Origin of the sequence: Bradyrhizobium sp. KBS0727, from assembly GCF_005937885.2 — a bacterium.
GTDB lineage: Bacteria > Pseudomonadota > Alphaproteobacteria > Rhizobiales > Xanthobacteraceae > Bradyrhizobium.
In genome coordinates, this window is sequence record NZ_CP042176.1 from 3,952,486 (window position 1) to 4,007,586 (window position 55,101).

Here is a 55,101-nt window from a genome sequence, read left to right on the forward strand (position 1 = left end):
GTCGGCGCCCATGTCGGCCAGCATCAGGGTGCAGGTCGGGCCTGCCATCACATGGGTGAGATCGACGACCTTGAGGCCGGCGAGCGGGCCCGGGCGTGGCGTGTTGTTCAGCGGCATGGGGGCTCCTATTCACCGCGCCAATGCGGCGCGCGCTTGCTGAGAAACGCATCGAGCCCTTCGCGAAAGTCCTGGCTCTGGTAGCACATCAGGATGAGGTCCTCGCCCTCGTCGGGGGTCAGCCGTTTCTGCAACCGCGCCACCGCCTGCTTGGTCGCACTCAGCGTCAGCGGCGCATTGCCGGCGACCAGCCGCGCCACTTCATCGGCGCGCTTGTCGAGCGCGGCGAGGTCGTCGACGATTTCGGTCAGGAGGCCGGCGGACGCGGCCTCCTCGGCCTCGACCAGGCGCGCGGTATAAATCAGGTCCTTGACCCGGGCCGGACCGATCAGCGCCGTGATACGGCTGATGTTCGACATCGACAGGCAATTGCCGAGCGTACGTGCGATCGGAAAGCCGATCCGCGTGGTTCTGGTACCAATCCGCAGATCGCAGCTCGCGGCGATGCCCGCCCCGCCGCCCGTGCAGGCGCCGGTGATCGCCGCAATCGTCGGCACCCGGCACCGTTCGAGCGTGCCGAGCACGCGGTCGATGCGGTTCTCGTAGTCGATCGCGTCCTGCGGCGTCTTGAAGGCGCGAAACTGGTTGATGTCGGTCCCGGCGGCAAATGCCTTGTCGCCGGCTCCCCGCAACAACAGCACCTTGATGCTGCGGTCGGTATTGGCGCGCTCGCAGACTTCGGCCAGCCGCTCGTACATCGCGAAGGTGAAGGCGTTCCTCGCCTGCGGGCGATTAAAGATGATCCGGCCGATGCCGTCCTCGAGCGTGAAGAGGAGGTCCTCCTCCCGCGCCGCCACGTCCTGATCCATGTTTCCGCACCCTGTTTTCGTGATTTTTACTAATCTGAATGCAAAATTAGGATTTATCAAGCTGGAACTGACATAATTTTGGTGATATAGCCATTTTTGCATTCAATTTGGACCATCAGCGATGCTGCATGAAGAAGTCGTGGGCCGCGTCCGCGCCATGCTGCTCGACGGCGATATTCCGCCGGGCGCGCGGATTCCCGAGCGCGACCTCTGCGAGAAACTGGAGATTTCGCGCACCCCGCTACGCGAAGCCCTCAAGGTGCTCGCGGCCGAAGGTCTGGTGCAATTGCTGCCGAACCGCGGCTCGCGCGCGGCGAGACTGACCGACCGGGACATGCGCGACCTGTTCGAAGTGTGCCAGGGACTTGAGGCGCTGGCCGGCGAACTCGCCTGCGAACGCATCACCGACGCCGAGATCGCCGACATCGCCGCCGCGCACGCGGCGATGGCGCGGCATTACAGCGATAACGATCTGCTGCAGTACTACCGTTGCAACCGCTACATTCACGAAGCGATCATCGCCGCGACCGGCAACCCCGTGCTGTCAGGCCTCTATGAGACCGTGACGGCGCGCATTCGCCGCGCCCGCTATGTCACTCCAATGACGCCGCCGCGCTGGGCGCTGGCGTTGCGGGAGCACGAGGCGATCCTCAACGCGCTGCAGCGCCGCGACGGCGCCGGCCTGTCGCATATCCTGCGCGCGCATCTGCGCCACAAGCGCGAAGAAGTCCTGCAGGCCGGGTTCGCGGAGACCGAGTCTCACGCGGAAGCTCATGCCTCCCCGCAGCGACAGGCCTGATCCGTCGGCATCGGAAGCCTCGTTCGTCGACGGCGCGACCCGCCCCCGCGCCGGCTGATGCCGCGCGCCCCGGATTTTGCGGGGGGTGGCGCGATAACCACCCGTTCACCATGCCGATGAATCCCGGCGGCATTTCACGCAAAAAATTCACCCCTCAAGTTCCCTTATACCTTTGGTGCCTAGTCATCCCTGAGGGGAAGGCCTTCGTCACCGCGTAGTTGGGGCATTCCATCGTAAGAGTAGATCGAAGCGTATGAACATCGCACGTATCGTCGTCCTGACCATCGCGCTCAGCGCCGGTGGCGTTGCAGCCTATCTCGCCCGCGGAACGGACAACACGTCGCGCCCGGTCGAGCCGGTTGCGCAGTTGCCGACCACAGAAATTCTGGTCGCGAAATCCGACCTCGGGCTCGGCCAGTTGGTCAAGCCGGAAGATATGCAATGGCAGAGCTGGCCGGCATCGAGCACCAGCGGCAGTCTCATCACCCGCGCCGGCAGGGCCGACGCCATCACAGACATCGCCGGCTCGATCGTGCGCGCGCCTTTCATCGCCGGCGAGCCGATCCGCGAACAGAAGCTGGTCAAGGCCAACGGCTCGGGCTTCATGGCGGCGATCCTGCCGACCGGCATGCGGGGCGTCTCGACCGAGATATCGCCGGAGACCGGCGCCGGCGGCTTCATCCTGCCCAACGACCGCGTCGACGTCCTGCTCTCCAAGCGCGAAAAGAATCCGGACAGCAAGGCGTCGGACATCGTCAGTTCGGAAATCATCCTGACCAATATCCGTGTCCTTGCCATCGACCAGGCGCCGAAGGAAAAAGAGGGCAGCAACTCACTCGTCGGCAGGACGGCCACACTCGAGCTAAAGCCCGAGCAGGCCGAGACGCTCGCACGCGCCCGCCAGAGCGGCACGCTGTCGCTGGCGCTGCGCAGCATTACCGACGCCAACAAAGTCGACAACGGGGCACAGGATCTGGCCCGCAAGCAAGGCGATAGCGTCAACGTGGTTCGCTACGGCGTCGCCAGCCAATCGACGGCACAGAAGTGACCGAAAGGACGCGAGACATGAAGTTTGGGGAAAAGCAGTCGGTGATCCGCAGCGTGACAGGCCGTGCCGGCCGTGTTGCGTTGTTAGCGGCAGTTGCCGCGCTGACGCTGGGTCAGGTCGCGCGGGTCATCGCCGCCGAGCCCGACAAGGAACTCGCCAGGCAGCTCTCCAAGGAGAAGGACCCAGAGATCACCTCCGCCATCGGCGGATCGGTGCGGAGCAAGTTTCTGTCGCTTGGCGTCGGCAAGTCCGTGATCGTCGACCTGCCGCGCGACGTCAAGGATGTGCTGGTCGCCGATCCGAAGATCGCCAACGCCGTCGTCCGTTCGGCCCAGCGCGCCTATATCATCGGCGCCGCGGTCGGCCAGACCAACGTCGTGTTCTTCGATGCCGATGGTCAGCAGGTTGCCTCCTATGACATCGCCATCAAGCGCGATCTCAATGGCGTGCGCTCCGCGCTCAGGCAGACGTTGCCGGGAGTCCAGATCGAAGGCGTCGGCGACGGCGTCATCCTGACCGGCTCGGTGGCGAGCCCGGTCGAAGCCCAGCAGGCGGGCGATATCGCGGCGCGACTGGTCGGCGGAGCCGATAAGGTTGTCAACTCGATCGTCGTTCGCGGCCGCGACCAAGTGATGCTCAAGGTCACCGTCGCGGAAGTGCGGCGCGACATCATCAAGCAGTTGGGCGTCGATCTCAGCGCCAGCATGAATTACGGCACCGCGGCTGTGGTTTTCAACAATTCCAACCCGTTCACCGCAAACAGTGGACCGCTCGTCCCCAGCAACAACCTGACCGCGGCGGCCTTGACCAAAGCTGGTCTGCCGTCGGTCACCGCCACCCTGCGCGCGATGGAGACCGCGGGCGTGGTGCGGACGCTGGCGGAGCCAAATCTGACGGCCATCTCAGGCGAGTCAGCGACATTTATTTCAGGCGGCGAATTTCCAATTCCGACCGGCGTAACCTGCCAAACGACGACGTCGGGCGTTATCGGACAATGCGTCCAGACGGTCAGTTTCAAGAAATTCGGCATCTCGCTCAACTTCACGCCGGTGGTGCTGAGTGAGGGACGGATCAGCCTGCGGGTGATGACTGAAGTGTCGGAAGTCTCGACTGAAAACGCGTTGACCGGCGGAACCAATGGAACGACGATTCCCTCGATCAAGACGCGTCGCGCGGAAACGACGCTGGAAATCGCGTCCGGCGGCTCGATAGCGATGGCGGGCCTGATTTCGGAGCAAACCAAGCAGGCCGTCAACGGAATGCCTGGTGTGGACCAGATCCCGATTCTTGGGGGACTGTTCAGGAGCCAGGACTTCGTCAACCACGAGACCGAGTTGATGGTTATCGTGACGCCCTATGTCGTTCGCGCGGTGGCACAGAAGGAGCTGTCGCGTCCAGATGACGGGTTTGCGCCGGCGTCGGATTCCCAATCGGCGCTGCTGGCACGCATCAACCGGATCTACGGCCTTGCCGCCCGCGCCGACGCGGTCGGGACCACCCAGGGCAATTTCGGCTTCATCATTGACTGAGACGGCAGCGCGCCACCGATCCGGGACGAGGACAGAACGATGACCAGCCAAACACCGCATCGCCTTCAGAGCTGGCGCCTGCTCGGCGCCCTGCTCGGCCTGTCATGCGCCCTGGGCGCGTGCAACCAGACCACGGAGATCGTGACCGCGAGCGTTCCCAGCAACGACTACAGGCTGCGTCACCCGATCGCGGTGACCGAAGCCAACCAATCGATCGTCGTCTTCGTCGGCCACGCGCGCGGCGGCCTCTCCGCGCCGCAGCGCACCGACGTCGCCGGCCTGGCGCAGAACTGGGTTCGCGAGGGCACCGGCGCCATTGTCGCCGATGTGCCGGCCGATCCGGTTTATGGACGCGCGGCGGCGGCGTCCTATCGTGAAATCCGTTCGATCCTGATGGCACGCGGCGTGCCGTCCAACGCCATCACAGAGCGTCCGTACCAGGCGGAATATGCCGGCACGCTTCCGACCATCAAGCTGAGCTATCCGAAGATCAAGGCGGTCGCCGGCCCCTGCGGCCTGTGGCCGGAAGACCTCGGACCGAACATCGACAACTCCAGCTACGGCGAGAACCGCCCCTACCACAATTTCGGCTGCGCCACCCAGCGCAACCTCGCCGCCATGGTCGACAATCCGGCGGACCTCGAACAGCCGCGTCCGGAAACTCCGGCGTACACGCCGCGGCGCACCGCCGCCTTTGAAAAGTACCGCAAGGGTCAACCGACCACGACCACTTATCCCGAAGTCGAAAAAGCCAAGCTGAGCGATACAGGCAAATGATCAAGCGCGCCCTGCAGGATTCGGACGAACACATGGACGTCACGCCGCCGCACAACGACGAGTATATCTCGCCGGCGCCGCGCGTCTCGGTACAGGCCTATTGCGCCAGCGTCGCGGTCGCCACCACGGTACGCGCAGCGAGCGAAGACCGCCGGCTCGGCAAGGCTCACCTTTCGGTTCATATGGGCGGCGTCGCCGCCGCTATCGAAGCCTATCAAAAGGCGCCGACGCCGAACGTGATCATGCTCGAAACCGAAGTCGAGCATGACATTCTCGAAGGCCTCGACGAACTCGCGGCCGTCTGCGATGCCGGAACCCGCGTCGTCGTGATCGGCAGCGCCAGCGATGTCGCGCCCTATCGCGAACTGGTGCGGCGCGGTGTCAGCGACTACGTGGTCGGACCGGTCCAGCCGCTCGACGTCGTCCGCGCCATCTGCGGCCTCTACGCCTCGTCCGAGGAAGTCGCTGTCGGCCGCGTCATCGCCGTGGTCGGTGCCAAGGGCGGGGTCGGCGCCTCCACTGTCGCGCACAACGTCGCCTGGGCGATCGCGCGCGATCTGGCAATCGATTCTGTCGTCATCGACCTCGATCTCGCTTTCGGGACCGCCAGCCTCGATTTCAACCAGGATCCGGTGCAGGGCATTGCCAACGCGATCTCTCAGCAGGAACGGCCCGATACCGCGTTCATGGAACGCCTGCTCGCCAAATGCACCGATCGCCTCAGCCTGCTGGCCGCGCCGGCGACGCTGGACCAGGTCTACGATTTCGGCGCCGACGCGTTCGATGCGATCTTCGATACGCTGCGGATGACGACGCCCTGCATCGTGCTCGACGTGCCACATCAGTGGTCGGCATGGACCAAGCGCGCGCTGATCGGCGCCGACGACATCCTGGTCGTCGCCGAGCCCGATCTTGCCAACATGCGCAACGCCAAGAACATGCTGAACGTGCTGAAGGCGGCCCGGCCCAACGACCGTCCGCCGCTGTACTGTCTCAATCAGGTCGGCATGCACAGGCGCCCGGAAATCACCGTGCGCGAATTCGCCAAGGCGATCGAGAGCCAGCCGATCGCTGCCATTCCGTTCGATTCAAAGATGTTCGGGACCGCCGCCAATAACGGCCAGATGATCGCGCAGGTTTCCGCCACGCATAAGACCACCACGATGTTCCTGCAGATGGCCCAGCGCATGACTGGCCATGCCGTGACCAAGAAGGCTTCGTTCCTGACGCCGATCCTCAAGAAGTTGCAGGGCGCGACAGTTCGCAAGCGGGCATAGCTCAGAACTGCTGGCGCTTTAGTTGCCGCGGCCGGCCCCGGCGATCGACATTTTCTCGACCTCCGCGCGGGCGCCTTCCTTGCGCGCCAACAGTCGCTTCAGTTGCGTGACATTCGCCGCCGCTTCATCCGGCGGCAGGTCTGCCCGCACGATCTTTTCAGCTTCGGCGAGATGCCCCTGCAGGCCCACCGTGAGCGCCAGGTTGGCGCGTACGCGCTGATCGGCCGGCGCACGATCATAAGCGCGCCGCATCGTCTCCTCGGCCTTCGGAAGGTCTTTCGAAAGTACGTAGGACAGTCCGAGGTTGGACAGCACCGACGGCTCATCGGGCACGATCTTCAGGGCACTGGCGTAATACTGCCGCGCCTCCTCAAACCGGCCGAGCTGATCCAGCGTCGCGCCCTGTGCCGACAGGATCCGCCAGTCCGGATCGTCGGGGCTGTGAGCGCGGCCGAGCACGTCAAAGGCCTGCTGGAAATTACCATTGTCCGCCAGCGCGCGGCCGTAGCCGGCGAGCAGCGCCTTGTTGCCGGAATGGGCGATCGTCGCCTGTTCGAGCACCGCGACCGCCTGGGCGCGCTGTCCCGAAGCGCGCAACGCCTTGCCGTATTGCAGCGCCGCCTCGGCGTCCTTCGGGTTGGCCTTAAAGCGCTCATGGGCGAGTTCGACGTCGCGCCGCGGGTCGGCCGAGCGCTTGCCTTCGGCCTTCTCGCCAAGCGACCCGGTGACGTCCGAAATGTCACCTGAGGTCTGGCAGCTAGCGAGCCCCGCCGCCAGTACGATGGCGGAAACCGTGCACGCGAGACGCCGTGCGAAGCGGGGGGATTGGAGCGATTTCTGGAACATGTACTGGACTCGCGGTCGGCGACTGTCCAAGCACGCTCACAGCTTAACCCTAAATTCAGGTTAAGCGGTCAGGATTTTACGGTAAGCAATCACCTCCGGGGGCATCATGCCCCCGGCCCTATGAACTCGCCTTGTCGGCCCCCGCCTTTTCGGCGAGGCGATCCGGCTCAATCGACGAACTGAGCGCCCAGCTCGAAACCAATCCGCCATGCGAGCTTGCATACGCGCGGCCGACCTTCCGAAAAGATCACGGTGAACTCGGTCGGAATCTCCGGATATTCAGCGATGATCTTCACGCCGCCATCCGAGATGTCCGAGATCATGCAATCCCGCGGCAGTCCGCCCGTCGCGAACTGGATCTTGGCAAAACTCCTGCACGCACGACGTTCGCTCTTTCGGCGATTGGCTGCTGCTGCTGCAAACATTTGAATCCCTGGCCCTGCTCGTTGTGAGACACCCGATAGAGCTTCCGGTTTACAGATAAATTGTTGGAATTTGACTAGCGGAAAACCTCGCAATGTAACGGTTGTTTTTCATATCCGTTTACCGAACGACGGCGCATCGCACGCCACCAGACGCGCCCATCATCGCGCCCGCACGCGCAATTTTCGGCAAATTAAAGGGTTGATCCGCCCTCGATTGGCGGTAGCCTGACCCCTCGACTCGAATTGCCGGGAAAGCAAACGAGCATGGGAACCATGGTTCTTCTCGACCTGATGGGCGGCGTGGCGCTACTGCTCTGGGGCCTGCACATGGTCCACAGCGGCATCCTGCGCGCGTTCGGGCCTGACCTGCGCCTGCTGCTGGCGAAGGGGTTGAGCAACCGCTTCACCGCCTTTACCGCCGGCCTCGGCCTGACCGCGCTGCTGCAGAGCAGTACCGCCACCGCCCTGATCACAAGTTCGTTCACGTCGGAGGGACTGGTCAGCCTGGTGCCGGCGCTCGCCATCATGCTCGGCGCCAATGTGGGCACCACGCTGATCGTGCAGGTCCTGTCGTTCAACATCGCCGCCATAGCCCCGGTGCTGTTCATCATCGGCCTGGTCGCGTTCCGCAGCGGTCCCCGTTCGCGCATCAAGGACATCGGTCGCGTCTCGATCGGCCTCGGCCTGATGCTGCTGGCGCTGCACATCCTGCTCGACACGCTGGCGCCTGCCGAGAATGCACCCGGCGTGCGCGTGTTCATGAGCGCCATCACCGGCGATCCCGTGCTCTGCATCATCTTCGGCGCGGTCGTGACCTGGGTGGTGCATTCCTCCGTCGCCAGCGTGCTGCTGGTGATGTCGCTGGCCTATGCGCATTTCATCTCGCCGCCGGCGGCGCTGGCGCTGGTGCTCGGCGCCAATCTCGGCAGCGCCATCAACCCGATTTTCGAAGGCGCCCGCCGCGACAACCCGGCGAGCTACCGGCTTCCGCTCGGCAATCTCGTCAACCGGTTGGTCGGCATCGCCTTGGTGGCGCCGTTCCTCAATCCGATCTCGGAGTTGCTGGCGTCCTGGCAGCCGGATCTGGCCAAGGCGACGGCGCTGTTCCACATCGCCTTCAACGTCGCGACTGCCGTCATCTTCATCGGCCTGCTCGACGGCATGGCGCGGCTTCTGAAGGCGCTGCTGCCGACGCGGGTCCAGGAAGCCGACCCGTCGCGCCCGCGCTATCTCGACGACAGCGCGCTCGAGACCCCCTCACTCGCGCTGGCGGATGCCGCGCGCGAGACACTGCACATGGGCGATCATGTCGAGATCATGCTGCGCAAGGTGATGGCGGCGATGATGACCAACGACCGCGCACTGGTCGACCAAGTCTCGCAGATGGACAACAGCGTCGACAGCCTCGACGAGGCCATCAAGCTCTATGTCACCAAACTCACCCGCGGCAGTCTCGACGAGCGCGAGGGCCAGCGCGCGATGGAGATTGTCTCCTTTGCCATCAACCTCGAGCACATCGGCGACATCATCGACAAGAATTTGAGCGAGCTGGCGACCAAGAAGATCAAGCGCCGCTTCCAGTTCTCGCCCGAAGGCGCCGAGGAACTGTCGGCCTTCCACAAGCGCACGATGGATTCGCTGCGGATCGCGTTCGGCATCTTCATGTCGGGCGACGTCAACGAGGCGCGCAAGCTGCTCGCCGAGAAAACCGCGCTGCGCAATGCCGAGCTTGCCGCCACCGAGCGGCACCTGGATCGTTTACGTGAGGGCCGGCCCGAGAGCATCGAGACCACCTCGCTGCATCTCGACGTGCTGCGCGACCTCAGGCGGATTCACTCGCACATCTGCTCTGTCGCCTACCCCGTGCTGGATGCCGCCGGCGAGCTCGCCGCCTATCGCTCCACGGAAGCCGACATGGCCGCGCTGCCGTCGCCGGCGCCGGGCCGCGGGTGATCAACGATCGAGCGTTTTCGACGCCCTGCCGCGGTTCTTCACGATCAGCATGATATTGCGGATGTAGATCACGGTCGCCATCGCCTGGCCGAGGATGATCACCGGTTCGCGCTTGGCGATACCATAGACCAGCGTCATCAGCCCGCCGCCCATCGAGAAGAACCAGAACGCCATCGGCACCACGCTCTGTCCGGCGCGCTCGCTGGAGATCCACTGCACCAGGAAGCGCGCCGTGAACAGCAGTTGTGCGATCAGGCCGAACGCCAGCCAAAAATCGAACTTGGCGACGAAGACGTCGTACAGATAGTCGCCAAGCGCCTGGCCGTATTGAATCAGCATCAGTGAACCTCTGTCGCTACGGGCGTCGGCTTCTTGCGGCGGATCAGCCACCACACGCCGGCAAGATCCATGATCCCGATCCATAGCCGGTCAAAGAAGCCGTAATTGGACACGCCGGAATGGCGCGGGCGATCAATCACGTCGACATAGGCGATGTCGAAACCCTCGCGGCGCACCAGCGCCGGCAGGAAGCGATGCAGCCCGTCGAAATAGGGCATCGACAGGAATACGTCGCGCGGAAACGCCTTCAGCCCGCAACCGGTGTCGCGGGTGCCGTCTTTCAGGATTCCATTGCGCACGGCGTTGGCGATCTTCGACTGCATCCGCTTGAAGCCGGTATCCTTGCGCCCGACCCGCTGGCCGGCCGCGAGACCGACCCGGCCGCCGCCGCTTTCCACCGCCGCAATCAGGTCCGGCAGGAACGCCGGATTGTTCTGTCCGTCGCCGTCGAGCGTCGCCACGATCTTGCCGCGCGCCGCCCGCACGCCGCTGCGCACCGCCGCCGACTGGCCTGAGGAGTTGACATGCTTGAGCTGCCGGATTTGCCCGTGCTGTTGCATCAGCGCACCGAGCCGCTCGGCGGTCGCATCCGTCGAGCCGTCATTGACGTAGATGATTTCGTACGCCCAGCGGCCGTCGAGCGCGCCGATGATCTCCGCGATCAGCGGCGCGACATTGTCCGCTTCGTTGCGCACCGGCACAACGATGGAAACGGCGACCGGTTCTCTGTCGGAGGGAGGCAAATCGGCACTCATCGGCTGGGTTGGATTGAAAGAGCATAAGGGCTGGAACAAGGCCGGAACCGGCTCGATCAGACGCTTGGGCGACCGCTTTTATGGGGCGAAAGCGCCCCGGGCAACCCTTTTGAGGCGTCCGGACGAGGGTCCCACCAGCGGCACAATCGTGCCGCCGCGGTGGATCGCAAATCCCAGCCGCCGGGCCGCGAACCAGTATCGCACGCACATCGCGCCGATGACGCCGACCAGCGCGCCAGCGACCACATCGCTTGGATGATGGGCGAGCAGCACCAGGCGCGTCGCCACGATGATGACGGCGTAGACGATCATCGCTCCCCTCGCCCTCGGCCACACCGCCGCCACGGCAAAGGCCAGCGCAACGGCGGTGATGGAATGTCCGGAAGGGAAGCTCGAATAGGCCTGGGTTCCCGCAAAGTGCGCGAAGTTGAAGACATTGACCTCGGCGCCGCCGACAAACGGCCGGCCGCGGCCAACCACCCATTTGATCACTTCGCCGACGAGTACCGGAAAGAGCACGGCGAAGAACATGAATTGCAGGCGCGTGCCGAGACCCAGCAGCAGCGATCGCTGCATGCCGCGCATCGCGGGTGCTGCGATCGCAATCACGATCAACAATGCAGCCAGCGTCCCCAGTACAAATTCGTCCTTGCCGAAATCGGTGAGGATGCGGAGCCACCACAGCGCTGGCGTGCCCCGCGCCGGCATCTGGGCTATCTCCCAGGCGTCGATCGCGTACATCAGCACGATGATCGCAAGCCCGGTGCCGGCTGCGAGCAGCAGGACATGGCGCGCCGCCCGGCGCCCGGCCTCGGCACGCCGCGAATGTGACGGCGCGCGCGCCAGTTGGGCCAGCGACAGCCAGGCCAGCGTCATCAGGCGCGAAGGGTAGTTCCGGGCTTCGGCGATGCCTGCGGGCACGGACATCCTATTCGGTGCCTTCCGAGCGGAAGATCGCGATCGAGATCGCCCTGCCTTGCGAGATGTTGTAGCCGTCGATCCTGGTGGCCACGTTGTAGCGCAGCCCGATGGCCTCGGCGCGCTGGACAAAGCCGCGCTCGGAGCGCGCCTCCACCAGGGCAAAACGGCAGGTGCCCTGGCCCAGGAAATCCGCCGCACCCGATCCGTCGGTCAGCAGCGTGTCGGTGCCGGTCATGAACACCAGGCTGGGTTCGTGAAAGCCCGCAGCCGCGGCTTTCGGCCCGACGCAAACGACGTTACGCAACGCGCGCGCGACCTCGGCGCTCGGGAACACCGTCGTCAGCGACGGCATCACGATGCCGTAGATTCCGATCGACAGAAACATGGCGGCAATCACGCCATTCAACAGCGAACGCTCGGCGCGGCTATCCTCGAACATCCACCAGGCGATCAGGCCGAAGATCATGGCCGCCGCCAGAACGGGCCAGGCCGGGAATACCGGCTGATGCGTCAGCTTGATCGCACCGACGATGGCAATAACAGCGGCGAGTGCCGGCACCGCAAACCACCAGGCCGCGCCACGGACCAGCCACGAGCGCGACAGCACGCGGCGTTCCAGCGCGCCGACGGTGAGGATCGCGATCGCCGGATAGAGCGGCAGCACGTAATGCGGCAGCTTGGTCAGCACCAGTTCGAATACGATCCAGGACGGGATCAGCCATGCCAGCAGATATTGCGCGCCGGGCTCCCGCCGCGCGCGCCACACTGCCGGCGCCGCCATTCCGGCCAGCGCCGCACCGGGCCAGAACGTCACCCAGAACAGCAGGAAATAAAGGCCGGGTGGCGCGCCATGGGACTCCTGCGCGGCCAGCTTGCTCAGCATGTCGCCGCCGATCGAATTGGCGAAGAACGCGTCGCCCGCGCGCCAGAAGATCGCAACGAACCACGGCAGCACCAGCACCAGCATCCACATCAGCCCCCAGACCGGACGCATGCGCCATAGCCAGGCTGCCGAGCGGTCGAGGATCGCCAAGGTCAGGATCGTCAATCCGACGAACATCAGGATCAGCGGTCCCTTGAGCAGAATGCCGGCGGCGAGCGCGGTCCAGAAGATCGCCGGCGACGTCCACGACGGATGCACCGGATCCTCGCCGCGCTGCCAGGACAGGTACACCCGCGCCATCGCACCCATCGCGGCGACCACGGTGAGCAGCAGCATGGCGTCGGTCTTGGCGAGCCGCGCCTCGGCGCCGAGCAGGACGCAACTCGCCATCATCAGTCCGGCCAGCGCGGCCCCGCGCCGCGTCACGAAAGCGAGCGCTGTCCAGTAGGTCAAAAGCACCGCACCGATGGCGCCGATCAGGGACGGAATCCGGTAAATCCATATCCGCAGTTGCGCCCGCGGCAGGCCGAGCGCTGAGGCGGTTTCAACGACCGCGGACTGCAGCCAGTAGATGCCGACCGGCTTCTTGTAGCGGACGTCGTCCTGGAACCGGATATCGACGAAATCGCCGGTTTCGACCATCTGCTTGGTCGCCTGGGCGAACCGGGCCTCGTCGCGGTCGATCGCCGGAATGTTGAAGAAACCGGGCAGGAAGAGCACCAGCCCACACAGCAGCAAAAACACGATGGCGCGGAAATGATTGGCCGTGGCGAAGTCGAACGCGGCGACCAGCCTGCGGCTGGAATTCGCAGGTTTTGCAGGCTGTTGGCCTGCTCCAAAGCGCCTGACATGCGAGGTTTCAACCATCCAGTTCGCATACGATGAAACCGCACTGCAAACAACCCGCAGTTCCCGGCAACAACTCGTTGTGCCCGGGAACAACTCGTTGTTCCCAGCCCGGCGGTAACGATCCCCTACTGCACCCGGATCACCACGGTATCGGCCGCGCCGGTGGCATCGATTACCGTCAACCGGGCAAAACCGGGTCCTGGCGGGTCGACCAGCCGCTGGCGCCGGCTGTCGATCTCGCCGACCGAAATACCGTTGATCATCATGGTCAGCGGCAGCACTCCGCCCGCGACCTTGACGGGCATCGCGGCGGATTGCCCATCTCCGGAACGATCGACGTCGATCCGCGACCCGTTCAGGGGAAACTGGATGTGCGGCGCCTGGTCGGCGCCGGTCCGGATCAGTTCGCCCACCGGGCGAAACCGTCGCAACGGCAGCGGCAGCTTGGCATTGCTGGCGAGCAGGACGCCCTTCGGCGGCTTCGGCAGCGCCGCCGGGATCTTTCCGGTGCGAGCGAAGGCATCGAACAGGATCGGGGCTGCGGCGGTGCGGCCGACCAGTCCCGGCACCGGCGCGCCGTCGGGCCGGCCGACCCAGACCCCGATGGTGATGCGGCCGTCGAAGCCAACCGACCAGGCGTCGCGGTAGCCATAGCTGGTGCCGGTCTTGAACGCGATTTTGCCGTGCACGCCGTTTTCCGGCGGCGGCGTGCCGATCAGGACATTGCCGACCTGCCAGGCCGCGGCCTGGTCCATCAGCCGCATCGGCTCGCTGTGGTCCTGATCGCCCATGATCTCGCGCAGCGGCCGCGTGGTGCCGAGCCGCGGAAATCCCGTATAGAGCTGCGCCAGATCCTGTAGCGTAACGCCGACGCCGCCGAGCCCCATCGCCAGCCCCGGCGCTTCGTCCTTCGGCAGCACCAGACTGCCGCCGGCCTGCTTCAGCCGTGACGACAGCCGGCTGGCGCCGACCCGGTCCAGCAACGCAATCGCCGGGACGTTCAGCGACAGTTGCAGCGCCTTACGGATCGGCACCGTACCCTGGAACGTCATATCGAAATTTTCCGGCGCGTAGGAGCCGAAACGAATCGGGCGGTCGTCGATCAGGCTGTCGGGATGAACAAAGCCGTCCTCGAAGGCGAGCCCGTAGATGAACGGTTTTAGCGTCGATCCGGGCGAGCGCACCGCGCGGGTCATGTCGACCTGCCCGGCGCGGCGCTCGTCGAAATAATCGGACGAGCCGACACGAGCCAGCACGTCGCCGCTTTCATTGTCGACCGCAATCATGCCGATCGAAATATTCGGCCCCTGCGCAATGGCGCGGTCGCGCGCCAGCGCTTCCAGCGTCTTCTGCAAGGTGGCATCCAGCGTCAACTTGATGACCGGCGCATCCTTCACGATTGCAATCGCCGCATCGGAGGAATGCGGTGCCAATATCGGCATCGGCTTGCGCAGCCGCGGCACCGTGACCGCCCTCGCCTGGATCGCATCCTCCCGGCTGACGACGCCGTCTTCGACCATGCGGTCGAGCACGCGGTCGCGCGCGGCGTGGGCCGCTTGCGGATAGCGGTCCAGCCGCCGCCGTTCCGGCGACTGCGGCAACGCCACCAGCAGTGCAGCTTCCGCCAGCGACAGCCGCTTCGGCTCCTTGCCGAAATAGGCGATCGACGCGGCGCGGATGCCTTCAAGATTGCCGCCGAACGGCGCCAGCGTCAGATAGAGATCGAGAATCTCATCCTTGCTGAGTTGCCGCTCGATCTGCACCGCGCGCACCATCTGGCGCAGTTTGGCGTAGACCGAGCGCTCGCGCCGCGGCTCCATCAGCCGCGCCAGTTGCATCGTGATCGTCGAGCCGCCGGAGACGATGTGGCCGCTTGTCACAAGCTGCCACGCCGCGCGTCCGAGCGCCAACGGATCGATACCGCCATGCGCGCGGAAGCGGCGGTCTTCATAGGCCAGCAGTAATTTCAGATAGCCGGGATCGACCGCCGTCTTCGCATCGACCGGCAGCCGCCAGCGGCCGTCGGCCATCGCATAAGCGCGCAGCAGCTTGCCGTTGCGGTCGACGATCGAGGTCGAGACTTTTTGCGCCTGCTCAAGGGGTAGCGGTCCGAGCGAGACGACCCAGGTTGCGAAGGCGGCGACGAATATGACTAGCGCGACGGTGATAGCAGATGCGATGCGCACACCCCGACGTTTTAACACGCCGTCATGGCCGGGCTTGTCCCGGCCATCCACGTCTTGCCTTTCTGCGGCAACAGCAGTCGTGGATGCCCGGGTCAAGCCCGGGCATGACGACGGAGAGTTCCTGTTGCCCGCCTCACTCATTTCGCCGGACGCACCTCGACCGTGCCGGTGCCGGAGCGGCCGTAGCGCGAGGGGTTGTACATGTCCTCGACATAGGCCTGCGGCAGCACGTATTTGCCGGGGGAAACCGCGCGCACGACGTAAGCCACCGTGAACACCGCCGTGTCATCGGCGGCGCGATCGATCGCGGCCGTGAAGCGATCGTCACGGAACTCGGTGTTTTCCGGCTCCTCGCCGTCCTCGATCCAGTCCAGCGTGCCGCTGTCGCCCGACGACACCAGTTTTGGATTGTCGATCTCGAGCCCGGCCGGCAGATAATCGGACACCATGATGTGCCCGAATTCCGGTTTGGCTTCGGTGACCTTCAGCACCACTGCAAATCGGTCGTTCTGCTTGGCCTTGGAGATATCCGCCGGCTTGCCGTCGAGCGTGAAGTAACTACGCTCGATCTTGAAGCCGTTGGACGCCGCCGGCTCCGGCGTGATCGGCGAACCGGATACCGAGACCACCGCCTGCACCGGTGCATCGCCGGTGTTGGTGATTTTGATCGGCTTGCCCGCCATCGCCTCGGCTTTGTAGCTGCGATAGACCGCCGTCTTGGCCGGCACGCCATCGATATCGAGCGCCAGCGTTTCCTTGGCCAGTGCGCGCGAGGCCAGCACCAGCCAGGCGTTCTCCTGCGTCGAGGTGTAGGGGGTGAGCCCGCGCGCCACTTCGACCCGCTGCACGGCCTGCGTCAGCGTCGCCCGCGGCGCGTTGCCTTCGCTCGCCAGCGACACCAGGGCTGCCGCATCGCGCAGCGCCGAACCATAATCGACGCGGCCGAACTCGATCACGGGCTTTGGCGCCAGCGCATCGAGCGCCGCGCCATAGACCCGCTCCGCCCGCGCCTTGTCACCGACCAGCGCCAGCGCCGCCGCCAGTTGCGATTTTGCAATCGGGGTAGCGAGATTGCTGAGCTTGGTATCGGCGAGATAACGCAGATCGCCGATCGGGGCCGCGCCGTTGCGGGCGAGCACGTATAGGCCGTAGGCCAGATCGCGGCCGCCGTCCTTTTCCGGCTCGTTGGCGTTGACCACCGAGTTGCGGATCCGATCGAGCGCGCTCTTGAACAGGATATCCGGCACCGCAAATCCCTTTTCGCGGGCGCGGGTCAGGAAATCCGTCACATAGGCATCGAGCCAGACGTCGTCGCCGCCCGCCGACCACAGGCCGAACGAGCCGTTGGAGCCTTGCCGGGCCAGCAGCCGGTCGATCGCGTCCTTGATGCGTTGATCGACCTCGGTGTCCATCGCCAGATGCGCACCGGCTGCGAGATCGTTGACATAGAGCAGCGGCATCGCCCGGCTGGTGATCTGCTCGGAACAACCGTGCGGATAGCGATCCAGCGCTTTCAGGATGGTCGCGGCATCGAGCGCCGTCGACAGGCTCGCCGACAGCGAGACGCTGCCAGTGCCCGACACCAGGTCGGAGAACATGTCCTGCGTCAGCGTCAGGCTTTCGCCCTTGGCGAGCGTCCGGATCGACCGCCGCGCCAGGATCTGGGTCGCCGCCTTGACGTCGAGCGCATAGTGCCGCGCCAGCGCGAGACCGTTCGGGCCCTTGATGTCGACGTCGAGATTGGCCGTCCCCGCGCCGCCGGCATCGAGCGCCAGCGCCATCGAGGTGCGCTGTTTGGCGGCGAGTTTTACCGTGGTGGTGGGACTACCCGTGACCTTCACCGGGCCCGTCGTCTTCACGGCGATCGTGTAGTCGCCGGGCGCGCCTTCGACGTTGTCGAGGTCGAAACTCATGGTGCCCTTGTCGCCGTTGAGCAGGAAACGCGGCAGCGTTGCCGTCAGCACCACGGGATCGCGCACGGTGACGTCTGTTGTCGCGCGGCCGACCTTGGTAGCGCTCCACGCCACCGCCATCACCCGCGCGGTGCCGGCGAATTCGGGAATGTCGAACGACACTTCGGCGGAGCCGTCAGGCCCGACCGTGACAATGCCGGAATACAGCGCCAAAGGTTTTTGGGTGGGCGGCGCGCCCTGCAGTTCGGCGCCGGCGGAATCGCCGCCGGTCTTGAGCTGGCCGCGGGTGCCCTGCATTCCGTCGATCAGTTGCCCATAGAGGTCGCGGACCTCGGCGGTCAGGCGGCGCTGGCCAAGGTAGTATTCATCCGGCGCCGGCGGCTTGTAATTGGTCAGATTAAGGATGCCGACATCGACCGCGGCCATCACGATCTTGGCGTCTTCACCGGGGTTTAGCCCGCCAAGCTTGACCGGAATCTTCAAGGCCGTTCCCGGCCGCACCAAGGCTGGCGGCGACAGCGCGACCTGCAGCGTGCGGGTCTTCTTGTCGATGCCGAACCATTTTAGCCCGATCGCTCGTCCGGGCATCCGCTGGGCCGCCGCATCCAGCGGACGGCGCAGGGTCGCCAGCACATACGCGCCGGTGCCCCAGTCCTTGGCGACCGGGATTTGGACCTGCCGGGTGCCTTCCTTGACGTCCACGGTCTGGGTCGTCAGCAGGCGGTCGCCGAGCACGTTGATGGTGAGTTTGCCCGCCGAGCGGGCGTTGACCGATACCACCATGGTGTCACCGGAAGCGTATTCCTGCTTGTCGATCGAGGTCTCCAGCAGGTCCGGCGTATCGGCGCTGCCGTCGGAGTACCAGCCGACATCGAACTGCACCGACGTGATCGGCCCGTCCACCTCGGACGATTTGACGTCGAGCCGATAGCGGCCGGGCTGCGGCGCGAGGCTGACCCGCGCGGCCTTGTCGGCGGTCAAGGCGAGGTCGCCGTCGGCGACGCGGCTGGTCGACTTGACCGGCTCATATTCCCAGGACGAGTTCTGGCGATACCACTGGTAACGCGACTCCATCTTCAGCAGCTCATAACGCAGGCCGTCGCGGGCGAGCTGCTTGCCGTCGGGGGCAACGAACACCACGTCGAACTCGGCCTTGTCGCCTTCAGCAACGTTCTTGTCGCCGAACAGCGGCTTGATGCCGATCAGGTTGGTGCTGGGGGCCACCGGTAGCACCAACTTGCGTTCGACGGCGCGGCCACCGGTTTCCGCCATGCGGATGAAGATCTGGGCCTGCTGCGGCCGGGTCGAGGACGGTGGTTTTGCCAGCGACACCGGGAAGGTCGCCACGCCGTTGGCGTCGGCTTCGGGCAGGTTCTCGATCGGGGTCCGCTCGTTGCTGGCGGTCTCCTCGTCGGCGACGCCGAATTGATAGCCGGGATAGCCCGGCCGGCCGGACGCGGCCGGGGCGACCAGCATGTCGCCTTCGAGCGAAAGCCCGGAAGCCGGGGCGCCGTACAGGAAATGGCCGTCGACTTTCAGTTCAACTGGAACCTCAGCCTTGATCAGCTTCTCCTTCGCCGTCAGGTCGAATTCGATCCGCTCGGGGATGTAATCCTCGACCATGAAGGTGGTCTCGCCGACCGACGCGCCCTTGGGGTCGGTATAGGCCCGCGCCCGCCAGGTCCCGGTCGGAACCGCGGAATTGAGCGGCACCGCCATGGAGCGGCCGCCTGCCCCCTGATCCGGAAGCTGCGCCCGGCGGTACTCGACGCCATCGGGCCGCTCGATCACCAGCGTCAGCGGCCCGCCGGTCATGGCGTTGCCCTGCCCGTCGCGCAGCAGCGCGGTGAGATAAACCGTCTCATTGGACCGGTAGACCCCGCGCTCGGCATAGACGAAGGCGTCCGCGCCAACGGGCGTCTCCCGGCCAGCGACGCCGCGGTCGGTGAGGTCGAAGGCGCTGGTCTTGAGGCTGAGGAAGGCGTAGTCAGCCTTTTCGCTAGTGACCGTCAGCAGGGCCGGCGACAACCCGCCCTCGCCGCGCGCCAGCCCCGCCTCGAACAGCACGTGGCCGGCATCGTCGGTCTTGCGGGTCGCCAAAATCTCGTTGTTGCGCGCGACCAGCTTTACTTCGGCCTTGCCGACCGCCTCGGTGGAGGCCAGCGAGTTGACGAAAACATGGATGCCGTCATTGCCGGAAAACGCCGTCACGCCCATGTCGGAGACGATGAACCATTGGGTCGCCAGCGTGCCGTCATCGTCGCTGCCGGGGCTCTTGGGGGCCGCGGTCATGACGTAGACGCCGGGCTGCAGGTTGCCCAAGGCCTCGTCGACCGGGAATGCGGTCACAACGTCCTGGTTCAGCGTGGTGGCGGTGGCGAGTTCGCCGGTCCAGACCTTGACGCCGCGCTCGTCGCCGAGATCCGAGAGCTGGTAGCGGCTCAGCGTCTTCTGGAAGTCGCTGTCGATCACCGTGTTGATCAGGTTGCGGTCGCCGATCCGGAACACGTTGACGTTCACCGCAGGCGTATTGACGCTGACCAGCGGAATGCCGCGCTGGCCGGTGCGCGGCAGCACATAGGCGCGGCCGGTGAAGCGCACGAACGGCTTGCGGTCGCGGACATAGATGTTGAACTCGGCCGATTTCGGCAGGCTCTCCTTGACCGTCGACGGCAGGCCGGCGCGCAGGTTGATGTTGTAGCGCTCGCCATGCTTCAGGCCGTCGACGCAGAGCTGCTTGCCCTCGGCCGACAGCGCCGGCTTGTCGGTGCCGGCCAGCGCCAGAAACGGCGCGAAATCGACCCGCTTGGCGAGGTCCTCGGAGAACTGGAAACAGGCCCGCGGCGAGGCGCCATCGGAATCGACGGTGTAGTCGAGCAGCCGGAAGCCGTGCTCGTCGCGCATCTTCTCGTACTGGCCGCGCACGTCTGCGACCTCGCGCAGGTCGAGCGACAGCCGCAAGCTATCCAGCGCCGGCCGCCACAGCTTGCGGTCGGACAGCGAACGGCCGAGCACCGCCAGCGCATCGGCCTCCTCGCCCGCGTTGGCGGCGCGCTGATAGGCGATATAGGCCGAGGTCGAGGCGCGCTCGAGCAGGAAGGTCTGCTCGCTCGACGAGTTGGAGCGGATCTGGAAGATGGTTTTGGCGAGTTTCAGCCAGTTGGCGCCGTCCTCCGGCGTGGTGGCGGCGATCTGGCCGAGGATCTGCAGCCCGGTGCGGAAGTCGGCCCGCTTGAAGGCCACGTCAGCGTCGTTGCGGAGCGTCGCCGCCGACCGGGTGACCGGCCCCGCCTCGCTCTTGATCTGGGCCTCCAGCTTGATCGCGGAATCGGCCAGATCGTCGCGCTTGAAGGCCTTGTCGGCCGCCAGCGCCGGAAACAGCCCAAGCGCCAGCGTGGCGCAAACCAGTGTGGCGCGGACGAAACCGATCATGACGGATCTCCTGGCGCGGGCAAACGCCGCGGTACGGTCAAAAATGCGCGCAAAGGTGACGGCCTGATGGCGAAGGACAAGCCTTGCGAAAAGGTTGGCTTGCGAAAAGGTCGCAGCAGACATGGCGTTGGCAGTCCAAAAAGGGCGCGGGGCCGCGCCGGCGGCAGTCAGCCGGCGCCAGCTTTGGGTCACCGGCGCGCCATAAGCAATGGCCCGCCGTCTGGCTTTGTCGCAAAGGTGAGGAAATCGGTTCGACGCCCTTGGCGGGGCAGCGGATTTTTCATAATGGCAGTGCTAGAAAGGCCTAAAGCGGAACACCGCCCAGACGGTCCCATAGCTCAACTGGATAGAGTAACGGATTTCTACTCCGTGGGTTGCAGGTTCGAATCCTGCTGGGATCGCCAATGGTTTCAATGTGATGCGCGATCTGTTCTTAGAAAATCGGTGTACCGTCGCGTATTGAAGAAACCCCTTTGATATCAGGCTTTCCCATTTAGTCCCGCTTAGTCAGTGGTACACGGATGGTACACCGACGTTTCGGTGGTGCGGTACCCCGGACAACCGCCGTCCTCATCCCGAACGCTCCGACTGTTGGTGGGTCTACTACGGTGACGTTCAGGTTGGCATGATCGCGGTCCAGCCGAGCCTGCCGGTCAGCGCTCCGCAATGGAGGTGGGAAGCTTCTACCCGCCGTCCCATCGCGGCCGATCCGGGACCGGTTACGCGTCAAGCTTCGACAAGGTACGAGCCGAGTTCGAAGCCGCGTGGAAGGACTACCTCCCGCGATGCACCGAAACCGACTTCATCGAGCATCGCCGCCAACGCGCCTTCACCGCCTGGAAATACGCCATGCATGATGGTGCCTGCCGACGTAATCAGCGAGTGGCTGCCAAGCCCAACCCTAGGGACAGAAATCAAACTGAGACACTACCCCTCTTTCAATCGCCACCGCGACCGGCGCGACTCGCCAACAATCTCCACGCCCTTCCCACGGCAGTGTCCTGTTTTGAAAAGGAAAGGGCTCCGACCTAAGTCGGAGCCCTGAGCTCAGCCTTCTAAGCGACCAGCCACGGAAGCTACGATAGCGAGCGCGTTTACTTCAGCGAAGTGCTGATCGTGCCACGGCAGAGATGATGGCAATTGCGATACCAGCGGCGATCAGACGGTATTTAATGGCAGTTGCACCGGATCCATCGTTCAAAAATCTCCTTAAGATTGCCATATCTAATGATGCCGCTTTAAGGTTGAACAAAATTACCCTAGCCGTGGCTTCTTTAGGTTGTGTTAAAGGATTTTCTCAATTTCTTTCCTTGGCCTATTTGTCGCAGCATTGACGAAGCCGCACGCTATATTCTCCGGGATAGAACGAGTTCCCGGGTGGAACCGCCGTGGCTTCACCGCGACCAACATGGCCGGGGCGCTCGTTGCTGGAAGCGACATACGTTAGCAAACGAAACGCCCATTGCAGGTTTCTTCATAGGGGCGGCGTCATCGTCGTTTCAATGCCAATGATGCCAAGGCATCTCAGTCAGGATAGCCGGCGAGCTCGCTGCGCAAAGATGACGAACTGGCTCACTGTGGCGACCGTCATTGAAGCGGCTCAACCTTCGCCGGCAAGTCAGGAGAGCGGGCGATCCGGTACACCGCGTTGCTGCACTTAAGCACCCAAACCCCTCGATCTGGCCGGGAGCGTTTAGCATCCCTCGCCGCACGCAGCGGCTTGTCGCAAGTGAAACCTTCCGCGCGGATTGCCACCGCCAGCAGAGATTGTAGTGTTTCGGCTGCGACCGCCGTTCCTGTTGCTTGTTGTGCCCGAGCTGCTGGACTGAAAGCAACGGCTGCGACGGCTAGAAATGTTGACGCATGCAGCTTGGACATAGCTGTGGCCCCTTCCAATATTGGCACCTAGAAGCAAAAATGGAACCTATCTCACCCGGTTTCAACACAGGAAATGTCACGGATGTCGTCCGGCCGACCGACACTGTCAGGGTAAGTAATCTGCCGCGGAATTGTCAATCTTGATGGTCCGAGTGAGGCCACCACATAATCGTCATTGGGGCTTTCGAGATATGGAGAGCACGATGACGGAATTGGCAGGGCGTGAAAACAGCTCAAACTCGATACGACGCCCGGAATTGCTAGCAGTCACGGCTGCAATCGCGCTGTTTACGGCAATGCCGGTAAGTCTCGCCTATGACGGTCCGACTTTTCGAAGTGGGCTTTGGAAGTTTGAACGAACGCTGGAGACTGACGGCAAGCCCACCAATCGGCTACCCACCAGCGGATTATCAATCGATCGAGAAGTGACTCGTTGCGTCGATCCAACTTCCGCGCTGAAAGCGGAATTCACACCGTCCCACTTTGGAGCCTGCAAAACCAAAGACGTTCGGAAGACAGATGGTGGTTATGTTTTGCAGAGGGCCTGTGAAAGTGGCGCACCAATCGAAACCCAGATCGATGTGCAGGATGACAGCGCTTACACAGAGATCAATCAGGGTAGCATCGGAAAGATATCGACGAAAGAAACCGTCGTGGCGCAGCGGGTCGGCGATTGCGACCGCCAGCAGCGGTGACATAAAGTGGCCCCGCGCCCGCTAGTTTTGGCGGCCGGCGCCTGTTGAGCCTGGATGATGGTGCCAAGATCCTCTGCGTTTGCTGGATTGGCAGTCAAACATATCGAAAGCACAAGGTGCTTGAAATGTGGAATCGGAAACTTTTCGGCACTCCGTTTTTCCATCAATCACTATGTGCCGCCCGGCTAAATATAACCAGATCCCGAGAAGGGCGCGCTGGGCTAATGCCGATAATACCGATACGGCCGCTCCCACACGAATGTCGAACCGAAGCGGTATGGCAGCGGATCATAGCCGATCAGGTACGCGGTTCTGATCCGATAATGTCTGTGGCGAACGACGCGGGTAGAGAGACGCGATGGGCTGCACACGCACCGCTGACGGGAGCTGAACTCCGATGCCGGACTTTCATAGGGTTTCAGCCGATCCGCCGATGCTCGATCCGGAAGGACGCAAAGCGCACCAAGGGCGATAATTGACAGCAGACGAACCATAGCCAATCCTCCCTGGACACCTGACCATAACGGCACAAGATGGACAAGTTCCCGGACTTCCCGCTGAGCCGTATTTACCTATTTTTCTCGCATTCTTTTTGATCTAGCATCCACCTTTCACTCAGTGTTGTTGGGGTTTTAGTCATGTTGGATGAGCAATTTAAGAAGGAGCGCGCCCGCGCCGTGCGCGACCTGGCCGAGAAGGCGAATGATCCCTTCATCAAGGCGCGCCTGTTGGACCTGGTATCGAGATACGAAGACGACCGACCCAGAACCTCAAATAGGCTGACGACCGTTGACCTGCAGTTTCAAAGCAAGGGCACCGGGTCAGAGCGATAAGAACGGAAAAGCGCCGCTGAGCGATGTCAGCGGCCTTCCGGCAAAGTCAAAGGGTATAAAAATCCCTGCCCGGCGAGTCGTTGCGCGAGCTGAAGCTCGCCTATCCTGAGAAGGCCGCGCTAGCTTCTGGAGATCGCCGACGCTACCGGATGTTGCAGCGGTGATAAATCCTTTCGCCTGCGGTGTTACCGTCACGCTGACCATGAACGCCGTCGTACTGCCGCCCCAGCTCGAGCTATCGCTTGACAGCGCCGAATTGCTGGCGAGGACGCTGGGTTTCGTCGCCGTGGCGAACGACGAGACCGGCGATCCCGACGAGCCCGGATATTCGACCTCGATCCAGAAAATCATCGTTGTTGGGTACTGAAGCTTGCCGGCCGGTGCAGAACGCACCGAGGCGCTCAAGAGGGCTGGCTAGCTTCGGAATGCCGCCAACTCCGACCGTCCGGTCTTTTCGTCCGAAACGCCGAATGCCGATCAGTCGTAGCTGCCGGTCGGTCCTAACCGTTTCGGTGCTCTCGGGCTCGGTGAAGTGGTTTCGTGGCCGGATCTGCGACGAAACAATTCCACCGATACGACGAAGCCGATTTATCGGCCCGACGACACCTCCCTGAAATGAACCGATGCTCTGATGGCTTCGCCAAACAACGGGGTGCGGCCATGTGGGATTTCATCAACATTCTCTACCGCGAATATTGCCTGGCTCGCCTGAACGAGATGCGGCGGTTCGAACTGAGCCGCTGACAATCGCAACATGGAACGCGAAAAGCCCGTCAGACCGACACCACACCGGCCCGCATGGGTACCGCCGCGCAGCCGTGTCCCCGCTTTGTTTTGGGATTGATCCCCCCGTCGGGGCATACCGTGATCTGGCGGAAAATGTACCGGTTTTGGCGAACATTGTGTCCGCAGCTCTCCGAACAATAACGGAGACTCCCGGGGGCGCCGACTATCGGCTAAATTGCGAAGTTCTCCCGAAACTAGCTGTTCCGATTTGGGAAACCGAGATGGCGCTTGTGCTGCCTGCCCAGCGCTATTCTGAGTGGACGTAAACTCTGCCATTCGCCGTCCGGCCCTCCGGACAGGGTTTTTGATCCATGTCATCAAACCTTGGCATGATTTGTGCTCAGCAATTTGTGCTGGGGATTGCAGGGCCCAGTTTGATACACGGCGCCGCCCAGCCATCATATTCGGCTGGTGCGGCGTTGTGCATTTCCGGGGTTTTATAAAGGGTAGATGAGCGTACCACGATGGCGTGCCTCGTAACGGTAAACCCTGGACACGAGGCAGACGATGCGCTGCGAAACGCAGGAATCGCAGGCACTCCTCTCTGCAATATCGGAGGCAGTTGGCGGTTCAAAGGCGTCAATCAGGTCGCGTGCCTACATCCTCCGAATAAGTCTCAGACCCTTCCTACAGAGTGAGCGATTGCAGGTGTGGTCACATTCAGTATCGCCTAGAGAGACAGGGCCGAAGGCGAAGGGGAAATAACTATGCTGAGCCGTCTTCGGAAGTTGGTTTTCGACATTCGCCACCGGACTCCTGCCGCGCGTTTTGCGGAGAGCTTGCGTCGTGTGAAGCGCCTGGCACGGCTCATGGCGATTGTGCAACAGAGGTCGCGTCGGAAGGCAGGATGAGGCGCTCGTCACCCTGACCTATTGAAGCGCAATAGCTCTGGCGCTTCTGCCGGGATCGCCGGTTGCACCTGACGAGCGATCGCTCCGGCTTTCGGCGCCATCCGTCAGCCCTGGCCGGTCGTCCCCCACCTTTTCCCGAAGACGGGGGAATTCACCTGATCGACTTTCCAGTCGAAAAAGTCGTAATGGCCCGACCACGCGTGGACCCTGCTCCCGCACACCTCGCAAGCGAAGTTGCCGGAATGCTTGTCGGGGTGATGCTCCCGCGTCGCGGTATAGGGCAGTCCGCAATTGGGACAGCTAAAATATTCGGTGGTCCAGATGCCGCTTGCCATGGTGCGATTATGCGGAGCATCGCGGATGTTTTCCAGTCCGGCCGTTTGCCACCGTTAGCCCGTTCTTAACGGCTTGGATTCTCATTCGATAATGGCCGTTAACGAATTGCGGTCGACGGCTGACGCTGCGCACCTTGCCGGTGCAGGACCCATTAAGATTGGAACGACACCTGGCTAACGCCGGCTCCACCCGATCTTTCCGAACGCGCCCGGCAGCATGCCGGGAGTCTTGGTTTGCACGATCGCCGGCGACAACGCGGGTCAGGCTAGTGGCCGCAAGCGCACGGCACGCGCTCAGCCACCTTTCTTCACGATCTGATATCCGCTGGCTGCCAGGTCCTGCAGGATCGCCTTGGTGATATGCGCGCTCTGGTCCGGCGCGATCCATTCGTAGTCGAGGTTCGGACCGCCGTCGCCCTCGGGATATTTGATAAAGGCACTATGAATGGCGTTCGTAATCAATGTTTCGATAGCCTGCTCGGACATTGGGCCTCCTGTCTATGCGCCGAACCTACCACAACGCCGGCATGGCTGACTGCGCTTTCTTCCGCCGCGACGACGAAGCGGGCGAACGGGACACCGGGAGTTTTGTTTTTGGCGCGATCGGCGCTGGCGCGCGGCGCGAGACGCATGATTGAAACTCCTCGTAATGTCCGACTGACTCCCCGCAGTGTTGCTCCCGCGCCACGTTTTGAAACTTCCTTCCAGGTTGGCGCAATGCTGCCCAAACGCCGCCACGCCATCGCCAAGGTCGACAGGGAGCTTCGGCCAACCTCCTAGGGGCCCGTCGGGTCCTGCAACAGAATGTTGGGAGCGATGGCAGGGTATCACCACGGCGAAGGCAACGGCGTTTCGAAGCTGCGGCTTGCCGCACTGGCACTGGCGTTGACCTCTTCCCCGGTCTGCGCCGGCACCTTTCAGGAGATGTGGATGGGCCGCGTCGCCCGGCCGCCCGCCGACAATGAGGAAGCCTCGGTGTACTGGGAAGACACCTGGGACGCGCGCGGCAAACGCTTCAAGGCCAACGAGGTCTCCTGCGCACATCGCACCGAGGCGTTCGGCACCATCTTCGTCGTTACCAATCTCGACAACGGCAAGACGATCAAGTGCCCGGTGCAGGATCGCGGTCCTTATGCCCGCGGCCGGGTGCTCGATTTCTCGCTCGGCGCGGCGCGCGAGATCGGCTGCGACGGCCTGTGCCGCGTCAACGTCCGGCGCGCCGGTTACGAGTAGCCACATCCGGTTCCATCGCAGGCGTAACGCCCGCGATGTGCTCGCCTGACCAGCGCGCGCAAGGTTTGATTTTGCCTTGATGACAACCTTTGCATGCTACGATAGCCTGTCGAAAAATAAAATCAGACAAAATACAAATCAGGGAGGAGTGGCATGGCAGACGCACAGGTCGCAGCGCGTGCTTCCACGGCGAACGACGCTACGGCGCAAACGGTCGACGTCGCGGTCGTCGGCGCCGGCTTCGCCGGCCTCTATATCCTGCATCGCCTGCGCAAGGCTGGCTTCAACGCGGTAGCCCTGGACGAGGCCGGCGATGTCGGCGGCACCTGGTACTGGAACCGTTATCCCGGCGCGCGCTGCGACATCCAGACCATCGACTACAGCTACACGTTCGATCCGGAGCTCGAGCGCGACTGGACCTGGTCGGAGAAATACGCGACCCAGCCCGAGATCCTGCGCTACCTCGGTTTCGTTGCCGATCGCTACGATCTGCGGCGCGACATCCGTTTCGGCACCAAGGTCACATCGGCGAAATGGGACGAGAGCTCGGAACGTTGGCTGCTCACGACCAGTAACGGCGCGCCGGTCTCGTGCCAAAGCTACATCATGGCGACCGGTTGTCTCTCGGCGCCAAAACCGCCGGAGATCGATGGCGTCAAGGATTTCAAGGGCGAGATCTATTTCACCAGCCGTTGGCCGCATCAGGGCGTCAATCTCGCCGGCAAGCGCGTCGCGGTGATCGGCACCGGTTCGTCGGGAATCCAGACGATCCCGATGATCGCCGAACAGGCCGCGCACCTCACAGTGTTCCAGCGCACCCCGAACTTCGCCCTGCCCGCCCAAAATGGTCCGGTTCCAGCGGATCGCGCGGCGTTATTGCAGAGCGACCGCGCCACCTTCCGCGAGCAGGCCCGCTGGTCGATGGCCGGCGTGCCGTTGCCTCCGGCGACGGAATTCAGCTGGCAACTCAGCGACGCCGAGCGCCGCGAACGCTTCGAAAAACTGTGGGCCACCGGCGATCTCGTCGGCATGCTGACGCAGCTTTGGGCCGATCAGGGCGTCGACGTCGACGGCAATACCCTGCTCGCCGACCTGTTCCGCGAAAAAATTCGCGCGATCGTGAAGGATCCCGAGACGGCGGAGGCGCTGAGCCCGTTCGATCACCCGTTCGGGGCCAAACGCCCCTGCCTCGACACCAACTACTACGCCACCTTCAACCGCCCCAACGTGACGCTGGTGAACCTGCGCAAGGAGCCGATCAAATCGATCACGGCCTCCAGCATCGCCACCGAGAACCGCAGCTTCGACATCGACGTCATCGTGTTCGCGACCGGGTTCGACGCCATGACCGGCGCCATCAAGGCGATCCATCCGATCACGGGCCGCGGCGGCAAGTCGCTGACCGACGTCTGGGCGCACGGCCCGCAAACCTATCTCGGCCTCGCCGTCGCAGGCTTCCCCAACCTGTTCCTGATCACCGGTCCGGGCAGCCCGTCGGTGCTGTCGAACATGGCGGTCTCGATCGAGCAGCATGCGGACTGGGTGGTCGATCGCCTGGTGGCGATGCGCGAAGCCGGATTCACTGCGATCGAACCGACCGAAACGGCACAGGCGGGTTGGGCGAGGCACATGGCGGATTGCGCGACATTGACGCTGCACCGGCTCGCCAACACCTGGTACACCGGCGCCAACGTCCCCGGCAAACCACAGGGCGTAATGCCCTATACAGGTGGCGTCGGCCCCTATCGCAGCATCTGCGGGGACGTCGTCAATCGCGGCATGCTGGGCTTCAGGCTGAGCGGCCCCAACGGTACCGAACAATGCAACGACGGCGAGATCGTTCGCCTGCAGCCGGACGTGCGGCTGGTGCTGAACATGCTGGCGGAGATGAACCTGCCGCCGATCGAGACGCTCGGCGCGCAAGGCGCCCGCGACTTCGTCGCCGAGTTCAACAAGAGCCGGCCGCCGGGCCGGCCGGTCGGTGAGATCGGCAACGGCGCGGTGCAAGGGGCCGATGGTCCGCTGCCTTACCGTCTGTACCGGCCGGCAACGCCCGGCCCGCATCCGATCGTGGTCTATTTCCACGGCGGCGGCTGGGTGCTGGGTGACGAGCAATCCGACGATCCGTTCTGCCGCGACCTCTGCCGCCGCAGCGGGATGATCGTCGTCAGCGTCGGCTACCGCCATGCGCCCGAACACCGTTTTCCGGCGGCGGCGGAGGACGGCTATGCCGCGACCAGGTGGATCGCCGAGCATGCGGCTGATCTCGGCGGCATTCCCGGACCGGTCACCGTCGCGGGCTGGAGCGCGGGCGCCAACATCGCGGCCGTCACCAGCCAACTGGCCCGCGACCGTGGCGGCCCAGCGATCGCCGGCCAGCTTCTGGTATGCCCGGTCACCGATTGCACCTTCGACCGCCCGTCCTACACGGAAAATGCCACCGGCTATTTCCTGACGCGCGGGCTGATGTTCTGGTTCTGGGACATCTACTGCTCGCCCGCCGACCGCACCGATCCGCGGGTTTCGCCGTTGCGTGGCAAGCTGACTGGCCTGCCGCCGGCGTTCGTCGCGACCTGTGAGTTCGATCCGCTGCGTGACGAAGGCATCGCCTATGCCGAAGCGATGGCTTCCGCAGGCGTCCAGGTCGAGCAACTGCAGGCGCGCGGCCACTTCCACTCGTCGCTGACGATGGTCGACGTGGTCATCACCGGCGTCAGCGCGCGCGTGCGAATGGCCGAGGCGCTGCGCCGCTTCGCGGGGTTACCTCAAACCGCGACAGATCGTGCACCGCCCGCGGCAAGTGAGGCTGCCGAGTAGCGCATGGTGGCCGTCGTCCTTCGAGACGCCTTTCGCGCTCCCTCGGTGAGCGAAAGGCGTTCATCCGGGGGATGACGGGGATAGAGACGGGTCGCTTCGCTCGCAGTGACGACGGGCTGATTGAAAATCAAATCGGAAAGCTTACGCCCGCGGCCGGCGGCACGCCGGCTCCCGCGCCGCGCCAGCGAGCGCGCGATCGGCCGGCGGCACCCGGCTGCAGACCGTGAATACGAGCGCCAGCCGGCTGCACTGCCAGTCCGGACCGATCGCGGCGCCCGGCAACGGTTCCGAAAACGTCAGTCCGGCTGCGACGAGGGCGACGACGCAGGTCAGCGAGACGAAAGCCAAGACGTAAACGAGGTGTTTGCGAGTCCACCAATCGTGGGGCATGGCGTCCTCCTGTTCGGACGCCGCCAACATAGGATCGGGTCGGCCGTCCCGGTGTGAACCGCATCACAGTCCGTTCGGTCTCCCGGTTTCGTGATTTCGGCACGCCCCGCAGGCTTCAGGCCCCGCCAGGCTTCAGGCCTCGCCCGGCTTCACTGGGCCGGCTGGATCACGTTGCAGTTGGTGCGGCCGGACATCAGGCAATCCTGCATCTTGCTGGCGGCGGTCAGGTCGTGGGCCAGCCACAGCCCAACGGCCAACATCGCCGCAGCGATCAAGAGTCCGGCGATCGCGCCGCGGCGGCTACCGCCCTCCTCCGGATCCGTCATGGTGTCATTGTCTCCAGGGCGCGCCGACAACAGTTCGCGCCTGTCTTGACCGGGGCCGGCAAGGCGCCCGATCAATTCGGGCAACAGCTCCAGGAGAAGATACACGCGTCGGGTATAACTGTCGCAAATCCGTTGCGCGCGGGCATGCCTTGATCGACAGTGCCTGCTTGGGACCGAGCGTGCGCGGGGGCGTGCCATGAGTAAGCAGGAAGCGGGCTACGATTACCATCGTTACCGGAAATTGCTGGCGGAAGCGGTCGACGAGACCAAGCGGCTCGAACTGATCGAGCAATTGATCGAGGAAAAGGCCCGCGACCGGCTGGAAGCCCAGCGGACATCGGACCGGGTGGCAATGACGGCGGTGACGGTCGCCAGGATTCTCGGCCCGACCGCGCGTCGCGATAATTTCGGGGTCAAGTAGCTCGGCCTGGGCAAACCGGCCCACCCCGCGCCGGAACCGGATCCGGCGCGATCGACGGGCGTTGCCCTCACCCTACTTCTCCGAGGCGGCCATCACGATCGAACCGACCAGTCCGATCAGCGCACAGGCCAGCAGGGCATATTGCAGGATTGTGACCGCCTGCCGCGGCGCTTCGGTCGCGGTAGCGATGTCGTAGAGCAGCCACACCGACGTCAGCCCGCTCATCAGCATGATTTTCGGCCATTTGCTGTTCATGCAAATCTCCCCTGATTTCGCCATTGGACGCTGGCATTTTGCCGTGGGTTCACTTAACCAAGGCCCGAAACCGCGCCGCCACGCGCCCGCCCCTAAAATGAAATCGACAAGGCCCCTTTTATGAGTGGATTCAAGGAACCGAGCTTCGCCGACCGCCAGAAGGCCGCGCTGCGGGCCAAGCAGGACATCCTGAACAAGTTCAAGGCCCAGCCGGGACCTGACGATCCCGAGGTGAAGCGCCGCCAGGCCGAGCGCGAGGCCCAGGCCGCCGCCCGCGCCAAGGCCAAGGAGATCCGTGAGGCCGCCAAGGCCGAACAGAAGGCGCGGGAGGCCGCGGCCGCCGCCGAGGAAGCCGCCCGGCTTGCGCGCGAAAAGGAAGAGGAAGCCGCTCGCCAGGCGGCCCTGGAGGCCGAACAGAAGGCCAAGCGCGACGCCCGTTACGCCGCGCGCAAGGGCGGCAAGGGCAAGAAGAAGTAAGCAGGCTGCGGCGGCGCTGGGTTGCCGAGTATCACGGATCGACGAACCAACTCAGGCCGTCATTCCGGGGCGATGCAAAGCATCGAACCTCAGATGTGCAATTGTACCCCTGAGGTCCGGTGCTAACGCACCATCCCGGAATGACCGACCGGCCTAGTTCTTCTTCATGCCGTCGTCTTTTTTCATGCCGTCCTTCATCATCCCATCCTTCTTCATTCCATCGTCCTTCTTCATGCCGTCCTTGGACATCGCGTCCTTCGACATGGAATCCTTGGACATGGAATCCTTCTTCATCCCGTCGCCTATCTTGTCCTGCGCGAAGGCGGCAGGCGCGAGCGCGAGGCTGATCGAGAGAACAGCGGCAGAGAGGCCGAGGCCGATACGGGTCGTGGTCGTCATGGGTGGTCATTCCTTAAGTTGGTCGTTTCTAAAGCGACGTCTGCCGCTCTACCCTCGACGCTGCGACGGCCGGGTTTGTTACGGATTGGGCCCAACGCTTTTGCTGGTGTCACGGATTGTTGAAACAAGCGGCCTGAAGGCGGCACTCGACAAGCTGCCGCCCAAGCTTGGACGCATTGTTGACGGAGTCTTTTGCAAATCCTCGTTTTAGCGTGTGCGCTGCAGCATGCCCGGCCTCTCTCCGGGGCCAGGAAACGGCACTTGAATCAGGACTTGAATCAGGACTTGCCGTCGCGCGCCGCCTCTGACCTATCAAGCAGCCTCGAACTATCAGACTAGAGAAATCTCGGGCCAAGACCGGCTAAGATGGGCTCAACGCCGGCCTGGAAACGCCGACCAAGAACAGCATCAGGGGAGACACCATGATCACGCGCCGCCATATCCTCGCATCCGCGCTTGCCGCGCCCGCCATCCTGCGTCTCGGTACCGGTACCGCCCACGCCGCGACCACGCTGAAGATCTCGCACCAGTTTCCGGGCGGCAGCATCGACAAGGGCGATTTCCGCGACCGGCTGTGCCGGATGTTCGCCCAGGAAGTCACCAAGCGCAGCGGCGGCGAAATCGTCGGCGAGATCTATCCGAACTCCTCGCTGATCAAGACCAACGCGCAGTTCTCGGCGATGCGCAAGGGCGCGCTCGATATCAGCCTCTACCCGATGCCCTATGCCGGCGGCGAATTGCCGGAAACCAATATCGGCCTGATGCCCGGCCTGGTCGCGACCTACGATCAGGGCATGCGCTGGAAAAAGGAGCCGGTCGGCAAGGCGCTGACCGACTTCCTCGCCGACAAGGGTATCATCCTGCTCTCCTGGGTCTGGCAGGCCGGCGGTGTCGCCAGCCGCTCCCGCCCCATCGTGGCCCCCGAAGACGCCAAGGGACTGAAGGTCCGCGGCGGCTCGCGCGAAATGGACATGGTGCTGCAGACCGCGGGCGCCGCCGTGCTGTCGGTGCCGTCGAACGAAATCTATGCGGCGATGCAGACCGGCGCCTGCGACGCCGGCATCACCTCCTCCACCAGCCTGATCTCGTTCCGTCTCGAGGAGGTCGCGAAGGCGCTGACCTCTGGCGCCGGCGCCTCCTACTGGTTCATGCTGGAGCCGTTGATGATGTCGAAAGCGATATTCGACAAGCTGCCCAAGAACCAGCAGGACATCCTGTTGGCGGTCGGCAGCGAAATGGAAGTCTTCGGCCGCAAGGGCGCGCAGGACGACGACGTCGAAGTCGCCAAGGTCTACGAGAAGGCGGGCGCCAAGGTCTCCGCGCTCGACGTGGCGACCGTTGGCAAGTGGCGCGACATTGCGCGCGATACCGCCTGGAAGGATTATAGTGCTAAGACAGCGACCTCAGCGACCTTGCTGAAGCTCGCGAGCGACGTCTCCGCATGATGCATGGTCCGCTTCCGGATCAAAAAGACCTTCCCGGCGCCGCCACCAGCAACCCGCTCGTGGCGGCGCTCGGACGGGCGCTGGCGCTTTGCAACAACGTCATCGTCTTCGTTGCTGCGCTGGCGCTGATCGCGGCCTGCGCGATCCTCAGCTACAGCGTGCTCGGCCGCGCCTTGTTCCACAGCGCCAATTACTGGCAGGACGAGGCGGCGGTGTTCCTCCTGGTCGGCGCCACCTTCATGACCGCGGCCTATGTGCAAGGCCAGCGCGGCCATATCGGCATCGAGGCCTTTATCGGCCTGATGTCAGCGCGTGCCAACCGGATCCGACTTTGGTTGGTCGATGTCGCAAGCCTGCTGTTCTGCAGCTTCTTCGCCTGGAAATCCTGGACGCTGGCGCATGAGGCCTGGGTCGACGGCCAGGTATCGAACTCAATGTGGTCGCCGCCGCTGGCGATACCCTACGCGCTGATGGCGCTGGGCATGACCTTGCTTTGCCTGCAGCTCCTGCTGCAGATCATTATTCCTTTGGTGGGTACTTCGCGCTGATGAGCGTTCTCGGAATTGGCCTCAGTTACGGTTTTGCCACCCTGTTTGCGATGTTCTCGGGCATGCCGATCGCCTTCGCGCTCGGCGCCGTCGCGGTCGTCTTCATGGCGATCTACATGCCGGCGGCCTCGCTCGATACCGTGACGCAGAACGTCTACGAGGAAATGGCCTCGATCACGTTGCTGTCGATTCCGCTGTTCATCCTGAAAGGCGCCGCGATCGGCAAATCCCGCGCCGGTCAGGACCTCTATTCGGCGCTGCATGCCTGGCTGCATCGCGTCCCCGGCGGGCTCGGCGTCGCCAACGTGTTCGCCTGCGCGCTGTTTGCGGCGATGGCGGGCTCCTCGCCGGCCACGTGTTCGGCGATCGGATCGGCCGGCATTCCCGAGATGCGCAAGCGCGGCTATTCCGGCGGCTTCGCGGCCGGCATCATCGCCGCCGGCGGCACGCTGGGCATTCTGCTGCCGCCCTCGATCACCATGATCCTGTTTGCGGTCGCCGCGGAGAAATCGCTGGGCCGGCTGTTCCTCGCCGGCATCGGGCCGGGACTGCTGCTGGTGACATTGTTCGGCATCTACGCGGTATTCCGGTTCCGCAAGGAATATGCCGCCGCGCACGCGCTCTACACCGCGACCGGCACGGAAGCGGCGATCCTGCAGCACGACGACTTCACCATGGCGCAGCGCTTCAGCGCGCTGCCGCGGGTGCTGCCCTTCGTGCTGTTGCTCACCGGCGTGATGATCGCGCTCTATGGCGGCTACGCCACGCCGTCGGAAACCGCGGGCCTCGGCGGGCTATTGGCGCTGGTGCTGATCGCGTTGATCTACAGCGTGTGGCGGCCGAGCGACCTGGCGCCGATCCTGAAATCCACCATCCGCGAATCCACCATGCTGATGATGATCATCGGCATGTCGCTGCTCTATTCCTACGTGATGAGCTATCTGCACATCTCGCAATCGGCGGCGGAAGCGATCGTCGCCATGCAGCTGCCGCGCTGGGAATTGCTGGCGGCGATCCTGGTCATGGTGGTCGTGCTCGGCTTTTTCCTGCCGCCGGTGTCGATCATCCTGATGACCGCACCGATCATCCTGCCGCCGCTGCGCGCCGCCAATTTCGACATCATCTGGTTCGGCATCGTGATGACCATCGTGATGGAGATGGGGCTGATCCATCCCCCGGTCGGGCTCAACATCTTCGTCATCCGCAACGTCGCTCCCGATATTCCGCTCAGCGAAGTGATCTGGGGCACGCTGCCGTTCGTGCTCTTGATGATGGTCGCGGTGCTGCTGCTGTGCTTCTTCCCGGGCATCTCGACCGCCCTGCCCGATCTCGTGATGGGCCCGGACGGGGGTAGGTGACGGTTACTTTGCCGCGCGCGCTTTCGCATTCAACGCACTGGCCACGCGGCTGACCGGCGGGCGGCCAATCAACCCGCTCACGACGTTGATCGCGGCGAGCAGCTTCGGCATGTCGACGCCGGTTTTAATCCCCATGCCTTCGAGCATGTAGACCACGTCCTCGGTCGCGACATTGCCGGTAGCACCTGGGGCGTAGGGACAGCCGCCGAGGCCGCCGGCGGCAGAATCGAGCACGCGGCAACCTTCTTCCATCCCGGCATAGAGATTGGCCAGCGCCTGGCCGTAGGTGTCGTGGAAATGCATCGCGAGGTTCGCCATCGGGACATCGCCCGCCACCGCGCGCAGCAATTGTCGCGCCTTCAAAGGCGTCCCGACGCCGATGGTGTCGCCGAGCGAGATTTCGTAGCAGCCGAGATCCCACAGCACCCTGGCGACGTCGACGACCGCCTGCGGCCTGATCTCGCCCTCATAGGGGCAGCCGAGCACCGTGGAGATATAACCGCGCACCCGCACGCCATCGGCCTTGGCGCGGGCAACCACCGGCTTGAAGCGTTCGATCGATTCAGCGATCGAACAATTGATGTTGGCGCGCGAAAAACTCTCGGACGCAGCGGCGAACACCGCGATCAGCCTGGCGCCCGCGGCCTGCGAGGCCTCGTAGCCCTTCTCGTTCGGCACCAGCACCGGCAGTTCGCAATCGGTATGATGGCTGACGCCGCGCAGCACGGCGTCCGAACCGACCATCTGCGGGATGGCTTTGGGCGACACGAACGCGCCGACCTCGACCTCCCGGAGCCCCGCACCGATCAGCGCCTCGATGAAGGCAATGCGGTCGGCAACGCTGACCGGAGTCTTCTCGTTCTGCAGGCCGTCGCGCGGCCCGACCTCGACGATGCGGACGGCGTCGCTCATCAGGCCGCCGCCGGTTCGATTTCGGCCAGTTCGACGCCCTCGCCGACGATGTCGCCGACCTTGCACTTGATCTTCTTCAAAACGCCCGCAAAGGGCGCGCGCAGGGTCTGCTCCATCTTCATGACTTCGAGCGTGAGGATCGCAGCCCCCTTCTCCAGCATCGCCCCCTCCTCGGCCAGCAGCGCCACCACGGTGCCGGGCAGAGGGGCCACGATCTTGTCCTCGCCGACTTGCTCCTCGGTCTCGCCGCCGAACGGATCGATCCAATGCAGGTCGAAGCGGCCGTTGCGGGTGCGCAGATAGAGCTCGTGGCCTTCGATTACGGACACGACATTCGACTTCACCCCATCGATGGTGATGTCGAAACCACCACCTCCATAAGGCGCCATCGAAATGACAAAGGGAGCGTGGCGATCAGTAAGCGACACGGTGAACTGGCCATCGCCATATTGCAGCGTCACCTTCTGCTCGGCGCCCGGCACCTGCCGGAACGCGAATACCCGCTGACGCCGGCCGACCGGCTGCCAGCCATAGGTCCGCCACGGCGAATGCGCTTCGTTGCGCGCCGCCTGTTGTTCTTCGACGATGATGGCCGCCACCGCGGCGCAGAGCTCGAGTTCACCGGCGGGGGGCGACGTCTCGGTCAGGCGCTTCAATTCGCGTTCGATGAAGCCGGTGTCGATGGTGTTGGCGCGAACGTCGGGATGCGTCACCAGCGCCGACAGGAACGGAATATTGGTGACGATGCCGCGCACGTCGGTCGCTTCCAGACCGCGGTTGAGCCGCTCGATCGCGGCCTCGCGGGTCGGCGCCCAGGCGATCACCTTGGCGAGCATGGCGTCGTAATAGGGCGACACCGCATCGCCGCCGCGATAGCCGGCGTCGATGCGCAGGCCGTCCACAGCATCCGGCGTACGCCAGGTCTTGATCCGGCCCACTGAAGGCATGAAGTTCTTCTGCGGATTTTCCGCGTAGACCCGGGCCTCGATGGCGTGGCCGTTCAGTCTGATCTCGTCCTGCGCCAGCGGCAGCTTTTCCCCGAAGGCGACCCGCAACTGCCATTCGACAAGGTCGATGCCGGTGATCAGTTCGGTCACGGGATGTTCGACCTGCAGACGGGTGTTCATCTCGATGAAGAACACCTCCTTGCCGTCGGAGACGAATTCGATGGTGCCGGCGCCGACGTAACTGACTGCGCCTGCGGCCTTGCGCGCCGCGGCGCAGACGGCGTCGCGCTGCGCGGCATTGAGCGTCGGCGACGGCGCTTCCTCGATCACCTTCTGATGCCGCCGCTGCAGCGTGCATTCGCGCTCGAACAGCGACAGCAGATTGCCGTGGCTGTCGCCGATGATCTGCACTTCGATATGGCGCGGGTTCTGGACGAATTTTTCGATCAGCATGCGGTCGTCGCCGAACGCCGCCTTGGCCTCGCGCTTGGCGCTGACGATCGCAGCCGACAGCTCGCCGGCCGATTTCACCACCCGCATGCCGCGCCCGCCGCCGCCGGCCGACGCCTTCACCAGCACCGGGAAGCCGATCCTGTCGGCGGCGTCTGCCAGAATCGCCTCATCCTGGGCCTCGCCGTGATAGCCGGGCACCAGCGGCACGCCGGCCTTTTCCATCAGCGCCTTGGAACCGGACTTCGAGCCCATCGCGGTCATCATCGCGGCGGTCGGACCGACGAACACCAGCCCGGCATCAAGGCAAGCTTGCGCGAATTCGGCATTCTCCGACAGAAAACCGTAACCGGGATGAATGGCCTCGGCGCCGGTCTTTCGCGCCGCCTCGATCACGCGCTCGATGCTGAGATAGCTGTCGCGCGCCCGCGCCGGCCCGAGCAGTACGGCTTCATCGGCCATCGCGACATGCATGGCGTCGCGGTCGGCCTCGGAATAGACCGCGACCGTGCGCAGCCCCATGGCGCGGGCGGAGCGGATCACGCGGCAGGCGATCTCGCCCCGGTTGGCGATCAGAAGCGTGCGAAAACGCCGGTAGAGTTTCGAGCGGTCCATCATCAGTTCCTGCATCAGTTCCTGCATCACATCCTGAACAGGCCGAACTTCGTCGGCTCGATCGGCGCATTCGCCGATGCGGATAGTCCGAGGCCGAGCACCAGCCGCGTATCGGCGGGATCGATCACGCCGTCATCCCACAGCCGGGCGGTGGCGTAATAGGGACTGCCCTGGTGCTCGTACTGGGCGCGAATCGGTGCACGGAATTTCTCGTCCTCTTCGGCCGACCAGGTGTCGCCCTTGGCCTCGATACCGTCGCGCCGCACCTGCGCCAACACCATCGACGCCTGCTCGCCGCCCATCACGGAGATGCGCGCGTTCGGCCACATCCAGAGGAAGCGCGGACTGTAGGCCCGGCCGCTCATACCGTAGTTGCCGGCGCCGTAGGAGCCGCCGATCACCACGGTGAATTTTGGCACGCCGGCTGTAGCCACCGCCGTTACCAGCTTGGCGCCGTCGCGGGCGATGCCGCCGGCCTCGTACTTCTTGCCGACCATGAAGCCGGTGATGTTCTGCAGGAACACCAGCGGGATATTGCGCTGGCAGCACAGTTCGATGAAGTGCGCGCCCTTCAGCGAGCTTTCGCTGAACAGGATGCCGTTATTGGCGATAATGCCGACCGGGTAGCCCCAGATATGGGCAAAGCCGCAGATCAGCGTCGTGCCGTACAGTTTCTTGAACTCGTCGAATTCCGAGCCGTCGACCAGCCGGGCGATGATGTCGTGGACGTCGAACGGCTTGCGGCCGTCGGCGGAGACCACGCCGTAGATTTCCTCGGCCGGAAACAGCGGCTCCCGCGGCTCGCGCATGTTCAGGTTGGCGCGCGTCGGCGATTTCAGCGTGGCGACGATGCGCCGGGCAATCCCGATCGCATGGGCGTCGTTCTGCGCATAGTGATCGGTGACGCCGGATTGCCGGGAATGCACGTCGGCGCCGCCGAGTTCCTCGGCGGTCACGACCTCGCCGGTCGCGGCCTTCACCAGCGGCGGCCCGCCGAGGAAGATCGTGCCCTGATTCCGCACGATGATGCTCTCGTCCGACATGGCCGGCACATAGGCGCCGCCCGCCGTGCAGGAGCCCATGACAATGGCGATCTGCGGAATGCCCTGCGAGGACATCTGCGCCTGGTTGTAAAAGATGCGGCCGAAATGCCGCTCGTCCGGAAATATCTCGTCCTGCATCGGCAGGAAGGCGCCGCCGGAATCGACCATGTAAACGCAGGGCAGATTGTTCTGCCGCGCAATATCCTGCGCGCGCAGATGCTTCTTCACCGTCATCGGGTAATAGGTGCCGCCCTTGATGGTGGCGTCGTTGGCGACGATGACGCATTCGCGGCCCGAAATGCGCCCCACCCCGGTGATGACGCTGGCGGAATGGACGTCGCCGCCATAGAGCCCGTGCGCGGCCAGCGGCGACAATTCAAGAAACGCGGTGCCGGGATCGATCAGCAGGTCGACGCGTTCGCGCGCCAGCATCTTGCCGCGCGAGGTATGCCGGGCGCGCGAGACCTTGCCGCCGCCGCCGGCCACCACTTTGAGCTTTTCGCGAAGGTCTGCGACGAGGCCGCGCATGACTTCGGCATTGCGGGCAAACTCGGGGGATATGGGATCGATCGTGGAATGAAGCGGCATGATCGGCGTCTTCTTTGAATGCTGGCGAGCCGTTGAGATTGCTTCAGGATGGCAACTCGCGGGCCTCTCGCGAGGATGCGAACTGGCTGTACCATCTTTGCGGCAACGTGTCCCGGCGATGGGAATCGGATCATTCTGAAGGGTGAGTGCGGGCCCGGCAATACCGGCGCCGGGCGGTCAGGCCTGCTGGCGTTCTCATGGATGCCTCCCTTTCAGCCTGCATGGATCTTTCTTTCAGCCTGCATGGATCTTTGAATTCGACACGTCGGAAGCGCCATCTAATTAAACGATCATACGTTTTTTTAAATGGATCGCAAGCAGCATTGGCAAATCGCCAGGCGGCGCACCCAGATCATTGAAATTGCTGTAATTTCGTGTAATAAACATACAATCGTTTGCTTGTTTCAGGTCCATATCGAGCAAATACGGACTCCCAGAGGACGGCTTCCAGAAAATTCATGGCGCGCACGATCGGCTCATACGGCCCGAAAACGATGGAGGCGATCCGCAAAGCGGGGCTGCGCCTCATCTTCGAACATGGCTATGCGGCAATGAGCCTGCGGCAGCTCGCCGCCGCGGTCGGGATCCAGGCCGGGTCGCTCTACAATCATATCAGCACCAAGCAGGAACTGCTGTTCGACCTCGTGCAGGACCACATCAACGAACTGCTTCGTCAGCTCGATCTTGCCCTGCAGGGGAAACAGCGGCCGGCCGAGAAGCTCTCAGCCTTCGTCGCGTTCCACGTCACCTACCACATGACGAAGAAGCGCGAGGTCTTCATCGCCAATTCCGAACTGCGAAGCCTCGAACCGAAGAACTACGACGCGATCGTGAAGTTGCGCGGCGCATACGAGCGACGGTTGACGGAAATTCTCGCGGAAGGCGTATCGGAAGGCGCATTCGAGGTCGTCGATATCCAGGTGGCGACGTTTGCGATCCTGGCGCTTCTTACCGGCATCTGCACGTGGTACCGGCCGGGCGGACGACTGACCCGCGAGGACATCGTCGCCGCCCACGAGAAGCTGGTTCTGTCGAGCGTTACCCCCGGCGGGAGGGCAAATCCCGTCCGAACAAGTCCCGTCCGAACAAGTCCTGCTCGGACAAGTCCGGTTCGAAAGACAAGCAGGTCTTCCAGGAACGTTGCGCCCGGCCAGCAGCGCGATTGATCGAGGCGCACATGACAGAACATCAACAGCTCGACGATATCGACCTGCGGATATTGTCCGAACTGCAGAACGACGGGCGCATCCGCAACAATGAGCTGGCTGACAGGGTCGGCCTCTCGCCTCCTTCCTGTCGCCGGCGCGTTCGCGCGTTACGCGAGCGCGGCGTGGTCAAGACGATCCGCGCGTCGCTCGACGAAAGGCTGCTCGGCTACGAGGTGACATCCTTCGTGTCGATCCAGTTGCAGAGCCAGGCCCAGGCGACGGTACAGGCGTTCGAAAGTTCGATTGCGGCCATACCCCTCGTCCAGCAATGCTGGCGGCTTTCGGGAGAAGCCGATTTTTTGCTGAAATGTGTCGCGCTCAGCGTCGAGGGAATGCACCAGCAGCTGCTGCAGTTTGCGGCGATGCCAAGTGTCCGCAATATCAGGAGCTTGCCGGTGCTCGGCGTCGCAAAGGATGAGCCATTGCCGATACCGGGTCTGCCGGTCGCATCCGTCCCGGTGGAATAGCGCCGGCCCTCTTTTGTTTTGACGCGTTCTCTTTACGCGAACCGGCGTCCACTTCGCTCGAAAACGCTATCGTGGGTCCAGCCCAATGGGTCCAGCCTAATGCGTCCAAGGCTCACCGCGCCGGAAGGCGAAATTGTCGGCATAGGCAACCTGGCGCTCAACCGAATTCTTGGGCTCAATCACCTGGTAGGCGATGCCCTTGCGCTCGCAATAGGCCACAGCCTCTTCCTTGGTATCGAAGCGCAGGGTGAGCTGCTGTTTCATGTCGCCGGACGAGGTCCAGCCCATCAGGGGTTCGATCGCCCGGGGCTGCTCGGGCTCGTAATCGAGCTGCCATTCCCTGGTTTTGGCCCTCCCCGATTGCATCGCGTTTTTGGCGGGCTTAAAAATGCGTGCGGTCATGGATGGTAGGACCTTCAGAGATATGCGACATGGAACCGTTTGGCGGAAACATCAGGGATAGTATACAGACACATTTCGGGGACTCGACGGTGATTCCGTAACCCCGAATGTACCAGTTCTGAACCGGTATAGTCATTATGCTGCACTGTGACAATCTTGGGCCTCCCGGCGGCCCAGGGACGATCTCAAGGCTAATCTCGAACCTGATCTGGCGGCCCGATCCTCCCGAAAGCATCACGTCGAAACGGCACCCATGAAAATCAACGCCACCCTGCCCGAAAAAGGACGCGACCTCCGGCTCGACCTGTTTCGCGGGGTCGCGAACTGGGCGATTTTTCTGGATCACATCCCCGACAACGTCGTGAACTGGATCACGACCCGCAATTACGGTTTCAGCGACGCCGCCGACCTGTTCGTTTTCATCTCCGGCTATACCGCCTCGTTTGTCTACGCCCGGATGATGCTCGACCGCGGCTTCATCGTCGGCGCCACGCGGCTGACCAAGCGCGTCTGGCAGCTCTACGTCGCCCATATCATCCTGTTCGTGATCTATATCGCCTCGATCAGCTATCTGGCGCTGCGGTTCGGCGATTCCGAACTGGTCAACGAGTTCAACGTCGTCGGCTTGGTCGATAATGCGACCGAAACGCTGCGGCAGGGGCTGTTCCTGAAGTTCAAGCCGGTCAATCTCGACGTGCTGCCGCTCTACATCGTGCTGATGGGACTGTTTCCGCCGGTGCTGTGGATGATGCTGCGCCAACCCAACTGGACCATGGTGGCCGCGATCGCGCTGTGGCTGGTGTCGCGGCAAACCGGCTGGAACCTGCCGGCCTACCCGGCCGGTACCTGGTACTTCAATCCGTTCTGCTGGCAGGTGCTGTTCGTGTTCGGCTCATGGTGCGCGCTTGGCGGCGCCCGAAGGTCGATGGCGCTGATCAATCACCCGGTCACGCTCTGGTTCTGCATCGGCTACCTGATCCTCGGGCTGGTCATGACCATGGCCGGCAAGTTCCCGGATTTCGGGGCGATGTTCCCGCACTGGCTGTATTCGACGTTCAACCCGAACGACAAGACCAACCTGGCACCGTACCGTTTCCTCCACTTCGTCGTCATCGTGATCATGGTGATCCGCTTCGTGCCCAAAGACTGGCCGGGCCTGGAGTGGAAGGTGTTCGACCCGCTGATCGTCTGTGGTCAGCAGTCGCTTGCTGTGTTCTGCGTCGGCGTGTTCCTGTCCTTTGTCGGGCATTTCGAGCTGTCGATGAGCTCGGGCTCGCTGTTCGCGCAAATCTTCGTCAGCGTCACCGGGATCGCGATCATGACGATCGTGGCCTACTACATTTCCTGGTCGAAGCGGCAGGACAAGCCGCTGCCGAAACCGCCCGTACCGAAGCCCGCCTGAGCGCGGACTGAGGCGGCCCGCGTTCTCAGCCGGTCCCCGCTCCGGCCGGCTGGGTCGATGCTACCAGTGTCGCGACATCGGTGAAGGTATTGACGAGCGGCGCCACCACCCTGTGCATCGCGGTCTTTGCGACCACCGTGTCGTGCAGAATCAAGTTGTCGATCCCCGTATTCAGGAAGCAGGCCACGGCATCCTCGGGCGTTTCCACGATCGGCTCGCCCTTAATGTTGAACGAGGTGTTGATCAGCACGGGAACGCCGGTCAGCGCCTCGAACTCCTTCAGCAGACGATAGAGCATCGGATTGGTCGCCTCGCGCACGGTCTGCACCCGCGCGGTGCCGTCGACATGCACGATCGCCGGAATCTTGTCGCGCCATTCAGGGCGGACCGGTTTTGCGATCAGCATGAAGGGCGAGTCCTCCTCACCCTCGAAGACTTCCTTCATCCGTTCGGCGAGCACGATCGGCGCGAACGGCCGGAACGCCTGCCGGTGCTTGACGCGGCTGTTGAGGATGTCCTTCATCTCCGGCTTGCGCGGATCCGCCAGCAGGCTGCGATTGCCGAGCGCCCGCGGCCCGAACTCCGAGCGGTCCTGGAACCAGCCGATCACGCGCTGATCGGCGAGCAGCTTTGCGGTGTCACGACAGACATTGTCACTTCTTTTGGCGTCGACCTGAATCCGGACCAGGAACTTCCGCAGCGCGCTGGCGGCCTCCTGTTCGCTATAGGGCTTGCCGACATAGGAATGGTCCATGACGAAGCTGCGCCGCTGCTTCAGGATTTCCAGCCAGCCGTAATAGGCGCAGCCGATCGCGATGCCGTCATCGCCCGCCGCCGGCTGGATCCAGACATTGTCGAATCCGGCTTCGCGGGCCACCCGTCCGTTCGCCACGCAATTGAGCGCGACGCCGCCGGCCATGCACAGGTTCTTCGCCCCTGATGTCTCGCGCAGCCAGCGCGCGCGGGCGAGCAGCACGTTTTCGGTGTCGTCCTGCACCCGCCAGGCCAAATCTTCCCAGTGCCGCATCGCGGGACTTTTCTCCCAGCTGCTGCCGTCAAAGATGTGGGGCTGCTTGAAATCGCCGGTCCAGCGCGGCACCTGCAACCTGCCGTCGGCGAGCTCCAGCAGGTGCTTGACCTGGTCGTGCCGGCCATAGGGCGCGAGCCCCATCAGTTCGCCGCACTTGTTCCAGTCGCCGAAGATGTAGGTCGAGGCCCGGCTGTAGAGCGCGCCGAGACCGGGCATGTTGTAAAATTCGTCGCTCAGGAAGCCGCGGTCCGGCTCCATCCAGACCTTCTTCAGGCATTCGAGCTCGGTCCCCTTGAACTTGTAGTAGCTCTCGGACTCGCGTGCGAGCGGCGTCGCCGTATCGGTCGCAGGATAGGACTCCATGACGTCGGACTGGTAGCTGCCGACGCCGTCGACGATCATCACGACGCCTTCCTCGAACGGCGACACCGCGAACGCACTGTAGGCGTGCGCCAGGTGGTGAGAGATCGTGACCACCTTGTCCTGCCCCGACCGATAGAGCGGGTGCTTCGCCGCCTCACCCCGCTCGAACTCCGGAAGAAAGCCCGGCGCGTCAAAATACACCAGCCGCTCTTCCATTTCCGGAACCGGCAGGATGTAGCAATTGCGCACGATCAGATCGACGTCATCGAGCGTGATGCCTTCGGCCTGCAGGCAATAATCGATCACTTCCTTGTAGAAGCCGGAAGCATGCTTGTTTCGCGTGATCCGCTCCTTGGCGATCGCGAACGCGATGGCGCCGTCGCGCAACAGGCAGGCGCTCACGTCATGGTCATAGGTGTTCAGGCCGAGGACATAGGTCTGTTGTTTGGGCATGGGGACTCGTTAAGGCGGGGATCGCCGTGCGCTGAGAGATGGGAATCGTGTCGACATCAAGTTGCTGGCGTGGCCTTAAATTGCTGGCGCGGCCTTTGGATTGCTGGCGGCGCCTTGCCGGAGTCTTCACCCAAATTCTGCAGCGCACAACCAACGACGTTCAGAAAGATGAACGGCAAAATCCGCAAATCTGCCGCAACCGGACTGTAACTTGACCTTATATTCCCTTCTCAATAAAGTCCCTAAAGCCCGCAAGAACCTTAGTAAAAATATTGTCTTAGCCCATCTGAACCGAAAGCATTCTCAGGCGTCTAAGTGGGACAGTGCCGAAGTTCGGTGGTTTTGGAAGTGACCGGGAGATCCTCGAATGACTAAACGCTACAATATCCTGACGCGCTGCCTCGCAGCGTTGGCCTTGTTGTTCGTCTATGTCGCCAGCACGTCTGCGATTCTGGTTGGTGCAACGACCTCGCCGGCGCAGGCTTGGCGCGGTGGCGGTCGCGGCGGCGGCTGGGGACGCGGCGGTGGCTGGGGCCGCGGCTATGGCCGTGGTTATGGTTATGGTTACGGTCGCGGCTATGGCTACTACGGTGGCGGCGTGATCGTTCGCCCCGGTCCGCGCTGCTGGTGGAATGCCTACGGCGCCCGCGTTTGCAGGTGGTAACCGAGACCTGATCGCCACTGCGCGATCGACCACAAGTTTCAGGCGTGCCGCACAAACGGCGCGCCTTTTTCTTTGCCGATGTGCGCGGATCTGTCTTTGAACGAATTCTAACGTCCGCCGCGCCACAAACGCGGCCCTGCCGCAACCAGCCTGCCGGTCAGCTTGCCAGCCGCGGGATCAACTTGAGCGCGTTGCCGCGTTCGATCGACGCGATTTGTTCGTCCGTGAAAACGCCGGCCTCGCGCAGTCCCTTCACGTGATCCACTCCGGTGCGGTATGGAAAATCGGTTCCGAACACGATCTGTGACGGCGGGATGATCGCTGCCAGCGCCGACATCGCGCTTTTGTTCGAGGTCTGGGCGGTGTCGTAATGGAAGCGCCTGAGCTCGGCCAACGTTCCGTCCGGCACGGTCGGCTTCACATTCGGTTCCAGCAACGGGTTGCGGACAAAGCGCTCGATCAGGAACGGCATGGTTCCGCCGGCATGCGAGAAGATCCAGCGGATGTCGCGAAACTTCTGCGCGTTGCCCGAGAAGACGATGTCGGCGATGGTACGCGTCGTGTCGGTGCCGAACTCGATCATGACCGGTTGTTGCGTGGGAACGAGATTGACGCAGCAATTGGCCGCGGTCGGATGGGTGTAGACCAGCGCCTTGCGGCGGTTGAGTTCCTCCATGACAGGCAAAAACAGCGGATCGCCGAGCCATTTGTCGCCATAGCTCGTCATCAACGCGATGCCGTCGGCCTTCAGCGTATCGAAAGCGTATTCGATCTCGCGCAGGCTGCCGTCGGCATCCCTGAGCGGCAGCATCGCGAAATTGCCGAACCGCCCGGGATAGTCCGCGACCAGCTTGGCGGCATATTCATTGGACTCGCGGCAAAGCCGCCGCGCCGCATCGGGCTTCACCGGATTGATGCCGGGGGTGGTGACCGACAGCATTGCGGTAGCGGTGCCGGTCTTGTCCATGTCGGCGAGCGACTTCTCGATAGTCCAGCTCCGCATCAGGCCTTCGCCGAACCCGAGCTCGTTCGACGCCGTGACGTAACTCGGCGGCGACAGATGATGATGGACGTCGATGCGGAACGGCTTGGTCTCGGCAGTGGCCTGCGCCACGGCGCGACCGCCTCCCGTAGCGGTCGCCAGCGCCAGCGCGCCGGCACCGAGCATGAAGCCGCGCCTGGACGGTGCGGACGATGACGGATTGTCCTGGCCGCAGCAAAAGCACCCGCGCAACGCGGGCATACGCAATTCCGTCACGTCGTTCTCCCCTAGATTTTGTTTTTCCTTTAAACGCGGAGCCATTATTTTGAATTTTGACGCTTTTCTTCACGCGAACCGGCGTCCACTTCGCTCGAAAACGCTATCGGTATCAGCCGTCGAGAATGGCCACCGCCCGGGTCCAGCCCGCCGAGGCGCGCTCGATCTTGACCGGGAAGCACGACACCATAAACCCGGTCGACGGTAGTTGCTCGAGATTATGCAACTTTTCGATATGGCAGTAACCGATATGACGGCCGGCCTTGTGGCCTTCCCAGATCAGGCTGGCGTCATGGGTTTCGGCATATTTCTTCGCGGTATAGACGAACGGCGCGTCCCAGCTCCAGCCGTCGATGCCGGTCAGCCGCACGCCGCGTTCCAAGAGGTACATGGTCGCCTCGTAGCCCATGCCGCAGCCCGACGTGACGTAATCCTGCCGGCCGTATTTGACGCCGGCGCTGGTATTGACCACCACGATCTCCAGCGGCGACAGCGTATGGCCGATGCGCTTGAACTCGGCTTCGACGTCCTTGGCGGTGGCGACATAGCCGTCGGGAAAATGCCGGAAGTCGAGTTTCACGCCGGGCTGCAGGCACCACTCCAGCGGCACTTCGTCGATCGTCCAGGAACGCTCGCCGCGGTTCATGGTGGGATGGAAGTGCCAGGGCGCATCCAGGTGCGTGCCGTTGTGGGTGGAGAGCTGCACCTGTTCGACCGCCCAGCCCTGCCCGTCCGGCAGATCCTCGGCTTTCAGCCCGTCGAAGAACTGCAGCATCCGCGGCAGGCCCTGCTGGTGATCGATGTACTGGATAGTCGGGTGGCCGCCCGGCGGATCGGCGGGCACGTCGTTTTGCAGGGGAACGGAGATGTCGATCAATTTGCGCGCCATGGCGTTTTCCTCACTCTGTTTTTGTTGGGGGCCTAAGCCGCCTTCGTGTCTTGCCGTTCGACCCGGTTCTTCAGGATACCGATTTTTTCGACTTCAAGTTCGATGCTGTCGCCATGTTCGAGGTACCAGCCGAGCTCCAGTCCGCAGCCATTGCCGACGGTGCCCGAGCCGATGAACTCGCCCGGCATCAACGTTTCATCCTTGGTGACATGCGCGATGATCTCCTCGAACGGAAACAGCATGCCGTCGGATACGCCTTGCGACCGCATCTTGCCGTTGACGCGGACTTCCATCTTCAATTTGTAGGGATCGCCGATCTCGTCCGGCGTGACGATCCAGGGTCCCATCACATTGCCGCCGTCAAAGCTCTTGCCCTTGGCGGGTCCGAGCCGGCCTTCCATTTCGATCCGCTGGGCATCGCGGGCCGAGAAATCGTTGAAGATGGTGTAGCCGAAGATGTGATCTTTGGCCTTGGCCGCGGAAATATTGGCGCCCTTGTTCTTGGTGATGACGCCGTATTCGCATTCGTAGTCCATCACCTGACTGTAACGCGGCCACCTAACGGTCGTGTTGGTGCCGCGCACGCTAAACCGGTTGGTGATGTAGTAGATCGGTTGCTTGCGATAGACCTCCGGCAATTCGCCGAGCGGTTCGGCATCGATCCGCGCCAGTTCGGCCATGTCGTTGTTGGCGCGCGCGGCGAGCTTCAACTGTCCACGCGGGGCCTGCAGGATGTGCAGCGGGAACGACATGCCGTCCCGCATCTGCCGCGGCTCCGGGATCGGCGCGAGGATGTCGGCACCTTCAACCGGCGCCGACAGGGACTCATCCTTGCCGTGCCTGTCGAACACTTTGGCGGCCTGCTCGAGGGCGGCGTCGCCGGCATCGATCAGGGCAAGCATCGAAGCGAAAGCCGGATTGCCGCCGTCGCGGATGGCTGCCGCAGCCAGATCGAACAGGCGGCTGTCGCCGGAATGTACGATGGCGACCTTGTCCTGACCGCCGGATTTGAACGTTGCGAGTTTCATGTGACCACCCCTTGCCTTCGGATGTAATATATGTTCAAAGAAAATATCGATAATCAAGCATTAAAAATGTAAATGGGGAAACCGCAGTGAAGAAGATCATCGCGACGTTTGCCATCAGCATGGCGCTGACAGGCACCGCCTTGGCACAAGCCAAGATCCAGGTCGGCTGCACCGCGACGTCGGATTGCGCCTCCGCCATGGTGGCGGTCGACGAAGGCATCTTCAAAAAGCACGGACTTGAGGTCGAGATGACGCCGATTGGCATCAACTCGAACATTCCGGCGGCGATCCTGTCGAACTCGATCCAGATCGGCGGGCCAACCTCGACCGTGTTCCTGCAGGCCGCCGACGGCGGGCTGGACCTCGTCGGCATCGCCGGCGCCACCGTTATGAACCCGGTGTCGAACGGCAACATCACCGCTTTCGTCCGCAACGGCATCACCATCAACGAGCCCAAGGATTTCGTCGGCAAGAAGGTCGGCGCGCCCGGCCTCAATGCCTTCCTGCACGTGCTGTTCGTGAAATGGCTGGTCGAAAAGGGCGTCGATCCCAGAAGCGTCAATTTCGTCGAGGTCACCTTCCCGACCATGTCCGACATCATCAAGTCTGGTGGCGTCGACGCGGTGTTGACGGCGGAGCCGTTCGTGACTCGCATGACCAATGCGGGCTTGGGCTCGGTCGGCGCGCGCTACGCAGTCGAGCTGGCGCGTACCGATCCGATCATCTTCTATGCCAGCTCGCGCGAATGGGCCGACAAGAACGCGGCTGCCATCAAGAAATTCCGCGACGCGATCACCGAGGCCGCCGAGATCGTCAACAACGATCGCGAAAAGGCCTCCGCCTCGATTTCCAGGTTTACCAAGCAGCCGATCGATCTGGTCAAGATGACGCCGCCGAACCGCTCCGAACCGGCGTTGAGGCCCGAGCAGCTCGCCTGGTGGATCGATGTGATGTCGTCGCAGAAGATGTTGCAGTCCAAACTCGAACCCAACAAGCTCATCCTGAAATGAGGGTCGCGCCATGCCGGCTCAAGAACGCACTGCGAGCCAACCGGTGATCGAAGCCGCAACGTTGAGCGAGCGCGCGGCAACGCTCGTCGAGCAGGACATTCTCGCCGGCCTGCTCGCGCCGGGATCCCGGCTCGGCATCGTCGATCTGGTGCAGCGCTACGACATCGGCGCGACGCCATTGCGCGAGGGCCTGTCGCGGCTGATGTCGCGCGGGCTGATCGTCGGCACCGGACAACGCGGCTTTCGCGTCGCCGATATCAGCCGCGAGGATCTGCTCGACATCACCTTGATGCGCACGGCGATCGAGATCGAGGCGATCAGGCTTGCGATCAGCAACGGCGACGACGCCTGGGAGGCCGGCATCGTCAGCGCTCTGCACCAGATGCGCCGCCACATCGAGCGGACCGGCGACGAATTCCGTGAGGGCGCGGAGGATTTCGACCGGCTGCACAAGGGCTTTCATACCGCCCTGCTGGCGGCCTGCGGCTCAAAGCGCCTGCTCGCCGCGCATTCCGATCTCTACGACCAGGCCTATCGTTACCGCCGCGTGATGATGCGCTCGTTCGACAGCGGCAAGAAATTCGTCCGCGCGCACCAGTTGCTGGCCGAACGCGTGATCGGGCGTGACGTTCAGGGCTCGCAGGCGATGCTGGAAGCGCATCTGCGCTCGACCATGGACATCGTCTACCCCAGCGGCAACGAGAGCTGACGCCATGAAAGCCCAGCCATGAAAGCCCAAGTGACGGCAAATGCCCAGATGCGCCTCGATCCCGTCCCCGGCGCTCCCGCACCGCAGATCGCGTTTGCCGAGACGACCCTCGAACTTGGCGGCAAGACCATCATCGAGAACCTGAGCCTCGGCGTCCGGCCGGGCGAGTTCCTCTGCATCGTCGGCGCCTCCGGTTGCGGCAAGACCACGGCACTGCGCCTCGCGGCGGGGCTCTATCAGCCGACCCGCGGCAAGGTGACGTTCGACGGCCAGCCGATGCGCGAGCCGCGCCGCGAGATCGCGATCGTGTTCCAGGATTACGGCAAGGCGCTGCTGCCGTGGCGGACAGCTGCGGGCAACGTCTCGCTGGCGCTCGAAGCCGGCGGCATGCCCGCCGCCGAGCGCCCTGCCCGCATCGAGGAATTGCTGCGCACGGTCGGCCTGCCGGGCCACGCCGGCAAATACCCGGCCGAGATGTCCGGCGGCATGCAGCAGCGCCTGCAGATCGCCCGCTGCCTGGCGCAGGAACCGAAGACGCTATTGATGGACGAGCCGTTCGGCGCGCTCGACGCGATGACGCGGCAGGGACTGCAGGACGAGGTGCTGTCGCTGGTGGCGGCGAGCGGCGCCACCGTGATCTTCGTGACGCATGACCTCGACGAGGCGATCTATCTCGGCGATCGCGTCATCGGGCTGCTGCCGCATCCGGGGCGGATCGGCATCGAACTGCCGGTCAACCTGCCGCGCCCGCGCGACCAGTTGTCGACCCGCGAGCATCCGGAATTTTTACGGCTGCGGCGGCAATTGTTCGACTTCATCAAGGCGACCGAACAGTGAGCGGCAATTCCGCCAAAGCGCTGGTGCTGCCGGTCGCGGTGCTCGTGGCGTTCGAGGTCTGGGCGCGCGCCACGCATCTGCAAAGCGACAGCCTCGCGCCGCCGAGCGAGATCATCCTGGCGCTCGCAGGCGCCATCGCCGATTTCTCGATCCTGACCGCCACCCGTGACACGCTGTTCGCGGCGTTCGCGGGTCTCGCGATCGGCAGCATCATCGGCCTTGCCCTCGGTATCGCCTTCGGGCTCTCCAACACCCTCAACCGCCTGATGGAAGTGACCGTCGAGGCGATCCGGCCGATCCCTTCGATTGCACTGTTGCCGATCGCACTGATCGCGCTCGGCTTCGGCTACCGCATGGAAATCGTCATCGTCGCCTTTGCCTGCGTCTGGCCGATCCTGATCCTGAGCCGGGCCGCCGTGCGCAGCATCGAGCCGCGGCTGATGGAGGTCGCGCGCGCGCTGCGATTGCCTGCCGCCCAGCGGGTCTGGAAGATCATCATCCCCGCAGCACTGCCGCGCATCTTCGTGGCGTTTCGGCTGGCCGCCGGCATCGCGCTGATCGTCGCCGTGACCGTCGAAATCGCGATCAATCCGATCGGTCTCGGCGCCGGCATCATGCTGGCGCAGCAGGCGCTGCGCGCCGACCTGATGCTGGCCTATCTGGTCTGGATCGGCGCCATCGGCTACGCGCTAAACATTCTGCTGGTGGTGGCACAGCGCCGCCTGTTCGGCCGCGCTGCGTTGAGCGGAGACAGCCCGTGAAATCGACCATCCTCTGGCGCCTGGCGAGTTTTGCGGTTGCCGCCGGCTTCATTGCGCTCTGGCAATTGATCGCCAACCTGAAACTGGTGTCGCCGGTGTTCCTGCCCGGGCCCGACCGCGCCTGGGCCTCGCTGGTACGCGGATTTTCCACCGGCGACCTCGCAACCAAGCTCGCGGGCACGATCGAGCACATGGCCTATGGCTGGCTCGCGGCTTCCATTGCCGGCATCGCGCTCGGCGCCGTCATCGGATCGTCGCCGAAGATGCGGACCTATGTGGCGCCGTCGCTGGAATTTTTGCGGCCACTGCCAGTTTCGGCGATCATTCCGGTCGCGATCGCGATGCTCGGGCTGACGCAGGCGATGGCGCTGTTCGTGATCTCGTTCGGTGCGATCTGGCCGATCATGCTGGCGACCGTCCATGGCTTCGCCGCGGTCGAGCCCCGCCTCTATGAGGTGGCGCGGTCGCTGCAAATGTCGACGCTCGCGGTGATCGTCAAAATTGCGCTCCCCTCCGCCAGCCCGGACATTCTCGCCGGCATGCGCCTCAGCCTGACGGTGGCGCTGATCCTGGCCGTGGTCTGCGAAATCCTGGCCGGCCTCGACGGGCTCGGCCACTGGGTGCTGCTCTCGGCGCGGGCCTTTCGCTCGGCCGACCTGTTCGCCGGCGTCATCCTGCTCGGCGTGACCGGCTATGTGACGTCGATGGCGATGTCGCTCGCCGAGCACCGACTGCTGGCGTGGCAGGCTTCGCAGCGCTGATTCAACGAGGGGCGCGCCGTTTGATCCACGTCAATGCTGCCGCCATCCGAAAAATTGAATCTGATGCGGTATGATGCGGGGCGGAGACGTTCCGCATCGTTCCGGCGATCTCGCCGTTTTCTCCTAGACTGCCCCGTTCTCGCCGGTCGTTACAGGCTGCGCGCGGCGGGGCATTTTATATCCACTGAGAGCGGCAGCGCGTTAGGCTGGCGGCGCAACTGCGCGCGCCGCACAGGATCAGGGCTGTGACGCCCTTTCCGGCACCGAAGCCGAATTGACGTCCACTCCCAGCCGCTCCGGCACGCGTCGCAGCCACGCAAGCCGCCGCTTGCTCACACCTGCAAGATCGCCGCGCACCAGCCCGATCGAGCGGCCGAGCGCACCGAGGCTGAAGGTAACGAGCACCTCATGATGCCGCATGCCCTTGCCGCCCTTGACCAGTCCGAGATCGCGGATGATGCAGTACGTCCCGCTACTCATGCGGGCGAACTTCGCATCCCTGAAATGATTGCGCACGCGCGACAACATGCGTGCAGCATGCACCGCCCCGCGATTCCGTCAATCTTGACGGACGCCGAATCGATCAATCGGGTCGAGGCGGCCTACCGCGTCAGGCGACGAGCCTGATATGCGCGGGCCGGCGTCCGGGCTGAACCGACACGCGCTCCATCACCGCCCGGCGCTCATCGAGGCGCGTGTCGACGACCCGCTCGCTCTCCGCAAAACACTGAAGTATCTGAATCCGGATTTCCTCAGCGAGCGGGCCTTCGACCCGACGCATACGATTCCAGAGCCGCACGACTTCCCGCTGTTTCTCGACATCCATTGGCCATCTCCGTAAGAATGACCAAAAAGAACATATCAAGAACAAATATTCAAGCCCATTTGCATCAGCCTGAATTCCGTCGATGCCTTGCTGGTGGCGATTTATGCGTGTATCGACGCACTTCCCAACGGGATCGGGGTATAGCGCAGCCTGGTAGCGCGGCAGTTTTGGGTACTGCAGGTCGTTGGTTCGAATCCAGCTGCCCCGACCAACAACATAAATGACTTAGCTCACTTATCTGACGCCAAATCTTCCCAAAAAATCCAATTGGGAAGACTATGGGAAGCGACGCAATGTCGCAGCAAAGCGGTGAGTCAATTTGACTCAGGGACATGCAGCCCCGATCGGCCGGAGGATTCGCGCTCACCTGTTGGGGGGGGGCGTGACGCGTGAACTGTCCGAGCTCGAAAAGATCCTGCTGGACGCCTGCAAGGTCGCGCTGCGGCAGCTAGAGTATGATGGTGACGACAACACGGCGTTTCATGGTGCCGCTTGGGAGGCGCTGACGAAGGCGTTCGCCGCGGCGGAGCCGACACCTTGAGAGGGAATCAGCTATATTCTCGCGACGAAGAC

General features: G+C 63.5%; 54 protein-coding genes and 2 tRNA genes (1 of these 56 only partly in view). 30 read left to right on the forward strand and 26 right to left on the reverse strand.

What is annotated here, in order from left to right:
• Together FFI89_RS18245 and FFI89_RS18250 are read right to left on the reverse strand one after the other, a co-directional pair.
• Window positions 1-117, reverse strand: the start of a protein-coding gene (locus FFI89_RS18245) for a CaiB/BaiF CoA-transferase family protein (protein ID WP_138838913.1). 1,131 nt of this gene lie to the left of the window's left edge; the window shows 117 of its 1,248 coding nt (coding positions 1-117); its start codon is at window positions 115-117; its stop codon lies beyond the left edge, outside the window.
• An 8-nt stretch (window positions 118-125) separates the two neighbouring features.
• Complete coding sequence (locus FFI89_RS18250) at window positions 126-926, reverse strand: enoyl-CoA hydratase/isomerase family protein (protein WP_138838915.1); 801 nt, start codon at window positions 924-926, stop codon at window positions 126-128.
• A gap of 121 nt (window positions 927-1,047) precedes the next feature.
• Here FFI89_RS18250 and FFI89_RS18255 point away from each other — a divergent pair, with 121 nt between their 5' ends.
• The 5 genes from FFI89_RS18255 to FFI89_RS18275 all read left to right on the forward strand — a co-directional run bounded on the left by FFI89_RS18255 (window position 1,048) and on the right by FFI89_RS18275 (window position 6,356).
• Window positions 1,048-1,725 (forward strand): GntR family transcriptional regulator, encoded by a 678-nt coding sequence (locus tag FFI89_RS18255; protein ID WP_138838917.1) that lies wholly within the window; start codon window positions 1,048-1,050, stop codon window positions 1,723-1,725.
• A gap of 253 nt (window positions 1,726-1,978) precedes the next feature.
• Window positions 1,979-2,773: a Flp pilus assembly protein CpaB gene (cpaB, locus tag FFI89_RS18260; RefSeq protein ID WP_138838919.1), complete on the forward strand. Its 795-nt coding sequence runs from the start codon at window positions 1,979-1,981 to the stop codon at window positions 2,771-2,773.
• Between the two features lie 17 nt (window positions 2,774-2,790).
• The gene (locus FFI89_RS18265; protein WP_246669184.1) at window positions 2,791-4,302 is read left to right on the forward strand and encodes a type II and III secretion system protein family protein; all 1,512 of its coding nucleotides are present in this window, start codon (window positions 2,791-2,793) and stop codon (window positions 4,300-4,302) included.
• Window positions 4,303-4,341: 39 nt separating this feature from the next.
• Window positions 4,342-5,079 carry a CpaD family pilus assembly protein gene (locus FFI89_RS18270; RefSeq protein ID WP_138838921.1) on the forward strand — a complete coding sequence of 246 codons (738 nt, stop codon included), beginning with the start codon at window positions 4,342-4,344 and terminating at the stop codon, window positions 5,077-5,079.
• Window positions 5,076-6,356: an AAA family ATPase gene (locus tag FFI89_RS18275; protein ID WP_138838923.1), complete on the forward strand. Its 1,281-nt coding sequence runs from the start codon at window positions 5,076-5,078 to the stop codon at window positions 6,354-6,356. The genes FFI89_RS18270 and FFI89_RS18275 overlap by 4 nt, the downstream gene beginning before the upstream one ends.
• Before the next feature lie 18 nt (window positions 6,357-6,374).
• On the opposite strand, the gene FFI89_RS18280 is transcribed toward FFI89_RS18275, so the two are convergent.
• Both FFI89_RS18280 and FFI89_RS18285 read right to left on the reverse strand, forming a co-directional pair.
• Complete coding sequence (locus FFI89_RS18280) at window positions 6,375-7,202, reverse strand: tetratricopeptide repeat protein (protein WP_138838925.1); 828 nt, start codon at window positions 7,200-7,202, stop codon at window positions 6,375-6,377.
• A gap of 167 nt (window positions 7,203-7,369) precedes the next feature.
• A complete protein-coding gene (locus FFI89_RS18285; RefSeq protein ID WP_092517206.1) occupies window positions 7,370-7,627 on the reverse strand; it encodes a PilZ domain-containing protein in 258 nt (85 codons plus the stop codon).
• Between the two features lie 264 nt (window positions 7,628-7,891).
• On the opposite strand from FFI89_RS18285, the gene FFI89_RS18290 reads away from it, so the two are divergent.
• Window positions 7,892-9,580 (forward strand): Na/Pi cotransporter family protein, encoded by a 1,689-nt coding sequence (locus tag FFI89_RS18290; protein WP_138838927.1) that lies wholly within the window; start codon window positions 7,892-7,894, stop codon window positions 9,578-9,580.
• On the opposite strand, the gene FFI89_RS18295 is transcribed toward FFI89_RS18290, so the two are convergent.
• From FFI89_RS18295 to FFI89_RS18320, 6 genes are all read right to left on the reverse strand, one after another.
• A complete protein-coding gene (locus FFI89_RS18295) occupies window positions 9,581-9,919 on the reverse strand; it encodes a lipid-A-disaccharide synthase N-terminal domain-containing protein (RefSeq protein WP_138838929.1) in 339 nt (112 codons plus the stop codon).
• The gene (locus FFI89_RS18300) at window positions 9,919-10,674 is read right to left on the reverse strand and encodes a glycosyltransferase family 2 protein (RefSeq protein WP_138838932.1); all 756 of its coding nucleotides are present in this window, start codon (window positions 10,672-10,674) and stop codon (window positions 9,919-9,921) included. Before FFI89_RS18300 ends, FFI89_RS18295 begins: the two co-directional genes overlap by 1 nt.
• Before the next feature lie 78 nt (window positions 10,675-10,752).
• Window positions 10,753-11,601 carry a phosphatase PAP2 family protein gene (locus FFI89_RS18305; RefSeq protein ID WP_138838934.1) on the reverse strand — a complete coding sequence of 283 codons (849 nt, stop codon included), beginning with the start codon at window positions 11,599-11,601 and terminating at the stop codon, window positions 10,753-10,755.
• Window position 11,602: 1 nt separating this feature from the next.
• Window positions 11,603-13,345, reverse strand: coding sequence for a glycosyltransferase family 39 protein (locus FFI89_RS18310; RefSeq protein WP_138838936.1), 1,743 nt, complete (start codon window positions 13,343-13,345; stop codon window positions 11,603-11,605).
• Window positions 13,346-13,452: 107 nt separating this feature from the next.
• Entirely contained in the window at window positions 13,453-15,564 is a 2,112-nt protein-coding gene (gene pbpC, locus FFI89_RS18315; protein WP_168212930.1) for a penicillin-binding protein 1C, read from the reverse strand.
• An 86-nt stretch (window positions 15,565-15,650) separates the two neighbouring features.
• Window positions 15,651-20,858, reverse strand: a complete 5,208-nt coding sequence (locus tag FFI89_RS18320) for an alpha-2-macroglobulin (RefSeq protein ID WP_138838940.1) — start codon at window positions 20,856-20,858, stop codon at window positions 15,651-15,653.
• Between the two features lie 327 nt (window positions 20,859-21,185).
• On the opposite strand from FFI89_RS18320, the gene FFI89_RS18325 reads away from it, so the two are divergent.
• A tRNA-Arg gene (locus FFI89_RS18325) sits at window positions 21,186-21,262 on the forward strand.
• A 695-nt stretch (window positions 21,263-21,957) separates the two neighbouring features.
• Here FFI89_RS18325 and FFI89_RS34900 read toward each other — a convergent pair.
• Window positions 21,958-22,080 (reverse strand): Flp family type IVb pilin, encoded by a 123-nt coding sequence (locus FFI89_RS34900; RefSeq protein WP_138839378.1) that lies wholly within the window; start codon window positions 22,078-22,080, stop codon window positions 21,958-21,960.
• A gap of 859 nt (window positions 22,081-22,939) precedes the next feature.
• Between FFI89_RS34900 and FFI89_RS18340 the strand changes: the two genes are divergently transcribed.
• The 4 genes from FFI89_RS18340 (at window position 22,940) to FFI89_RS18355 (ending at window position 25,008) form a co-directional block, all read left to right on the forward strand.
• Entirely contained in the window at window positions 22,940-23,431 is a 492-nt protein-coding gene (locus FFI89_RS18340) for a DUF3617 family protein (protein ID WP_168212931.1), read from the forward strand.
• 638 nt (window positions 23,432-24,069) lie between these two features.
• Complete coding sequence (locus tag FFI89_RS18345) at window positions 24,070-24,264, forward strand: hypothetical protein (RefSeq protein ID WP_138838947.1); 195 nt, start codon at window positions 24,070-24,072, stop codon at window positions 24,262-24,264.
• A 160-nt stretch (window positions 24,265-24,424) separates the two neighbouring features.
• Complete coding sequence (locus FFI89_RS18350) at window positions 24,425-24,631, forward strand: hypothetical protein (RefSeq protein WP_138838948.1); 207 nt, start codon at window positions 24,425-24,427, stop codon at window positions 24,629-24,631.
• Between the two features lie 173 nt (window positions 24,632-24,804).
• Window positions 24,805-25,008: a hypothetical protein gene (locus FFI89_RS18355; RefSeq protein WP_138838950.1), complete on the forward strand. Its 204-nt coding sequence runs from the start codon at window positions 24,805-24,807 to the stop codon at window positions 25,006-25,008.
• 1,522 nt (window positions 25,009-26,530) lie between these two features.
• Here FFI89_RS18355 and FFI89_RS18365 read toward each other — a convergent pair.
• On the reverse strand, window positions 26,531-26,722 hold the full coding sequence (locus tag FFI89_RS18365; RefSeq protein WP_138838954.1) for a hypothetical protein: 192 nt from the start codon (window positions 26,720-26,722) through the stop codon (window positions 26,531-26,533).
• A gap of 14 nt (window positions 26,723-26,736) precedes the next feature.
• Between FFI89_RS18365 and FFI89_RS34390 the strand changes: the two genes are divergently transcribed.
• The 3 genes from FFI89_RS34390 (at window position 26,737) to FFI89_RS18375 (ending at window position 30,286) form a co-directional block, all read left to right on the forward strand.
• A complete protein-coding gene (locus FFI89_RS34390; RefSeq protein WP_168212932.1) occupies window positions 26,737-26,874 on the forward strand; it encodes a hypothetical protein in 138 nt (45 codons plus the stop codon).
• A gap of 178 nt (window positions 26,875-27,052) precedes the next feature.
• The gene (locus FFI89_RS18370) at window positions 27,053-27,469 is read left to right on the forward strand and encodes a septal ring lytic transglycosylase RlpA family protein (RefSeq protein WP_168212933.1); all 417 of its coding nucleotides are present in this window, start codon (window positions 27,053-27,055) and stop codon (window positions 27,467-27,469) included.
• A gap of 153 nt (window positions 27,470-27,622) precedes the next feature.
• Window positions 27,623-30,286, forward strand: coding sequence for an alpha/beta hydrolase fold domain-containing protein (locus FFI89_RS18375; protein WP_138838958.1), 2,664 nt, complete (start codon window positions 27,623-27,625; stop codon window positions 30,284-30,286).
• 141 nt (window positions 30,287-30,427) lie between these two features.
• Here the strand turns inward: FFI89_RS18375 and FFI89_RS18380 are convergent, their stop codons facing one another.
• Window positions 30,428-30,676, reverse strand: a complete 249-nt coding sequence (locus tag FFI89_RS18380) for a hypothetical protein (protein ID WP_138838960.1) — start codon at window positions 30,674-30,676, stop codon at window positions 30,428-30,430.
• Window positions 30,677-30,825: 149 nt separating this feature from the next.
• Window positions 30,826-31,002 (reverse strand): hypothetical protein, encoded by a 177-nt coding sequence (locus FFI89_RS34395; RefSeq protein ID WP_168212934.1) that lies wholly within the window; start codon window positions 31,000-31,002, stop codon window positions 30,826-30,828.
• Between the two features lie 196 nt (window positions 31,003-31,198).
• Here FFI89_RS34395 and FFI89_RS18385 point away from each other — a divergent pair, with 196 nt between their 5' ends.
• Window positions 31,199-31,423, forward strand: coding sequence for a hypothetical protein (locus tag FFI89_RS18385; RefSeq protein ID WP_138838962.1), 225 nt, complete (start codon window positions 31,199-31,201; stop codon window positions 31,421-31,423).
• Between the two features lie 72 nt (window positions 31,424-31,495).
• Here the strand turns inward: FFI89_RS18385 and FFI89_RS18390 are convergent, their stop codons facing one another.
• Complete coding sequence (locus tag FFI89_RS18390) at window positions 31,496-31,678, reverse strand: hypothetical protein (RefSeq protein WP_138838964.1); 183 nt, start codon at window positions 31,676-31,678, stop codon at window positions 31,496-31,498.
• 120 nt (window positions 31,679-31,798) lie between these two features.
• On the opposite strand from FFI89_RS18390, the gene FFI89_RS18395 reads away from it, so the two are divergent.
• Window positions 31,799-32,155 (forward strand): DUF6481 family protein, encoded by a 357-nt coding sequence (locus FFI89_RS18395; protein WP_138838966.1) that lies wholly within the window; start codon window positions 31,799-31,801, stop codon window positions 32,153-32,155.
• Between the two features lie 153 nt (window positions 32,156-32,308).
• Here the strand turns inward: FFI89_RS18395 and FFI89_RS18400 are convergent, their stop codons facing one another.
• Window positions 32,309-32,554, reverse strand: a complete 246-nt coding sequence (locus tag FFI89_RS18400) for a pentapeptide MXKDX repeat protein (protein WP_138838969.1) — start codon at window positions 32,552-32,554, stop codon at window positions 32,309-32,311.
• 422 nt (window positions 32,555-32,976) lie between these two features.
• Here FFI89_RS18400 and dctP point away from each other — a divergent pair, with 422 nt between their 5' ends.
• From dctP to FFI89_RS18415, 3 genes are read left to right on the forward strand one after another with little or no spacing between them, the layout of a single operon-like run.
• Complete coding sequence (gene dctP / locus FFI89_RS18405) at window positions 32,977-33,999, forward strand: TRAP transporter substrate-binding protein DctP (RefSeq protein WP_138838971.1); 1,023 nt, start codon at window positions 32,977-32,979, stop codon at window positions 33,997-33,999.
• Window positions 33,996-34,547: a TRAP transporter small permease gene (locus tag FFI89_RS18410; protein WP_138838973.1), complete on the forward strand. Its 552-nt coding sequence runs from the start codon at window positions 33,996-33,998 to the stop codon at window positions 34,545-34,547. The genes dctP and FFI89_RS18410 overlap by 4 nt, the downstream gene beginning before the upstream one ends.
• Window positions 34,547-35,905 (forward strand): TRAP transporter large permease, encoded by a 1,359-nt coding sequence (locus FFI89_RS18415; RefSeq protein WP_138838975.1) that lies wholly within the window; start codon window positions 34,547-34,549, stop codon window positions 35,903-35,905. Before FFI89_RS18410 ends, FFI89_RS18415 begins: the two co-directional genes overlap by 1 nt.
• 3 nt (window positions 35,906-35,908) lie before the next feature.
• On the opposite strand, the gene FFI89_RS18420 is transcribed toward FFI89_RS18415, so the two are convergent.
• Genes FFI89_RS18420 through FFI89_RS18430 form a run of 3 tightly spaced genes read right to left on the reverse strand, consistent with a single transcriptional unit; the run spans window position 35,909 to window position 40,460 of the window.
• Entirely contained in the window at window positions 35,909-36,817 is a 909-nt protein-coding gene (locus FFI89_RS18420) for a hydroxymethylglutaryl-CoA lyase (protein ID WP_138838977.1), read from the reverse strand.
• Window positions 36,817-38,829, reverse strand: a complete 2,013-nt coding sequence (locus tag FFI89_RS18425) for an acetyl/propionyl/methylcrotonyl-CoA carboxylase subunit alpha (RefSeq protein ID WP_138839380.1) — start codon at window positions 38,827-38,829, stop codon at window positions 36,817-36,819. Before FFI89_RS18425 ends, FFI89_RS18420 begins: the two co-directional genes overlap by 1 nt.
• Window positions 38,830-38,855: 26 nt before the next feature.
• A complete protein-coding gene (locus FFI89_RS18430; protein WP_138838979.1) occupies window positions 38,856-40,460 on the reverse strand; it encodes a carboxyl transferase domain-containing protein in 1,605 nt (534 codons plus the stop codon).
• A 458-nt stretch (window positions 40,461-40,918) separates the two neighbouring features.
• Here FFI89_RS18430 and FFI89_RS18435 point away from each other — a divergent pair, with 458 nt between their 5' ends.
• The gene (locus FFI89_RS18435) at window positions 40,919-41,626 is read left to right on the forward strand and encodes a TetR/AcrR family transcriptional regulator (RefSeq protein WP_138838981.1); all 708 of its coding nucleotides are present in this window, start codon (window positions 40,919-40,921) and stop codon (window positions 41,624-41,626) included.
• Window positions 41,627-41,637: 11 nt separating this feature from the next.
• Entirely contained in the window at window positions 41,638-42,135 is a 498-nt protein-coding gene (locus tag FFI89_RS18440; protein WP_138839382.1) for an Lrp/AsnC family transcriptional regulator, read from the forward strand.
• Window positions 42,136-42,231: 96 nt separating this feature from the next.
• Here the strand turns inward: FFI89_RS18440 and FFI89_RS18445 are convergent, their stop codons facing one another.
• Window positions 42,232-42,537 carry an ETC complex I subunit gene (locus tag FFI89_RS18445; RefSeq protein WP_138838983.1) on the reverse strand — a complete coding sequence of 102 codons (306 nt, stop codon included), beginning with the start codon at window positions 42,535-42,537 and terminating at the stop codon, window positions 42,232-42,234.
• Window positions 42,538-42,790: 253 nt separating this feature from the next.
• On the opposite strand from FFI89_RS18445, the gene FFI89_RS18450 reads away from it, so the two are divergent.
• A complete protein-coding gene (locus FFI89_RS18450; protein ID WP_138838985.1) occupies window positions 42,791-43,939 on the forward strand; it encodes an OpgC domain-containing protein in 1,149 nt (382 codons plus the stop codon).
• 25 nt (window positions 43,940-43,964) lie between these two features.
• On the opposite strand, the gene FFI89_RS18455 is transcribed toward FFI89_RS18450, so the two are convergent.
• Window positions 43,965-45,785: a carbamoyltransferase C-terminal domain-containing protein gene (locus FFI89_RS18455; RefSeq protein WP_138838987.1), complete on the reverse strand. Its 1,821-nt coding sequence runs from the start codon at window positions 45,783-45,785 to the stop codon at window positions 43,965-43,967.
• Between the two features lie 367 nt (window positions 45,786-46,152).
• Here FFI89_RS18455 and FFI89_RS18460 point away from each other — a divergent pair, with 367 nt between their 5' ends.
• Window positions 46,153-46,449, forward strand: a complete 297-nt coding sequence (locus tag FFI89_RS18460; protein ID WP_138838989.1) for a hypothetical protein — start codon at window positions 46,153-46,155, stop codon at window positions 46,447-46,449.
• A 157-nt stretch (window positions 46,450-46,606) separates the two neighbouring features.
• Here FFI89_RS18460 and FFI89_RS18465 read toward each other — a convergent pair whose 3' ends face one another.
• From FFI89_RS18465 to FFI89_RS18475, 3 genes are all read right to left on the reverse strand, one after another.
• Window positions 46,607-47,707, reverse strand: a complete 1,101-nt coding sequence (locus FFI89_RS18465) for an amidohydrolase family protein (RefSeq protein ID WP_168212935.1) — start codon at window positions 47,705-47,707, stop codon at window positions 46,607-46,609.
• Between the two features lie 112 nt (window positions 47,708-47,819).
• Window positions 47,820-48,596 carry a cyclase family protein gene (locus FFI89_RS18470; RefSeq protein WP_138838993.1) on the reverse strand — a complete coding sequence of 259 codons (777 nt, stop codon included), beginning with the start codon at window positions 48,594-48,596 and terminating at the stop codon, window positions 47,820-47,822.
• Between the two features lie 32 nt (window positions 48,597-48,628).
• Window positions 48,629-49,624: a fumarylacetoacetate hydrolase family protein gene (locus tag FFI89_RS18475; protein WP_138838995.1), complete on the reverse strand. Its 996-nt coding sequence runs from the start codon at window positions 49,622-49,624 to the stop codon at window positions 48,629-48,631.
• Window positions 49,625-49,743: 119 nt separating this feature from the next.
• Between FFI89_RS18475 and FFI89_RS18480 the strand changes: the two genes are divergently transcribed.
• The 5 genes from FFI89_RS18480 to FFI89_RS18500 are packed head-to-tail and all read left to right on the forward strand — an operon-like array spanning window position 49,744 to window position 53,702.
• The gene (locus FFI89_RS18480) at window positions 49,744-50,634 is read left to right on the forward strand and encodes an ABC transporter substrate-binding protein (RefSeq protein WP_138839384.1); all 891 of its coding nucleotides are present in this window, start codon (window positions 49,744-49,746) and stop codon (window positions 50,632-50,634) included.
• 10 nt (window positions 50,635-50,644) lie between these two features.
• Entirely contained in the window at window positions 50,645-51,343 is a 699-nt protein-coding gene (locus FFI89_RS18485) for a GntR family transcriptional regulator (protein WP_138838997.1), read from the forward strand.
• A gap of 48 nt (window positions 51,344-51,391) precedes the next feature.
• Window positions 51,392-52,180, forward strand: coding sequence for an ABC transporter ATP-binding protein (locus FFI89_RS18490; RefSeq protein WP_138839386.1), 789 nt, complete (start codon window positions 51,392-51,394; stop codon window positions 52,178-52,180).
• Window positions 52,177-52,941: an ABC transporter permease gene (locus tag FFI89_RS18495; protein WP_138838999.1), complete on the forward strand. Its 765-nt coding sequence runs from the start codon at window positions 52,177-52,179 to the stop codon at window positions 52,939-52,941. Before FFI89_RS18490 ends, FFI89_RS18495 begins: the two co-directional genes overlap by 4 nt.
• A complete protein-coding gene (locus FFI89_RS18500) occupies window positions 52,938-53,702 on the forward strand; it encodes an ABC transporter permease (protein ID WP_138839001.1) in 765 nt (254 codons plus the stop codon). Before FFI89_RS18495 ends, FFI89_RS18500 begins: the two co-directional genes overlap by 4 nt.
• Before the next feature lie 237 nt (window positions 53,703-53,939).
• Here the strand turns inward: FFI89_RS18500 and FFI89_RS18505 are convergent, their stop codons facing one another.
• Together FFI89_RS18505 and FFI89_RS18510 are read right to left on the reverse strand one after the other, a co-directional pair.
• Entirely contained in the window at window positions 53,940-54,182 is a 243-nt protein-coding gene (locus FFI89_RS18505; protein ID WP_138839003.1) for a hypothetical protein, read from the reverse strand.
• Window positions 54,183-54,312: 130 nt separating this feature from the next.
• Complete coding sequence (locus FFI89_RS18510) at window positions 54,313-54,528, reverse strand: hypothetical protein (protein ID WP_138839005.1); 216 nt, start codon at window positions 54,526-54,528, stop codon at window positions 54,313-54,315.
• A gap of 134 nt (window positions 54,529-54,662) precedes the next feature.
• Between FFI89_RS18510 and FFI89_RS18515 the strand changes: the two genes are divergently transcribed.
• Together FFI89_RS18515 and FFI89_RS34400 are read left to right on the forward strand one after the other, a co-directional pair.
• Window positions 54,663-54,739 (forward strand) — tRNA-Pro (locus FFI89_RS18515).
• A 171-nt stretch (window positions 54,740-54,910) separates the two neighbouring features.
• Window positions 54,911-55,069 carry a hypothetical protein gene (locus tag FFI89_RS34400; protein WP_168212936.1) on the forward strand — a complete coding sequence of 53 codons (159 nt, stop codon included), beginning with the start codon at window positions 54,911-54,913 and terminating at the stop codon, window positions 55,067-55,069.
• Window positions 55,070-55,101 lie beyond the last annotated feature (32 nt).

What these genes read in the sequence shown, in the direction of transcription:
- FFI89_RS18250 (WP_138838915.1), bottom strand. Translation starts at nt 926, where the DNA reads ATGGATCAGGACGTGGCGGCGCGGGAGGAGGACCTCCTCTTCACGCTC.
- FFI89_RS18255 (WP_138838917.1), top strand. Translation starts at nt 1,048, where the DNA reads ATGCTGCATGAAGAAGTCGTGGGCCGCGTCCGCGCCATGCTGCTCGAC.
- cpaB (WP_138838919.1), top strand. Translation starts at nt 1,979, where the DNA reads ATGAACATCGCACGTATCGTCGTCCTGACCATCGCGCTCAGCGCCGGT.
- FFI89_RS18265 (WP_246669184.1), top strand. Translation starts at nt 2,791, where the DNA reads ATGAAGTTTGGGGAAAAGCAGTCGGTGATCCGCAGCGTGACAGGCCGT.
- FFI89_RS18270 (WP_138838921.1), top strand. Translation starts at nt 4,342, where the DNA reads ATGACCAGCCAAACACCGCATCGCCTTCAGAGCTGGCGCCTGCTCGGC.
- FFI89_RS18275 (WP_138838923.1), top strand. Translation starts at nt 5,076, where the DNA reads ATGATCAAGCGCGCCCTGCAGGATTCGGACGAACACATGGACGTCACG.
- FFI89_RS18280 (WP_138838925.1), bottom strand. Translation starts at nt 7,202, where the DNA reads ATGTTCCAGAAATCGCTCCAATCCCCCCGCTTCGCACGGCGTCTCGCG.
- FFI89_RS18285 (WP_092517206.1), bottom strand. Translation starts at nt 7,627, where the DNA reads ATGTTTGCAGCAGCAGCAGCCAATCGCCGAAAGAGCGAACGTCGTGCG.
- FFI89_RS18290 (WP_138838927.1), top strand. Translation starts at nt 7,892, where the DNA reads ATGGGAACCATGGTTCTTCTCGACCTGATGGGCGGCGTGGCGCTACTG.
- FFI89_RS18295 (WP_138838929.1), bottom strand. Translation starts at nt 9,919, where the DNA reads ATGCTGATTCAATACGGCCAGGCGCTTGGCGACTATCTGTACGACGTC.
- FFI89_RS18300 (WP_138838932.1), bottom strand. Translation starts at nt 10,674, where the DNA reads ATGAGTGCCGATTTGCCTCCCTCCGACAGAGAACCGGTCGCCGTTTCC.
- FFI89_RS18305 (WP_138838934.1), bottom strand. Translation starts at nt 11,601, where the DNA reads ATGTCCGTGCCCGCAGGCATCGCCGAAGCCCGGAACTACCCTTCGCGC.
- FFI89_RS18310 (WP_138838936.1), bottom strand. Translation starts at nt 13,345, where the DNA reads ATGGTTGAAACCTCGCATGTCAGGCGCTTTGGAGCAGGCCAACAGCCT.
- FFI89_RS18320 (WP_138838940.1), bottom strand. Translation starts at nt 20,858, where the DNA reads ATGATCGGTTTCGTCCGCGCCACACTGGTTTGCGCCACGCTGGCGCTT.
- FFI89_RS34900 (WP_138839378.1), bottom strand. Translation starts at nt 22,080, where the DNA reads ATGGCAATCTTAAGGAGATTTTTGAACGATGGATCCGGTGCAACTGCC.
- FFI89_RS18340 (WP_168212931.1), top strand. Translation starts at nt 22,940, where the DNA reads ATGACGGAATTGGCAGGGCGTGAAAACAGCTCAAACTCGATACGACGC.
- FFI89_RS18345 (WP_138838947.1), top strand. Translation starts at nt 24,070, where the DNA reads ATGTTGGATGAGCAATTTAAGAAGGAGCGCGCCCGCGCCGTGCGCGAC.
- FFI89_RS18365 (WP_138838954.1), bottom strand. Translation starts at nt 26,722, where the DNA reads ATGTCCGAGCAGGCTATCGAAACATTGATTACGAACGCCATTCATAGT.
- FFI89_RS34390 (WP_168212932.1), top strand. Translation starts at nt 26,737, where the DNA reads ATGCGCCGAACCTACCACAACGCCGGCATGGCTGACTGCGCTTTCTTC.
- FFI89_RS18370 (WP_168212933.1), top strand. Translation starts at nt 27,053, where the DNA reads ATGGCAGGGTATCACCACGGCGAAGGCAACGGCGTTTCGAAGCTGCGG.
- FFI89_RS18375 (WP_138838958.1), top strand. Translation starts at nt 27,623, where the DNA reads ATGGCAGACGCACAGGTCGCAGCGCGTGCTTCCACGGCGAACGACGCT.
- FFI89_RS18380 (WP_138838960.1), bottom strand. Translation starts at nt 30,676, where the DNA reads ATGCCCCACGATTGGTGGACTCGCAAACACCTCGTTTACGTCTTGGCT.
- FFI89_RS34395 (WP_168212934.1), bottom strand. Translation starts at nt 31,002, where the DNA reads ATGACGGATCCGGAGGAGGGCGGTAGCCGCCGCGGCGCGATCGCCGGA.
- FFI89_RS18385 (WP_138838962.1), top strand. Translation starts at nt 31,199, where the DNA reads ATGAGTAAGCAGGAAGCGGGCTACGATTACCATCGTTACCGGAAATTG.
- FFI89_RS18390 (WP_138838964.1), bottom strand. Translation starts at nt 31,678, where the DNA reads ATGAACAGCAAATGGCCGAAAATCATGCTGATGAGCGGGCTGACGTCG.
- FFI89_RS18395 (WP_138838966.1), top strand. Translation starts at nt 31,799, where the DNA reads ATGAGTGGATTCAAGGAACCGAGCTTCGCCGACCGCCAGAAGGCCGCG.
- FFI89_RS18400 (WP_138838969.1), bottom strand. Translation starts at nt 32,554, where the DNA reads ATGACGACCACGACCCGTATCGGCCTCGGCCTCTCTGCCGCTGTTCTC.
- dctP (WP_138838971.1), top strand. Translation starts at nt 32,977, where the DNA reads ATGATCACGCGCCGCCATATCCTCGCATCCGCGCTTGCCGCGCCCGCC.
- FFI89_RS18410 (WP_138838973.1), top strand. Translation starts at nt 33,996, where the DNA reads ATGATGCATGGTCCGCTTCCGGATCAAAAAGACCTTCCCGGCGCCGCC.
- FFI89_RS18415 (WP_138838975.1), top strand. Translation starts at nt 34,547, where the DNA reads ATGAGCGTTCTCGGAATTGGCCTCAGTTACGGTTTTGCCACCCTGTTT.
- FFI89_RS18420 (WP_138838977.1), bottom strand. Translation starts at nt 36,817, where the DNA reads ATGAGCGACGCCGTCCGCATCGTCGAGGTCGGGCCGCGCGACGGCCTG.
- FFI89_RS18425 (WP_138839380.1), bottom strand. Translation starts at nt 38,829, where the DNA reads ATGGACCGCTCGAAACTCTACCGGCGTTTTCGCACGCTTCTGATCGCC.
- FFI89_RS18430 (WP_138838979.1), bottom strand. Translation starts at nt 40,460, where the DNA reads ATGCCGCTTCATTCCACGATCGATCCCATATCCCCCGAGTTTGCCCGC.
- FFI89_RS18435 (WP_138838981.1), top strand. Translation starts at nt 40,919, where the DNA reads ATGGCGCGCACGATCGGCTCATACGGCCCGAAAACGATGGAGGCGATC.
- FFI89_RS18440 (WP_138839382.1), top strand. Translation starts at nt 41,638, where the DNA reads ATGACAGAACATCAACAGCTCGACGATATCGACCTGCGGATATTGTCC.
- FFI89_RS18445 (WP_138838983.1), bottom strand. Translation starts at nt 42,537, where the DNA reads ATGACCGCACGCATTTTTAAGCCCGCCAAAAACGCGATGCAATCGGGG.
- FFI89_RS18450 (WP_138838985.1), top strand. Translation starts at nt 42,791, where the DNA reads ATGAAAATCAACGCCACCCTGCCCGAAAAAGGACGCGACCTCCGGCTC.
- FFI89_RS18455 (WP_138838987.1), bottom strand. Translation starts at nt 45,785, where the DNA reads ATGCCCAAACAACAGACCTATGTCCTCGGCCTGAACACCTATGACCAT.
- FFI89_RS18460 (WP_138838989.1), top strand. Translation starts at nt 46,153, where the DNA reads ATGACTAAACGCTACAATATCCTGACGCGCTGCCTCGCAGCGTTGGCC.
- FFI89_RS18470 (WP_138838993.1), bottom strand. Translation starts at nt 48,596, where the DNA reads ATGGCGCGCAAATTGATCGACATCTCCGTTCCCCTGCAAAACGACGTG.
- FFI89_RS18475 (WP_138838995.1), bottom strand. Translation starts at nt 49,624, where the DNA reads ATGAAACTCGCAACGTTCAAATCCGGCGGTCAGGACAAGGTCGCCATC.
- FFI89_RS18480 (WP_138839384.1), top strand. Translation starts at nt 49,744, where the DNA reads ATGGCGCTGACAGGCACCGCCTTGGCACAAGCCAAGATCCAGGTCGGC.
- FFI89_RS18485 (WP_138838997.1), top strand. Translation starts at nt 50,645, where the DNA reads ATGCCGGCTCAAGAACGCACTGCGAGCCAACCGGTGATCGAAGCCGCA.
- FFI89_RS18490 (WP_138839386.1), top strand. Translation starts at nt 51,392, where the DNA reads ATGCGCCTCGATCCCGTCCCCGGCGCTCCCGCACCGCAGATCGCGTTT.
- FFI89_RS18505 (WP_138839003.1), bottom strand. Translation starts at nt 54,182, where the DNA reads ATGAGTAGCGGGACGTACTGCATCATCCGCGATCTCGGACTGGTCAAG.
- FFI89_RS18510 (WP_138839005.1), bottom strand. Translation starts at nt 54,528, where the DNA reads ATGGATGTCGAGAAACAGCGGGAAGTCGTGCGGCTCTGGAATCGTATG.